Source organism: Veillonella parvula (genome assembly GCF_040094895.1).
Taxonomy (GTDB): domain Bacteria; phylum Bacillota; class Negativicutes; order Veillonellales; family Veillonellaceae; genus Veillonella; species Veillonella parvula_L.
Window position 1 is genome coordinate 346,030 of the sequence record NZ_JBBNGV010000001.1, and the last position, 57,671, is coordinate 403,700.

General features: G+C 37.9%; 52 protein-coding genes, 1 tRNA gene and 1 other annotated feature (2 of these 54 only partly in view). Of the genes, 50 read left to right on the forward strand and 3 right to left on the reverse strand.

Annotated features, from left to right (window positions below):
• Window positions 1–1,649, forward strand: the 3' portion of a protein-coding gene (locus AAAT26_RS01605; RefSeq protein ID WP_316708563.1) for a U32 family peptidase. Its footprint begins 775 nt before the window's first position; 1,649 of the gene's 2,424 nt are visible here — the last part of the coding sequence; its start codon lies off the left edge, out of view; it ends in the stop codon at window positions 1,647–1,649.
• Window positions 1,650–1,662: 13 nt separating this feature from the next.
• Complete coding sequence (locus tag AAAT26_RS01610; protein WP_432049346.1) at window positions 1,663–4,041, forward strand: endonuclease MutS2; 2,379 nt, start codon at window positions 1,663–1,665, stop codon at window positions 4,039–4,041.
• 153 nt (window positions 4,042–4,194) lie between these two features.
• On the opposite strand, the gene AAAT26_RS01615 is transcribed toward AAAT26_RS01610, so the two are convergent.
• A complete protein-coding gene (locus AAAT26_RS01615; protein WP_008714094.1) occupies window positions 4,195–6,285 on the reverse strand; it encodes a transglycosylase domain-containing protein in 2,091 nt (696 codons plus the stop codon).
• Window positions 6,286–6,442: 157 nt separating this feature from the next.
• Between AAAT26_RS01615 and tyrS the strand changes: the two genes are divergently transcribed.
• From tyrS to AAAT26_RS01645, 6 genes are all read left to right on the forward strand, one after another.
• The gene (gene tyrS / locus AAAT26_RS01620) at window positions 6,443–7,651 is read left to right on the forward strand and encodes a tyrosine--tRNA ligase (RefSeq protein WP_349208778.1); all 1,209 of its coding nucleotides are present in this window, start codon (window positions 6,443–6,445) and stop codon (window positions 7,649–7,651) included.
• A gap of 226 nt (window positions 7,652–7,877) precedes the next feature.
• Window positions 7,878–8,519, forward strand: coding sequence for an NUDIX hydrolase (locus tag AAAT26_RS01625; RefSeq protein ID WP_195213177.1), 642 nt, complete (start codon window positions 7,878–7,880; stop codon window positions 8,517–8,519).
• Between the two features lie 77 nt (window positions 8,520–8,596).
• Window positions 8,597–10,978, forward strand: coding sequence for a phosphoenolpyruvate synthase (ppsA, locus tag AAAT26_RS01630; RefSeq protein ID WP_195213178.1), 2,382 nt, complete (start codon window positions 8,597–8,599; stop codon window positions 10,976–10,978).
• A gap of 98 nt (window positions 10,979–11,076) precedes the next feature.
• Window positions 11,077–11,706 carry a helix-turn-helix transcriptional regulator gene (locus AAAT26_RS01635; RefSeq protein WP_004696095.1) on the forward strand — a complete coding sequence of 210 codons (630 nt, stop codon included), beginning with the start codon at window positions 11,077–11,079 and terminating at the stop codon, window positions 11,704–11,706.
• Window positions 11,707–11,716: 10 nt separating this feature from the next.
• The gene (locus AAAT26_RS01640) at window positions 11,717–12,538 is read left to right on the forward strand and encodes a pyruvate, water dikinase regulatory protein (protein ID WP_008601139.1); all 822 of its coding nucleotides are present in this window, start codon (window positions 11,717–11,719) and stop codon (window positions 12,536–12,538) included.
• Window positions 12,535–13,524: a deoxyguanosinetriphosphate triphosphohydrolase gene (locus AAAT26_RS01645; protein ID WP_077708491.1), complete on the forward strand. Its 990-nt coding sequence runs from the start codon at window positions 12,535–12,537 to the stop codon at window positions 13,522–13,524. Before AAAT26_RS01640 ends, AAAT26_RS01645 begins: the two co-directional genes overlap by 4 nt.
• 84 nt (window positions 13,525–13,608) lie before the next feature.
• Here AAAT26_RS01645 and rpmB read toward each other — a convergent pair whose 3' ends face one another.
• A complete protein-coding gene (gene rpmB / locus AAAT26_RS01650; protein ID WP_008601135.1) occupies window positions 13,609–13,797 on the reverse strand; it encodes a 50S ribosomal protein L28 in 189 nt (62 codons plus the stop codon).
• A gap of 223 nt (window positions 13,798–14,020) precedes the next feature.
• On the opposite strand from rpmB, the gene recG reads away from it, so the two are divergent.
• The 32 genes from recG (at window position 14,021) to AAAT26_RS01810 (ending at window position 43,787) form a co-directional block, all read left to right on the forward strand.
• A complete protein-coding gene (gene recG / locus AAAT26_RS01655) occupies window positions 14,021–16,063 on the forward strand; it encodes an ATP-dependent DNA helicase RecG (protein WP_077708490.1) in 2,043 nt (680 codons plus the stop codon).
• A 130-nt stretch (window positions 16,064–16,193) separates the two neighbouring features.
• Window positions 16,194–16,379 (forward strand): 4-oxalocrotonate tautomerase, encoded by a 186-nt coding sequence (locus AAAT26_RS01660; RefSeq protein WP_004696087.1) that lies wholly within the window; start codon window positions 16,194–16,196, stop codon window positions 16,377–16,379.
• A 76-nt stretch (window positions 16,380–16,455) separates the two neighbouring features.
• Complete coding sequence (guaB, locus tag AAAT26_RS01665) at window positions 16,456–17,910, forward strand: IMP dehydrogenase (protein ID WP_004696085.1); 1,455 nt, start codon at window positions 16,456–16,458, stop codon at window positions 17,908–17,910.
• A gap of 15 nt (window positions 17,911–17,925) precedes the next feature.
• The gene (locus tag AAAT26_RS01670; RefSeq protein ID WP_077708489.1) at window positions 17,926–18,648 is read left to right on the forward strand and encodes a WecB/TagA/CpsF family glycosyltransferase; all 723 of its coding nucleotides are present in this window, start codon (window positions 17,926–17,928) and stop codon (window positions 18,646–18,648) included.
• Window positions 18,649–18,662: 14 nt separating this feature from the next.
• A complete protein-coding gene (locus AAAT26_RS01675; RefSeq protein WP_004696080.1) occupies window positions 18,663–19,304 on the forward strand; it encodes a phosphatidylserine decarboxylase family protein in 642 nt (213 codons plus the stop codon).
• On the forward strand, window positions 19,297–19,968 hold the full coding sequence (gene pssA, locus AAAT26_RS01680) for a CDP-diacylglycerol--serine O-phosphatidyltransferase (protein WP_077708488.1): 672 nt from the start codon (window positions 19,297–19,299) through the stop codon (window positions 19,966–19,968). Before AAAT26_RS01675 ends, pssA begins: the two co-directional genes overlap by 8 nt.
• 19 nt (window positions 19,969–19,987) lie before the next feature.
• A complete protein-coding gene (locus AAAT26_RS01685) occupies window positions 19,988–21,250 on the forward strand; it encodes a glycosyltransferase family 2 protein (RefSeq protein ID WP_004697272.1) in 1,263 nt (420 codons plus the stop codon).
• 17 nt (window positions 21,251–21,267) lie between these two features.
• Window positions 21,268–22,029 carry a 5'/3'-nucleotidase SurE gene (surE, locus tag AAAT26_RS01690; RefSeq protein WP_004697320.1) on the forward strand — a complete coding sequence of 254 codons (762 nt, stop codon included), beginning with the start codon at window positions 21,268–21,270 and terminating at the stop codon, window positions 22,027–22,029.
• Window positions 22,030–22,083: 54 nt separating this feature from the next.
• A tRNA-Leu gene (locus AAAT26_RS01695) sits at window positions 22,084–22,167 on the forward strand.
• Between the two features lie 94 nt (window positions 22,168–22,261).
• The gene (locus AAAT26_RS01700; RefSeq protein ID WP_008601125.1) at window positions 22,262–23,053 is read left to right on the forward strand and encodes a hypothetical protein; all 792 of its coding nucleotides are present in this window, start codon (window positions 22,262–22,264) and stop codon (window positions 23,051–23,053) included.
• Window positions 23,054–23,121: 68 nt separating this feature from the next.
• Window positions 23,122–23,493 carry a holo-ACP synthase gene (gene acpS, locus AAAT26_RS01705; RefSeq protein ID WP_077708486.1) on the forward strand — a complete coding sequence of 124 codons (372 nt, stop codon included), beginning with the start codon at window positions 23,122–23,124 and terminating at the stop codon, window positions 23,491–23,493.
• A gap of 1 nt (window position 23,494) precedes the next feature.
• Window positions 23,495–25,072 (forward strand): NAD(P)H-hydrate dehydratase, encoded by a 1,578-nt coding sequence (locus AAAT26_RS01710; protein ID WP_349208779.1) that lies wholly within the window; start codon window positions 23,495–23,497, stop codon window positions 25,070–25,072.
• Window positions 25,069–26,013: a ComEC/Rec2 family competence protein gene (locus AAAT26_RS01715; protein WP_004697472.1), complete on the forward strand. Its 945-nt coding sequence runs from the start codon at window positions 25,069–25,071 to the stop codon at window positions 26,011–26,013. Before AAAT26_RS01710 ends, AAAT26_RS01715 begins: the two co-directional genes overlap by 4 nt.
• Window positions 26,014–26,258: 245 nt before the next feature.
• Complete coding sequence (locus tag AAAT26_RS01720; RefSeq protein ID WP_316138581.1) at window positions 26,259–27,356, forward strand: N-acetylmuramoyl-L-alanine amidase family protein; 1,098 nt, start codon at window positions 26,259–26,261, stop codon at window positions 27,354–27,356.
• Window positions 27,357–27,359: 3 nt separating this feature from the next.
• Window positions 27,360–27,920 (forward strand): GerMN domain-containing protein, encoded by a 561-nt coding sequence (locus tag AAAT26_RS01725; protein WP_077708482.1) that lies wholly within the window; start codon window positions 27,360–27,362, stop codon window positions 27,918–27,920.
• A 112-nt stretch (window positions 27,921–28,032) separates the two neighbouring features.
• Window positions 28,033–29,013 (forward strand): thiamine-phosphate kinase, encoded by a 981-nt coding sequence (gene thiL, locus AAAT26_RS01730; protein WP_316138582.1) that lies wholly within the window; start codon window positions 28,033–28,035, stop codon window positions 29,011–29,013.
• Window positions 29,003–29,497 carry a tRNA (adenosine(37)-N6)-threonylcarbamoyltransferase complex ATPase subunit type 1 TsaE gene (gene tsaE, locus AAAT26_RS01735; protein WP_008601112.1) on the forward strand — a complete coding sequence of 165 codons (495 nt, stop codon included), beginning with the start codon at window positions 29,003–29,005 and terminating at the stop codon, window positions 29,495–29,497. The genes thiL and tsaE overlap by 11 nt, the downstream gene beginning before the upstream one ends.
• Window positions 29,481–30,239, forward strand: coding sequence for a tRNA (adenosine(37)-N6)-threonylcarbamoyltransferase complex dimerization subunit type 1 TsaB (gene tsaB, locus AAAT26_RS01740; RefSeq protein WP_349208780.1), 759 nt, complete (start codon window positions 29,481–29,483; stop codon window positions 30,237–30,239). Before tsaE ends, tsaB begins: the two co-directional genes overlap by 17 nt.
• Window positions 30,239–30,688 (forward strand): ribosomal protein S18-alanine N-acetyltransferase, encoded by a 450-nt coding sequence (gene rimI / locus AAAT26_RS01745; RefSeq protein ID WP_004696055.1) that lies wholly within the window; start codon window positions 30,239–30,241, stop codon window positions 30,686–30,688. Before tsaB ends, rimI begins: the two co-directional genes overlap by 1 nt.
• Complete coding sequence (tsaD, locus tag AAAT26_RS01750) at window positions 30,685–31,716, forward strand: tRNA (adenosine(37)-N6)-threonylcarbamoyltransferase complex transferase subunit TsaD (RefSeq protein WP_287501567.1); 1,032 nt, start codon at window positions 30,685–30,687, stop codon at window positions 31,714–31,716. Before rimI ends, tsaD begins: the two co-directional genes overlap by 4 nt.
• A gap of 2 nt (window positions 31,717–31,718) precedes the next feature.
• Window positions 31,719–33,110: a sensor histidine kinase gene (locus AAAT26_RS01755; protein WP_195395083.1), complete on the forward strand. Its 1,392-nt coding sequence runs from the start codon at window positions 31,719–31,721 to the stop codon at window positions 33,108–33,110.
• The gene (locus AAAT26_RS01760) at window positions 33,111–33,689 is read left to right on the forward strand and encodes an ANTAR domain-containing response regulator (RefSeq protein WP_004696048.1); all 579 of its coding nucleotides are present in this window, start codon (window positions 33,111–33,113) and stop codon (window positions 33,687–33,689) included.
• Window positions 33,690–33,820: 131 nt separating this feature from the next.
• Window positions 33,821–34,102 (forward strand): co-chaperone GroES, encoded by a 282-nt coding sequence (gene groES / locus AAAT26_RS01765; protein ID WP_004696047.1) that lies wholly within the window; start codon window positions 33,821–33,823, stop codon window positions 34,100–34,102.
• A 112-nt stretch (window positions 34,103–34,214) separates the two neighbouring features.
• Complete coding sequence (gene groL / locus AAAT26_RS01770; protein WP_349208781.1) at window positions 34,215–35,840, forward strand: chaperonin GroEL; 1,626 nt, start codon at window positions 34,215–34,217, stop codon at window positions 35,838–35,840.
• 331 nt (window positions 35,841–36,171) lie between these two features.
• The gene (locus tag AAAT26_RS01775; protein ID WP_123137904.1) at window positions 36,172–36,588 is read left to right on the forward strand and encodes a DoxX family protein; all 417 of its coding nucleotides are present in this window, start codon (window positions 36,172–36,174) and stop codon (window positions 36,586–36,588) included.
• Between the two features lie 63 nt (window positions 36,589–36,651).
• Window positions 36,652–37,908: a diaminopimelate decarboxylase family protein gene (locus tag AAAT26_RS01780; protein ID WP_008601096.1), complete on the forward strand. Its 1,257-nt coding sequence runs from the start codon at window positions 36,652–36,654 to the stop codon at window positions 37,906–37,908.
• Between the two features lie 294 nt (window positions 37,909–38,202).
• Window positions 38,203–38,946, forward strand: coding sequence for a Fe-S cluster assembly ATPase SufC (gene sufC, locus AAAT26_RS01785; RefSeq protein WP_004696035.1), 744 nt, complete (start codon window positions 38,203–38,205; stop codon window positions 38,944–38,946).
• An 8-nt stretch (window positions 38,947–38,954) separates the two neighbouring features.
• On the forward strand, window positions 38,955–40,364 hold the full coding sequence (gene sufB / locus AAAT26_RS01790) for a Fe-S cluster assembly protein SufB (RefSeq protein WP_004696034.1): 1,410 nt from the start codon (window positions 38,955–38,957) through the stop codon (window positions 40,362–40,364).
• Window positions 40,365–40,373: 9 nt separating this feature from the next.
• The gene (locus AAAT26_RS01795; protein ID WP_008714047.1) at window positions 40,374–41,420 is read left to right on the forward strand and encodes a SufB/SufD family protein; all 1,047 of its coding nucleotides are present in this window, start codon (window positions 40,374–40,376) and stop codon (window positions 41,418–41,420) included.
• Between the two features lie 12 nt (window positions 41,421–41,432).
• Window positions 41,433–42,662 (forward strand): SufS family cysteine desulfurase, encoded by a 1,230-nt coding sequence (locus AAAT26_RS01800; protein ID WP_004696029.1) that lies wholly within the window; start codon window positions 41,433–41,435, stop codon window positions 42,660–42,662.
• Between the two features lie 14 nt (window positions 42,663–42,676).
• Complete coding sequence (gene sufU, locus AAAT26_RS01805; RefSeq protein ID WP_004696027.1) at window positions 42,677–43,102, forward strand: Fe-S cluster assembly sulfur transfer protein SufU; 426 nt, start codon at window positions 42,677–42,679, stop codon at window positions 43,100–43,102.
• A gap of 1 nt (window position 43,103) precedes the next feature.
• Window positions 43,104–43,787 (forward strand): HAD hydrolase-like protein, encoded by a 684-nt coding sequence (locus AAAT26_RS01810; protein ID WP_004696982.1) that lies wholly within the window; start codon window positions 43,104–43,106, stop codon window positions 43,785–43,787.
• A gap of 80 nt (window positions 43,788–43,867) precedes the next feature.
• Here the strand turns inward: AAAT26_RS01810 and AAAT26_RS01815 are convergent, their stop codons facing one another.
• On the reverse strand, window positions 43,868–44,374 hold the full coding sequence (locus tag AAAT26_RS01815) for an S-adenosylmethionine decarboxylase family protein (RefSeq protein ID WP_004696023.1): 507 nt from the start codon (window positions 44,372–44,374) through the stop codon (window positions 43,868–43,870).
• Between the two features lie 213 nt (window positions 44,375–44,587).
• On the opposite strand from AAAT26_RS01815, the gene AAAT26_RS01820 reads away from it, so the two are divergent.
• From AAAT26_RS01820 to cysS, 10 genes are all read left to right on the forward strand, one after another.
• Window positions 44,588–45,067: a CtsR family transcriptional regulator gene (locus AAAT26_RS01820; RefSeq protein WP_004696020.1), complete on the forward strand. Its 480-nt coding sequence runs from the start codon at window positions 44,588–44,590 to the stop codon at window positions 45,065–45,067.
• Between the two features lie 6 nt (window positions 45,068–45,073).
• Entirely contained in the window at window positions 45,074–45,613 is a 540-nt protein-coding gene (locus AAAT26_RS01825) for a UvrB/UvrC motif-containing protein (protein WP_123137905.1), read from the forward strand.
• A gap of 9 nt (window positions 45,614–45,622) precedes the next feature.
• Window positions 45,623–46,684, forward strand: a complete 1,062-nt coding sequence (locus AAAT26_RS01830; RefSeq protein ID WP_123137906.1) for a protein arginine kinase — start codon at window positions 45,623–45,625, stop codon at window positions 46,682–46,684.
• Between the two features lie 234 nt (window positions 46,685–46,918).
• Window positions 46,919–49,366: an ATP-dependent Clp protease ATP-binding subunit gene (locus AAAT26_RS01835; RefSeq protein WP_349208782.1), complete on the forward strand. Its 2,448-nt coding sequence runs from the start codon at window positions 46,919–46,921 to the stop codon at window positions 49,364–49,366.
• A 163-nt stretch (window positions 49,367–49,529) separates the two neighbouring features.
• On the forward strand, window positions 49,530–50,903 hold the full coding sequence (gene radA / locus AAAT26_RS01840; protein ID WP_004697141.1) for a DNA repair protein RadA: 1,374 nt from the start codon (window positions 49,530–49,532) through the stop codon (window positions 50,901–50,903).
• Between the two features lie 15 nt (window positions 50,904–50,918).
• A complete protein-coding gene (locus AAAT26_RS01845) occupies window positions 50,919–52,070 on the forward strand; it encodes a PIN/TRAM domain-containing protein (protein ID WP_004696009.1) in 1,152 nt (383 codons plus the stop codon).
• A complete protein-coding gene (locus tag AAAT26_RS01850; RefSeq protein WP_077708469.1) occupies window positions 52,054–53,229 on the forward strand; it encodes a bifunctional 2-C-methyl-D-erythritol 4-phosphate cytidylyltransferase/2-C-methyl-D-erythritol 2,4-cyclodiphosphate synthase in 1,176 nt (391 codons plus the stop codon). The genes AAAT26_RS01845 and AAAT26_RS01850 overlap by 17 nt, the downstream gene beginning before the upstream one ends.
• Before the next feature lie 2 nt (window positions 53,230–53,231).
• Window positions 53,232–54,701 (forward strand): glutamate--tRNA ligase, encoded by a 1,470-nt coding sequence (gene gltX, locus AAAT26_RS01855; RefSeq protein WP_123137908.1) that lies wholly within the window; start codon window positions 53,232–53,234, stop codon window positions 54,699–54,701.
• Between the two features lie 136 nt (window positions 54,702–54,837).
• Window positions 54,838–55,791, forward strand: coding sequence for a bile acid:sodium symporter family protein (locus AAAT26_RS01860; RefSeq protein ID WP_230949586.1), 954 nt, complete (start codon window positions 54,838–54,840; stop codon window positions 55,789–55,791).
• 240 nt (window positions 55,792–56,031) lie between these two features.
• Window positions 56,032–56,238, forward strand: a binding site (T-box leader).
• Window positions 56,239–56,287: 49 nt separating this feature from the next.
• Window positions 56,288–57,671: the 5' portion of a cysteine--tRNA ligase gene (gene cysS, locus AAAT26_RS01865; protein WP_123137909.1), read on the forward strand. It continues 65 nt past the right edge of the window; the window shows 1,384 of its 1,449 coding nt (coding positions 1–1,384); its start codon is at window positions 56,288–56,290; the stop codon falls past the right edge of the window.

Here is a 57,671-nt window from a genome sequence, read left to right on the forward strand (position 1 = left end):
ATATTTTAGATACGGCTCATATAGATTCTACTGATGCCGATGCATTAGCTTCTGGATTTAATCGTGGATTTTCTACGGATTATTTAACAGACCATGTAGGAAAATCAATGATGACCGTGGTGGCCCCAAATAATCAAGGGAAATTGATTGGCAAAGCAGAGGTCAAAAAGGGTCAAGTTCATTTATTCCTAACAGAACCAATTGAAAAAGGATCACTCTTAAAGGTCATGCAACGTTCTGGTAGTATTACGTACTATCAAATCGATCAGAACTGGTCTCTAGTGGATGAAAAGCATATTGTAGGTAAACCGGATGAAGGCTTTGCTGCGGGGCAAGTATTCCTTGCATCAGGCCCTAAAGCTCAAAAGCAACGGGGACTACAAGACTTTACCGCTAAATTAGAGGTACATGGTTATCTATCTATTAATACTGAACGAGAAATACCTTATACAGAACTAACCTTTGTATTGAATGATGGTCGTACTGTGACTATATCTAACGAGTTTGAACCTGTTTATGCTAACAATAAACCGACTACATTAGAGAAGGTTAGAGATCAAGTAGGTAGATTAGGGAATACATTATTTACACTAGGCTCTATGTCTATTCCTGATGGACCGTACATGTGGCCCGCTAGTGTTTTAAATGCATTGCGTCGCGATGCTGTAGAGGCGCTAGAAAACTTGTTGCTTACAGACCATGAAGCAGCTTGGGCAGAACGTGCTGTAGAACCCCGAAATATGTCATCATTAGTAGCTAAAAGTAAGGTTCAATACACAGAGCCTATGGTGAGTGCTCGCGTTGATGAACTCGATGGTGTAAAAGCAGCAATCGAAGGGGGTGCTAAGAAGATTATCTTTGGTGGTGACCGTTTGCAACGTAAGCCTTATGAAATTAGCATCTACGAGCAGGTAGCCAAACTTTGTAAAGAGCATAATGTGCTTTGTGTATTTGCTACGCCTCGCGTCGTTAAAGATGATGAGGTAGACGCGTACATGAATACGCTTAAGGCCATAGTTGAGTCTAAACCAGATAGCATTTCTATTCATATGCCACAAGCTCTATTATGGCTTCGTGAGTTAGGATATTCAGGTGCTATTGAAGCTGATACAGGTCTTAACATATTCAATGGCTCTGCACTACAAGTATGGCAAGATTTTAATATGAGTAGTATAGCTCCATCCTTAGAGTTGACCTTGGCACAATTAGTAAACTTACAAAAATCTGCTCATTTGCCATTAGAGGTAATGGTACACGGTTATACAGAAATGATGATTTCTGAGTATTGTGCCATCGCTAGTTTTGTGGGCACTGGCAAAAAGGAAAACTGTCCTATGCCATGTGTAACAGAGGACTATGCATTGAAGGACCGTAAAGGGGAAGTGTTCCCATTGCGTACCGATCCTTATTGCCGCATGCACATCATGAATAGTCATGAAATGGATATGCGTGCTTACGTGCCCGAGTTATATCGTAAAGGTCTACATATCTTGCGCATCGATGGGCGTCATATGGATCCACATCGATTGCGTAACATTGTAGCAGATTATGTATCTATTCAAAATGGAACAAAAGAGGCTCCTCCTAAAAGCGTAGGCAAGGATGATACGCCTATTACAAGGGGCCACTATTTTAGAGGTATTTTATAAAAGAGGTAGTACATTGTTTAACGAAGATGTATTAGACTTTCACCATATAAAAGAACAATTACAACAGCATTGTAGTTCTACCATTGCTAAAGAATTGGCTATGAATATTGAGCCAATGATCGATGCAAAACAAATTCAAGAGAATCTTGATGAAACAGCAGAGGCTATGCGTTCACTACAAACAGAGGTAGAACAACCGTTAGGTGGTACACGAGATATTCGTGAATCCTGTAAAAAGAGTCGAAAAGACTTTGTCCTTACACGTGAAGCCTTGTGGGATATTTATTTGACCATTGGTGCTTATAAGCGCATGACAAAGTTCTTTAGAACGAAATATATGGATTATCCATTGCTATCCCTATGGGTACAGGATATGCCGAATACAGATCGCATTGAAAACCGTTTTAAACGCGTCTTTGATGAAAAGGGGGAATTGCTTGATACAGCGTCTCCTAAATTGGCGAGCCTTAGAAATACGATTATTAAAACTCGTGAAAAGATTAAAAATGATATTCAAGCTATCCTGCATGATAAAGATAATCAAAAGTATTTCCAAGAAACCATCATTACGCAGCGTAATAATCGTTACGTAATTCCTGTAAAACAAGAGTATCGCCAATACTTTGATGGCCTTATTCACGACCGTTCTGCAACGGGTCAAACACTTTACATTGAACCGATGCGTTTGGTGAATCTAAATAATGAATTACAAGAGGCTTTGATTGGTGAAGAGCAAGAGGTCTTGCGTATTTACCGCGAGTTATCGGCTCTTGTAAAACAACATAGCAATGATTTGATGGATGCTTGTGAAAAGGTATCCCATATCGAATTTGTATATGGTAAGGCAAGTCTTGCTATTTCTTACAAGGGGGTACCGGCAATCTTAAGTACTGACAGAACCGTTAATCTCATGAGAGCTCGTCACCCATTAATTCCACCAAATATGGTAGTGCCTACAAATATTCAATTAGGTACATCGTACCGTATTTTACTAATTACTGGTTCTAACACAGGTGGTAAAACAGTTTCCCTTAAAACATTGGGCCTGTTGAGCTTGATGAATCAATGTGGCCTATTTATCCCTGCTGATCACGGTTCTATGTTACCAGTATTCCATAATATCTTTGCCGACATTGGAGACGAGCAAAGTATTGAGGCCAGCCTTAGTACGTTCTCTGCTCATATGACACAAGTTATTTCCATCATCAAACATTGTGGTCCTAACGACTTGGTTTTACTGGATGAACTTGGGTCTGGTACTGATCCAGAAGAAGGTAGCGCATTAGCTGTATCTATTCTTGAGTTCTTCCGTAAAAAAGGTGCCCTTATGATGGTAAGTACCCATTATAATGAGCTTAAAAATTATGCTTACCATACGGAAGGTATTGAAAATGGTCACGTAGAGTTTGATGAGCGCACCTTAAAACCTACATATCGGCTCCATATCGGCGTAGCCGGCAGTAGCCATGCGTTAAGCATTGCTGCACGTTTAGGCTTACCAAAGGACATTGTAGAACGCGCAACAGAGTATAAATCTCAATTTGGTAGTCATGAAATGGAAGAAGTTCTTTCCGACTTAAACGAACAACTCCGTAAAGCCTCTGAACGTGAAAGAGCGTTAAAGAAAGAACTTGATGAAACACGTCGTATGCGTGGCCAATTAGAGAAGGAAAAGAAACAGTTTAATGAAAATCGTAAACAAATCTTAGCCAAAGCTCAGGCCGATGCAGAATCCATGAAACGTAGTTTACGCGTTGAAGGGGAAGCGATTATCAAGCAATTGAAAGCGCAATTCTCTGAAACAAATAAGGATAGGCTTCAATCGGCTATTAATGCAGCACGTAAGGGGATTTCTAGTGTTCATGTACCAGAAGCTGCAGTGGATGATGATCGTAAGTCGTTAACCGCAGATGCTATTAAGGTAGGCCAAGCTGTTTATGTTACGTCCTTGCGTTCGTTGGGTACTGTGTTATCTATCAATGGTAACCGTGTAAATGTTGATATTAATGGACTAACAGCTACCGTTAAGGTTAGCGAATTACAATCAACTACACGTGAAGAAGGCAATAAACTAGCACGTGAACAAAAAGCAGCCATGCCTAAGACTAGAAAACGTATGGGTGGCTCCGCCGTACAACGTCAAAAAGAGGTTCGTACTGAAATCAATATTCTTGGCCAAACAGTAGATGAAGCGACCGTTTCTGTAGGTAGATTTATTGACCAAGCTTTGCTTGGTGGTGTTAATCAAGTGCGTATTATTCATGGTAAGGGTACAGGTGCATTACGTGAAGGCGTTCACCAATATTTACGTACCTTGCCTCATGTAGCGCACTTTGAAACAGCCGGTTATGATGAAGGTGGTGCAGGGGCTACAAATGTAGTTCTTAAATAAAAATATAATTTTCAAAATATTGTATATGGAAATAAAAAGGTAGTAAGATCCTAGGGCTTGCTACCTTTTTGTATAGATAATATTTGGATAGTAAATAAGTATAAAAGAAAGGGCGGAACACTGAGTTCCGCCCTTTTAGAAACTACTGTTGAATTAGCGTTCCTTTTTAGACTTTTTATTTTTCGATGAATTTGATTTTTGTTCTGTAACCTCTTCTTTTTGAGGCTTGTCATTACTTTTTATCTTTTCATCTGTTGTTTTGCCTGTATCGTCTTTCTTATCTGCTTTTTCGTCCTTTTTATCTTCTTTTTTAGGTTGTGCCTTTGCAGGATTGACGTAACCTTCAGAGATTGCTGATTGTGCGCTAGCTGGGATAGGGAAGTCAGATGCTGGAGTATTGGCAAGAGCATTGGCCATGAATTGCCCCCACATAACAGCAGGTGTGCTACCACCTGTAATACCGTGTAATGTTTCGGTGCCGTAGTCATCACCAATCCAAACGGCAGCTACTAAATCTGGAGTGTAACCTATGAACCAAGCATCTTTGGAATCATCAGTAGTACCTGTTTTACCTGCTGCAGGACGACCGATGGCTGCATTACCGCCAGTACCGCCATTTATAACAGATTCTAGCATATTAGTTATGATGGCCGCATCTTTTTCATCAATAACGCGTTTTTCTTGGATAGAGTTTTCTTCTACAACTTGGCCGTTGCGATCTACAATTTTAAGGATGGCTGTAGGTTGAACCTTGATACCGCCATTAGCAAGTACACCGTAAGCCTGTACCATATCAAGAGGAGTAACACCATGAGTTAAACCACCAAGTGCTGTCGATAAGTTGTAATCTTGATCAGTTAGAGTAGAGATACCCATTTCTTTAGCAAGATTAATAACTTTAGTCATACCTACTTCATCGGCAACTTTTACAGCTGCTACGTTGCGAGAATGCTGTAATGCGTAGCGATATGTAATATTACCTTCGTAGTCATTTTCATAGTTTTTAGGACTCCAATTACCGAAAGTAACAGGACTGTCCTCAACTATAGAACCAGGAGTTTTACCTGATTGAATAGCTGCTAAGTAAACGAAAGGTTTCATAGTGGAACCAGGTTGACGTTCTGCTTGTGTAGCGCGGTTGAAAGCGTCATCACCGCGACCACCGACCATGGCTACAATGTAACCATTGTGAGGGTTCATAGCTACTATAGCACCTTGTGGTTGAGATAATCCATTTTTATCAGTGTAGTAATTAGGCAAGTTTTGCATTGCTGCAACTGCAGCATTTTGTGCATCCATATCGAGAGTAGTATAGATTTTTAATCCATCTTTATAGATGGCATCATCGCCGTACTTTTCAGAAATTTGAGAAATAACATAGTTAATGAAGTAAGATGCATTAGATTTCTCATGAGCTTGTTCTTGTTTAGCTATCAAACCTAAATCTGCTTGGCGAGCTTCGTCAGCTTGCTCTTGTGTAATATAACCATATTTTACCATTTGGCCCAATACGACGGCTTGACGCTTTTTACTAGCCTCCAAATCATTAAATGGGGAGTAATAGTTAGGGCTTTGTGGTAAACCAGCAATGAGTGCCGCTTGTGCAAGTGTTAACTCACTAGCATCCTTACCAAAATATACATGAGATGCAGATTGTACACCGTAAGCACCTTGACCAAAGTAGATTTGGTTCATATACATTTCAAGGATTTCATCCTTGGTGTAATGTTGTTCAATTTTAAGGGCTAATAAAGCTTCGGAAATTTTACGTTTTAATGTTCTATCTTGAGATAAGAATGCATTACGAGCTAACTGTTGAGTAATTGTGGAACCACCTTCAGATACGCCGCTATGTACAATGTTTACCCATACGGCACGTAAAATACCAATTGGGTCAATACCATGATGCGTATAGAACCGAGAATCTTCTGTAGCTACAAAGGCATTCTGTAAATCTTTTGGTACATCTTTTAGAGGTACTGGTAATCTATTTTCTGTGGAGTGAACCGTAGTAATGAGATTGCCATGCACGTCATAAATCTGAGACGATGCAGAAGGGCGTACATTGGATACATCCGGTAGATTTGATAATGTGGCACTTATGAAACCACAGCCACCACCGGCTACGATGAGTATAAAGAGAAGTGTACAAATCCAAAATAGACGCTTAGGATTTGTTTTCTTCGGTGTAGAACCATTGCCATTTGAGCGGCGATTGGTTCTCGTATTTGAGTTACTACTCATAGAGTCACCTCTTTTTTCTTTTAGTAAATATAACGTAAATTCTATTACGCAGTTATAAATATTATATCATAAATGGTTTAAATCCAATACTATATATAATTGTGAAAGTTTTTAGATAATGGTATACTTAAACAATAGTATTTCTAGGAGGATTATCATGATTAGTGCTCAAGAACAAGTGCGCCAAATTAAACATGGTGTAGCGGATTTAATTAACGAACAAGATCTTGTAAAAAAAATAGAGAAATCCATTAAGGAAAATAAACCACTAGTTGTAAAACTAGGTTTGGATCCAACGGCTCCAGATATTCATTTGGGACATACTGTTCCTCTTCGCAAGCTGCGTTTATTTCAAGAATTTGGTCATCAAGTAGTGATCGTCATCGGTGGCTTCACTGCTCGTATTGGTGATCCTACTGGTAAAAGTGTTACTCGTCCACCATTAACAAAAGAAGAAGTATTGAAAAATGCTGAAACTTATAAGACACAAATCTTCAAGGTATTAGACCCAGAAAAAACAATCGTTCGTGACAATAGCGAATGGTTAGAATCTATGAACTTTGCTGACGTACTTCGTTTGGCTAGCTCCTATACAGTTGCACGTATGATGGAACGCGATGATTTCAGCAAACGCTTTAAAGAAGGTCGTCCTATTGGCGTGCATGAGTTCATGTACCCATTGATGCAAGGTCACGATTCTGTTGCATTACATGCAGACGTTGAATTTGGTGGCACAGACCAAACTTTCAACCTGTTGATGGGGCGTCATTTACAAGAGTTAGAAGGTCAAGAGCCACAAGTTGTGATTACAATGCCATTGCTTGAAGGACTTGACGGCATTCAAAAAATGAGTAAATCTTTGGGCAATTATATCGGTATTGATGAAGAACCTAAAGAAATGTATGGTAAAGCGATGTCCATTCCTGATGAATTGATGATGCGTTATTTCATGCTCGTTACAGATATGTCTATCGAAGAGCAAGAGGACATGGCAAAACGTCTAGAATCCGGAGAGTTACATCCACGTGATGCTAAAATGCAATTGGCTCGTACCATTGTTCGCTTGTACCATGGTGAAGAAGCTGCTCTCGAAGCGGAAGAAGAGTTTAAACGGGTGTTCCAACAACGCGCCATGCCTACAGATGTTCCTGAGTACGTTATGGTTGCACCAATAGAACCAATCTTTGTCCCACAATTCTGTACAGATGCTGGTTTAACTGCGTCCAATGGTGAAGCACGTCGATCCATTAAAGCAGGTGCTTTCAAAGTAAACGGTGAAAAATACACGGAAGAAAACCTTAAGCTAGAAGATGGCATGATCATTCAAGTTGGTAAGCGTAAATTTGTAAAAATTAAATTTAACTAATATAAAACTGTGATGAGATAGAAATCTCATCACAGTTTTTTCTGTCTATTTTGTTTATAAGATTATCTATCTACTGAATCTGTTGTTTGTGAAGCAAGAAATTGACTTACAAGTTAATGTATAATGAATATACAAAGACAATATAAAAATAAAATACAAATTTGATACATAAAAGATTTTTACAAATATTGTATAAAATAGATTATAACTTGTGAGAGGACCATTTATGGACAAGAAATTAAGTAACCTTTTATCACAACGAGAACATACTGTTCTTACAGATATTGATGTTATTACGGCGGCAGTAGCCGTGCCTCTATTAGAAATCGATGGAGAAGATCATATGGTGTTTACCGTGCGTAGTAATACATTGCGACGTCAACCCGGTGAAATCAGTTTCCCTGGCGGGCACTGTGAGCCTAATGATAAAAGCGGTGCCCATGCTGCCATGCGTGAATGCTCTGAGGAACTTGGTATAGACTTAGATCAAATTGAACTGCTAGGAAATCTAGACTGTTTAGTATCCGCAATAGGTGTAAAACTATATGCGGTCGCCGTGCGCCTACATACAAGTGATTTAAAACCAAATTCCGATGAAGTAGGCGAGGTATTTACAGTTCCCTTACAATATCTATTAGATATGGAACCGACCGTAGGTCACCTAGACATTGGAACTAAGCCGTTAAAAGATTTTCCATTTCATCTATTAGAAGGATATAATATCGACTGGAAAATTAGACAAAACTATTCCGTCTATTTCTATCCCTATAAACAATACACCATATGGGGACTAACAGGACGAGTGTTGAAGAATTTTTTAGATATATATAAGGAAGTTCATTTATATAATAATGCCTATAAAAATTGACAGATTACAAATTAAGGTATACTATTTATGTGTAAAAGGTTTAATGTGTTGCACTAATTAATCTAGGAGGTTCTCACATGAATCGTGAAACAGCATACGTACTTTGGTTTGATGAATTACAACGTGAAGATGTTAATTTAGTAGGTGGCAAGTCTTCTTCTTTAGGGGAATTGACATCCTCCACTAATGTACCTGTACCTTATGGCTTTGCAACAACTGCCCATGGTTATCGTGAGTTTATGAAAACTACAGGTTTGGAAGATAAAATCCGGGCTGAGCTTGATGCTTTAGATGATGTAGAAAATTCTGCATTATTGCGCGAAGTGTGTGCTAAGATTCGCCGCATGATTTGTCAGGAAGAAATGCCAAAAGACTTGGCAGATGCTATCCGTCATGCTTATGAAGAACTTGGTAAAAAAGTGAACGAAGAAAATCCGTTTGTAGCTGTTCGTTCTAGTGCAACAGCAGAAGATTTGCCAGATGCAAGCTTCGCAGGCCAACAAGATACGTATTTAAATGTACGCGGTGCTGACGTAATTATCGAAAAAGTAAAAGAATGCTACGCATCTACATTCACAGATCGTGCCACATATTACCGTGTAAAACAAGGCTTTGATCATATGACAGTAGCATTGAGTGCTGCAGTTCAAATGATGGTATTCTCTAAAGCAGCTGGCGTAATGTTTACTGTTGATCTTGTAACAGGCAATGATAACAATATTCTTATTGAAGGCTCTTGGGGTCTTGGTGAATATGTTGTACAAGGTACGGTTACACCAGATAATTTCCGTGTGGATAAAGAAAAGATGGAAATTACGGACCGTATGATTAACGATAAACATGTTCGCCTTGTTCGTAAAGCCGATGGTGACTGTGTTGAAGAAGTGGTGCCAGCTGACGAAGCAAAACAACAAGTTATTACAGATGCTCAAGTTTTGGAACTTGCAGAATATGCAAAAGCAATTGAAAAGCATTATGGTTGCTACATGGATATGGAATGGGGCGTAGATGAACGCAATGACAAGATTTGGATCTTGCAAGCTCGTCCAGAAACAGTTTGGTCCCGCAAAGAAAAATCAGAAACGTCCGAAAAAGCTAGCACATTAGATGCAGGTAATCGTGATATTATTGTAAAAGGTTTGCCAGCATCCCCTGGTAATGCAGCAGGTAAAGCTCACGTTATCATCAATCCTGAGGATATCGATGAGTTCAAAGAAGGCGAAATTCTTGTTACAGCTATGACAGCTCCTGACTGGGTGCCAGCCATGAAAAAGGCAAAAGCAATTGTTACTGACGCTGGTGGTATGACTTGTCATGCGTCTATCGTTAGCCGTGAGCTTGGTATTCCTTGTATCGTAGGTACTAAGAGCCGTAGTCATGAAGCGACTACCTCTATTAAAGATGGTCAAATGATTACCGTTGATGCTACAAATGGTATCGTATATGATGGCGTATTAGAAGATATCGTTAAAAAGCCTGAAGCTCAAGTTTCTACAGGGGCAGCAGCTGAATATGTGCCTGTAACAGGCACTAAGATTTATATGAACTTAGGTGATCCTGATTTGGCCCAAAAATATGGTGTACTACCATGTGATGGCATCGGTCTCATGCGTGAAGAGTTCATTTGGACAACCTTTATTCATGAACATCCATTGCACCTTATCGAAACAGGGCGCAGTGACTTTGCTGTAAATACATTGGCGGAAGGTATGCGTAAAGTATGCCAAGCATTAGCCCCTCGCCAAGTAGTAGTTCGTTTGAGCGACTTTAAATCTAGTGAATACCGTGACCTTAAAGGTGGCGATAAATATGAACCGCATGAATCCAGTGCATTACTTGGCTGGCGTGGCGCATCTCGCTACTATGATCCTAAGTACACACCTGCTTTCAAATTAGAATTAGAAGCAATCAAAAAAGTGCGTAACGAATTTGGTTTCAAAAATCTACAAGTTATGATTCCATTCTGCCGTACTGTGGAAGAAGCTGAATTAGTAACTAACTTAATGGCTCAAGAAGGTCTTGCACGCAGCAAAGACTTTAAAGTATGGCTCATGGCTGAGATCCCATCCAATATTATCTTAGCTGATCAATTTAATAAATATGTAGATGGTTATTCTATCGGTTCTAACGATTTGACTATGCTTGTACTCGGTTGTGATCGCGATAACGAAACAGTTCAACATATCTATGATGAACGTAATTTAGCAGTTCGCAGAGCAATTCGTCACCTCATTGAGGTGGCCCATAAAGATGGTAAAACTGTATCTATCTGTGGCCAAGCGCCAAGCGTATATCCTGAACTTTGCGAATTCCTTGTGAAGAGTGGTATCGACTCTATTTCTGTTAACCCAGATGCAGTAGTTAATACTAAGAAAATGGTGGCTCAAATCGAACAACGAATTATGCTCGATGCTATGACTGGTCGTGGTCGTCAAGAATCTGACGAACTAATTTGGTAATAATATAGTTATGGTGAAAGAGGAGGCCTGTGGGTCTCCTCTTTTTCTGAATGGTAACTTAGGATATAATACAAACAGAGATGAAAGGGGGTTACCGTGTGAAACTGTCGAAACGACAAGAACAAATTGCTCAAATCGTTCGCGAAGAAGGTCCTGTAACAGGTAGTGCCATTGCTGAACATTTAGAGGTCACAAGATCTGCGTTGCGCTCAGATTTATCTGTATTGACCATGTTAGGTGTGTTAGATGCACGTCCAAACGTAGGCTATTACTATGTTGGACTTTCAAAGGAAACACAAACGGCTGAGCGATTAAAGTCATTTCTGGTAAGTGATGTATTATCTCAAGCAGTTGTGGTCAATGGGGATACGAGTTTGTATGATACAATTGTCACATTATTTACAGAGGATGTAGGTACTATATTAGTGTGTGATGGTTCATACCTAGTAGGTGTGGTATCTCGAAAAGATTTACTACGCGCCTCTATGGGACAAACAGATTCGCATACCATGCCTATATCTATGATTATGACCCCTGTAAGCAAGGTTATAGCGGTGGAGCCTACTGATACTTTGGTAGAGGCTGCACAGAAAATGATAGATTATGAAGTAGATTGTTTACCTGTCGTCGCTCGTGAGGATGTGGGTAACAAGAAGCGTTTAAAGGTTGTGGGCCGTGTATCAAAAACGACGGTAGCAAAAGTATTTTTAGAATGTAGCATACACTGAGGTTGATAGAATGGCAGAAAAAATTATTTATGCAATATCGGATTCTCTGGGGGAAACTGCTGAGGCTGTAGCGAGAGCTACGGCGAGTCAATATGATAAGGAGCAAATTGAAATTGTCCGTGTTCCCTATATTGATAGTGAAAGCCAAATTGATGAGGTCATAGACGACGCAAAACGTGGGAATCATGTTATTTGCCATACCATTGTGTCTGCGTCTTTACGTAAGTATTTGCATGAGAAGGTGGCTGAATATAATATTCCGGCTGTGGATATCATGGGGCCTGTTCTCGATGCAGTTGGTACTATCGCAACTACTAAACCTCGCATGACAGCAGGTATGGTTCATAAGCTCGACCAAGAGTATTTTAAAAAGGTTGAAGCTATTGAGTTTGCCGTGAAATATGACGATGGTAAAAATCCATCTGGTTTTGAAAAGGCCGACATAGTTATTATTGGTGTATCTAGAACTAGTAAGACACCATTGTCCATGTTCTTGGCGTACAAAAAGATTAAAGCCGCAAATTTGCCACTAGTTCCAGAGGTACCGTTGCCAGAGGAATTGTTCAAGATTCCGGCAAAAAAAATCGTGGGCCTTATTATAGATCCATACAAATTAAATAATATTCGTAGTGAACGTTTACGCGCTATCGGTCTTGAAGACGAAGCAAATTATGCATCTATTGAGCGTATTCAATCTGAATTGGATTATGCAAAGGCTATTATGCGTCGTTTGCACTGCCAAGTGTTAGATGTTTCTAATAAATCCATTGAAGAAACAGCTTCTCTTGTCATGCAATTGATTGATAAAAATCGCGCGTCGGAGGGTAAATGAATATACGTGAACAAATAGAGGAGAGGGAGGTTTTGTTTCTGTCTCCCTATGCTGCTAAAAGCCGCGATGCAATCCGTGATATAGAAGAAAAGCCTGATCCACTTAGAACCGCGTTTCAACGCGATCGGGATCGCATCATTCATAGTAAATGTTTTAGACGGTTAAAGCATAAGACACAGGTATATATTGCGCCAGGTGACCATTATCGGACACGCATGACTCATACCCTTGAGGTAGGTCAAATCGGTCGTACTGTGGCTCGTGCATTACGTTTAAATGAAGACCTTGTGGAAGCTATTGCCATGGGTCATGATGTGGGACATACACCATTTGGTCATGTAGGTGAATATGCATTGCGAGATATGGTGGGGCACTTTAATCATAATGAGCAAAGTTTACGCATGGTTGAGGTATTAGAAAGACATGGTGATCATCAAGGACTCAATTTAACCACCGCTGTTCGAGATGGCATCGTAGGTCACACAGGAGCTACAATTCCTGTGACCTTGGAAGGTCAAATTATTCGTATTGTAGACCGTATTGCGTATTTGTGCCATGATTTTGATGATGCACAGCGAGCAGGTATGTTGACGGCAGAGGCGTTGCCTTTTGAAGTGCGCGAACATTTTGGTATGACTCCATCCAGTATGATTACTGCAATGGTAGAGGATATGGTACGGGAATCCTTGGATAAGCCAGCTATATCTATGTCTGCTGATGTGGAAATGACGATGAATCTATTCCGTCAATTTATGTTTAAACATGTATATTTGGCACCAGCTTTAATTCCGGATCGCAAAAAGGCATCCCATGTGGTGAAAAATCTATTTACTCACTTCATGGAACACCCTGATGATATGGAAGGCTGTGAAACAGGTAAAGCGTTTTACTCTACACGTGATGTAGTTGATTATGTAGCAGGCTTAACAGATCAATATGCTATTAAGTTATTTAAGCAATATTATATTCCAAATATTACATTATAAATAACAAAAAAAGCAGTTAGTTCAAAATGAACTAACTGCTTTTTTGGGGCTCTAGAACCCCAAAGAGTACATGTACTTTTTATTTTACGCGCGTGTAACTTTATTAGAACGAAGGCAGCGAGTGCATACGTTTACTTTTTTTGTAGCACCGTCTACAACCGCCCGTACTCTTTGAATGTTCGGTTTCCAAGTTTTTCTTGTGCGAATGTGAGAATGACTCACGTTCATACCGCTAGATGTGGATTTACCACATACTTCGCAAAGGTTTGCCATAGTTTCCACCTCCAAGCTTAATCTATAACATAACAAAAGTATATTATCATAAAGAATAGCTTAAAGCAAGTATTTTTGTCGTACATATTGCTCTTTTTATGAAATATACTACAATATAAGGTATACTATATATCATATTCTAAGATATAAATGGACTTTTACACAAGGATATACAAAAATTGGATATATCTCATGTGTTTATCGTATATTTAAAGGAGTTCTTATGGATGAACGATTGACGACTATAAAGGGAATTGGTCCTGGTCGTGAGAAACAATTGCATAAATTGGGAATTACCAATGTTACATCCTTATTGACTTACTTTCCCAGAACCTATGAAGACCGGCGTACGATTTATAGAATTGGTGATTTAAAATCAGGTATGACAGGTGGTATCGTAGGTACTGTTATTGCTGTACAAGAGAAACGCCCTCGCCCTCGATTGTCTATTTTAGAGGTGGTCATTGCAGATGGCACAGGTCCTTTGAAGATTGTTTTGTTTAATCAAGGGTATAAAAAAAACTTTTACAAAAAAGGACAACGTATATATGCATATGGTAAGGCTGAGTTTCAATATGGTTCCATGCAAATGAATACACCGCAAATGGAAAACTTAGGAGACGGTGGTGAACCAGATCGAGGTATCGTTCCTATTTACGCGCTTGCTGATGGGGTATCTCAGTTTGTGGTTCGTTCAACTGTACGTAATTGGTTCGCAGCTAACCATGAATTACCAGAGATTTTACCTGTGGAGGTTCGTGATGATCATCATTATATGAGTCGCTATGATGCTTTTAAGATGATGCATTTCCCAGACTCCTCAGAGCTCTATGAAAAGGCTCGTTATCAATTGGCCTATGAAGAGTTGTTCGTCATGCAAGCTGGTTTAGCTTTGTTGCGAAATAAAGAACAATGCCACAGAGGGCCTAAAATGGGACCAAATGGGGAACTAATGGCTCAGTGTATAGAGAATTTACCGTTTTCCTTAACAGGTGATCAACAACGAGCATTAGAGGATATTCGTATCGATATGGAAGACGAACGACCTATGCAAAGGTTGTTGCAAGGTGATGTAGGCTCTGGTAAAACCGTTGTGGCTACCCTGAGTTTATTAAAAGCCATCGAAAATGGGTATCAGGGGGCAATTATGGCTCCTACGGAGATTTTAGCGGCTCAACATTATGAAGGGATACAAACTGTATGTGCTAATTTAGGTATTACTATAGAACTATTAACTGGATCCTCCACGAAAAAGGAAAAAGAACGCATCTATGAAGGCTTAGCTGATGGAACAATTCATATGATTATTGGAACCCATGCTCTTATTCAAGAGGGGGTTAATTTTCATAATCTAGGCCTTGTTATCGTCGATGAGCAACATCGCTTTGGCGTAGATCAACGGGCGAGATTGCAACAGAAGGGAACATATCCTCATGTACTTATCATGACGGCTACACCAATCCCTCGTACCATGACATTATCCGTATATGGAGATTTAGCAGTATCTTTAATTAAAGAAATGCCACCAGGGCGAAAACCTGTTAAAACATATGCTGTAGATAGTTCTTATAAAGAGAGATTACGCACTTTCTTTTGTAAGGAAATGGCAGAGGGGCGTCAGGTCTACGTGGTGTGCCCTCTTGTAGAAGAATCCGAAAAATTAGACTTGCAAGCCGCTGAGGAATTGTATCTAGAATTAAAAGAGTACTTTTATAAGGCCTATGAAGTGGGCCTCGTTCACGGTCGTATGAAGCCGAGTGAAAAAGATGAAGTGATGAATGCCTTCTATAGGGGTGAAATTTCATTACTTGTTTCTACAACAGTTATCGAAGTGGGGGTTAATGTGCCAAATGCGACCATTATGTGCGTTGAAGGGGCAGAGCGATTTGGTCTATCTCAGCTACATCAGCTGCGGGGCCGTGTAGGTCGTGGCGCTCATCAGTCCTATTGCATTCTTGTTAGTGATTCTAAAAATGATGTAAGTCAAGAGCGCTTAAAGTTGATGGAACAAATCCAGGATGGATTTGAGCTTGCAGAGCAAGATTTATTGCTTCGCGGATCTGGTCAATTATTTGGATTAGCTCAATCGGGGCTGCCAGATTTACGCGTTGCTAATATTATCAAAGATATTGAAATTTTAGTAGAGGCTCGCAAGGATGTACTAGATTTTGCAAATCAATTCGGAATAGAAAAATTAGAATCTATCATGAAAGAAGAATTAGAAAAAAGATTTGGTGAAAAATTTCTAAGAATATTGTATAATTAAGAGGTAGGATTAATAAGTATATAAGCATCGATAATATTAGATTTTATCTGGCTTTTTCCTTGTCTATATGTCCTTCATACCGTATAATAGAACAAACAATTTATTTCATTTTTCATCTATGGAGGTTAATATGCCAATTATTCATGTAGAGCTCGTCGAAGGGCGTACAAAAGAACAAAAGAAACAATTAGGTGAAGCAATTACAAAGGCTGCGGTTGATATCGTAAATGTTCCTGCTGATGCAGTAAAAGTTATCTTCGTAGATATGAAAAAAGACGATTATATGGAAGGCGGCATTTTGCGGTCTGAACGCTAAGGCTACGACTGACCGCCTAGTCCATAGGGACTAGGCGGGTCGTAGTTTTGTTTTATTATACGGAAAGGAAAGAAATATGAGAGACGATAAATTCGGTATGCGTGGACTAACTTTTGATGATGTATTATTAATACCAGCAGCTTCTGATATACTGCCTAATCAAGTAGAGTTAAAAACTCAATTAACTCGTGACATTACATTAAATATTCCTATGATTAGTTCTGGGATGGATACGGTTACTGAATCACGGATGGCGATTGCTATGGCTCGTGAAGGAGGTCTTGGCGTTATCCACAAAAATATGTCTATTGAAGAGCAAGCTCATGAAGTTGACAAGGTAAAACGCTCTGAACACGGTGTTATCGTTGATCCTATTTTCTTAAGCCCTCAAAATTTACTATCCGATGCAGCAGAACTTATGGAAAAATATAAAATTTCTGGTGTACCTATCACAGAACATGGTAAACTAGTAGGGATCATTACAAATCGCGATATGCGTTTTGAAACTGATTTAAGCCGACAAATTGGGGAATGTATGACAAAAGATTCCCTAGTTACTGCACCGGAAGGTACATCTCTTGAAGCGGCGAAAGCTATCTTAAGCGAACATCGTATTGAAAAATTACCTCTTGTAGATGGCGACGGTAACTTAAAAGGCTTAATTACGATTAAAGATATTGAAAAAGCGACTAAATATCCAAATGCAGCAAAGGATGGTAGTGGCCGATTATTAGTTGGTGCTGCAGTAGGTGTTTCTCAAGATTTGTATGATAGACTTGATGCGCTTGTATCTGCTAAAGCTGACGTAATTATTGTTGATACTGCCCATGGGCATTCTGCAGGTGTTCTTCGTACGTTGAAGGACATTAAACAAGCGTATCCTCACATTCCTGTAATTGCAGGTAATGTGGCAACTGCAGCAGGCACTGAGGCTCTTATCGAAGCTGGAGCTGATGCAGTTAAGGTTGGTATAGGACCTGGGTCTATTTGTACAACTCGTGTCATTGCTGGCATTGGGGTACCTCAAATCACAGCAGTCTATGAGTCTGCTCAAGTGGGGCGTCGCTATGGAGTTCCTATCATTGCTGATGGGGGGATTAAATATTCTGGAGATATTGCTAAAGCTATTGCGGCTGGTGCTAATGTAGTTATGATGGGTAATATTTTAGCGGGTACTGATGAAAGCCCTGGAGAAACAGTGATTTATCAAGGCCGTTCTTATAAAGTATATCGAGGCATGGGTAGTCTAGGGGCTATGAAACTCGGTAGTAAAGATCGATATTTCCAAACAGAAGCTAAGAAATTAGTTCCTGAAGGTATAGAAGGTCGTGTACCATATAAAGGTATGTTGGCCGATACAATTTTCCAAATGGTTGGTGGTTTGCGTGCAAGTATGGGGTATTGTGGATGTCATAACATCCAAGAAATGATTGAAAACACTCAATTCATTCAAATTACAGCGGCTGGTTTGAAAGAAAGTCATCCGCATGATGTAAGCATTACCGTTGAAGCACCAAATTATAGTGGTTGATAATGGAGTATTACATTGAATAAACGTATTTCTGTTTTATCTGTGCCTATCGATTGCGTCACAATGGATGAGGCAGTCCAACGTATTTTGCAATTAACTGAACAGCCGGGGCTACATTTAGTAGCAACGGCTAATGCAGAAATGGTTATGTTGGCTAATGAAAATCCTACATTGCACTCCATATTGAATAATGCTAGTCTCGTCGTTCCCGATGGGGCTGGCATTTTGTGGGCTGCAGAGCGTCAAGGAGAACATGTGCCTGAACGCGTAACAGGTGTAGACGTAACTATGGAATTGTTTAAAGTTGCGGCGACTCATCAAATTCCTGTATACTGCTTGGGGGCGGCACCTGGTGTTGCTCAACGAGCGATTGATAATGTATCTGCTCAGGTAGGTGTATTAAATATAGCAGGAATTCATGACGGATTCTTTGATAGTGCAGAGGAACAAGAAATCATTAAATCTATAGCTGAATCTAAGGCAAAATTAGTATTTGTTGCCTTAGGTGTGCCAAAGCAAGAACAATGGATTGCAGAAAAGTTGAGTCACCTCAATGGCGTAGTTGCCATCGGAATTGGTGGTTCCTTTGATGTCTTGGCAGGTAATATTCCTCGGGCCCCAGAATGGATGCAACAAAATCGACTTGAATGGTTGTATCGATTATATTTAGAACCTCAACGGATTGGCCGCATGTTGGCTATTCCAAAGTTTATGTGGACCGTTATTAGAAATAAATAGAGGAGTGTTGAATCGTGCCTACAGGACCAATAATTAAGGAAGGGTTTCCTCTGATAGGAGCTATGCTCATTATCACTGTGGTGTTAGGATATTTAGGACATTATGTAATTGCGATTATTTCATTTATTCTGGCATTATTTTTCGTCAATTTCTTTAGAAATCCTAAACGTGTAATCCCTCAAGATCCAGATTTGATTTTATCCCCAGCGGACGGTAAAATCATGGATATTTCTGATGTATACGAAGATATTTACTTACATAAAGAGTGTAAAAAAGTAACTATTTTCTTATCTGTTTTTGACGTACATGCTAATCGTGCGCCTATTGATGGTAAAATTACGTACCGTCACTATACGATGGGTAGTTTCCTACCAGCATTCAAAGATGATGTAGGTTTTGAAAATGAACGTCATACTATTTGTATTGAAAATGATCGTACTTCCGTATTAGTAACGCAAATTGCGGGCCTTTTAGCAAGACGTATCGTATCTTGGACAGACCTAGATAGTGTACTTGAACGTGGTCAGTTGTACGGGATGATTAAGTTCGGTTCCTGTACTGAGCTCTATATGGATAAGGATGTAGAGTTGTTCGTGGAAAAAGGTCAACATATTACAGGTGGTGATACTGTTATCGGGAGGTTACGACATGAATAAATCTATTATTCCAAATTTATTTACTAGTGCAAACTTAGCATTTGGTGTTCTTGGTATTACATTGTCTGCTACTAATAATACATTCTGCGCAGCCATATGTATATTATTGTCTTTAGTAGCAGATGGGTTAGATGGGCGTGTAGCAAGAGCTTTAGGAGTTGCAGGACCAATGGGCCGGGAACTTGATTCTCTGTCTGATGTAGTGGGATTTGGTGTAGCGCCTGCCTATATGCTTTATATGAAAGAATTATATGGTTTAGGATGGATTGCATATGTGCCACTATTAGCTTTTGCAGTGCTTGGTGCATTTCGTTTAGCGCGATTTAATATTAAAACTGACGAAGTTCATGGCTATTTTGAAGGTTTACCAATTCCAGCCGCTGGATGTTTAGCAGCGACCTACGTATTGTGTGGCGTATCGGTACCTCAATTTGTGTTGGTAGTTTGTATGATTGGTATAGGTCTCCTTATGGTTAGTGAAGTTAAATATCCCGATTTTAAAGGTAAAAGTGAGATTTATATCAATAAGCTTTCTATTGTACTCACAGCCATATTTGTTGTAGCTTGTCTCGTGTATGATTGGCATACATGGGCCGTTATGATTTTTGCTGGCTATGTAATGTTTGGGCTTATTAACGGGGCTTTAAATATAGTGCGTAAATAGATGTGTGGAGGAGAATAGTATGAATTACCTACTGGATCTATTACTGATTCCTATGCAGGTAATAATCGTAATTTATACGGTTTATTATTTTATACTCGCTGTCGTAGGTATGTGGCGATCGCGAGTACATAAAAATTATACCCCTAAAAATTCCTTTGCCATCGTTGTATGCGCTCATAATGAAGAAGCTGTTGTTGGTGAGTTAGTTAAAAACTTACGTGGCCTAGATTATCCAGATGATCTGTACGATATTTTTGTAGTTGCCGATAACTGTACAGATAAGACTGCGGAAGTAGCAAGTGCTGCTGGCGCTAATGTACATGTACGTGAAAATAAACAAGAAATAGGTAAAGGTTATGCCATGGGGTGGATGTTTGATCGGGTAGAACAAATGGATCGGAAATATGATGCATTTCTGATTTTTGATGCCGATAATTTAGTACATCCTCAATTTATGTTAGAAATGAATGATCATCTTGAAAAAGGTGAGTCTGTAATTCAAGGTTACTTGAACTCTAAAAATCCAACTGACTCTTGGGTAGCCGGTACGTTCTCTATCGCCTTTTGGATGGTTAACCATATGTGGCATTTAGCAAAATATCGTCTTGGATTATCTACGGCCTTAGGTGGTACAGGCATGTGTATTCGTACATCTATTATTCGCGAATACGGTTGGGATTGCAATAGCTTAACCGAAGATATGGAATTTTCCATGAAACTATTGACTCATGGTATCCGTACTTGTTGGGGGCATGATGCTATCGTATATGATGAAAAGGTTACGACTATGATGGCTTCTTGCAGACAGCGTTTACGATGGGCTCAGGGGCAATTTGACTGTGCGGGTCGATATATTCCTAAATTATTTGCTATTGGTATCAAAACAGGGAATATTATGATTTTGGATGGTATATTCCAAGTGAGTCAACCTTATTTCTTATTGTTGACAACCGTATACTTGGTGTTATCCTACATCAATGCGTATACTCCAATTTATACAAATATTTTGTATCAAATTATGCCTATGTCTGTATGGACAATTATAGGTGTTGGTCAATATCTATTCCCATTAATTGTATTGTTGAAAATCAAGGTACCACCAAAGATTTGGTTCTACTATTTACTATATCCATTATTTGTTTACTCTTGGATTCCAGTAAATATTTTAGGGTGGTTCCGCCGTCATAATAAGGTATGGTCTCATACAGTCCATACGAGAGCTGTGGGCTTAGATGATGTTAAATTAACACGTATGGGCAATATGAATAAGAATGAAAAATAGAATCTGTAGGAGTGACTATGCATATTTTAATGTGTAATGACGATGGCATTTTAGCAGATGGTTTACGTCATCTTGCATCGTATTTAAGTCAATATTATAGAATTACCGTTGTAGCACCTGCTAATGAGCAAAGTGCTAAATCTCATGCATTGACGACCGAGGTTCCATTGAAATTAGATGCTTGCAATGGCGAGGATGAAAATCCTCGCCTTTATGCTCTAACGGGAACGCCGTCCGATTGCATGAAGTTCGGTCTCAGTTATTTATTGACTGATGATATGCCAGATCTTGTAATTTCTGGAATTAATCATGGATTTAATTTAGGCTCTGATGTATTGTATTCCGGCACTGTTTCGGCAGCTATGGAAAGTGGTTTTTACGGTATTCCCGGTTTAGCATTATCTGTTGAGAGATATTCTGTTGAACGGGGAGACGAGATGCATCCATTTATACATGAATTGATTGAGAAAATTTATGTGGCGGGCCAGTTTAGCGGTTTACTAAATGTGAACTTCCCATTACGTGGCACATGTGATTGGGATCATTTTAAAATGGTGAGCCAAGGCTTACAAACCTACAGTAATATTATCGAAGCTCGTATTAATTCAAGAGGACAGGATTATTATTGGTTAGCTGGCGAGCTAGACTATGGTGCTGAAAGTGTTCCTACGGATGTAGAATTTGCCCGTAAAGGCTATATTACAGGTGTCGCACTCACATGGAAACAACAATGTGATACGGATATGAAAAGGGTTCAAAATATTTTAGATGAAATATAAAAAATATGTTGACATTGCTTAGGGATGTCTGTATAATAACAAATGTTCCGATACGCCGGAGTGGCGGAATGGCAGACGCACTTGACTCAAAATCAAGCGGGTAACACCGTGTGGGTTCAAGTCCCACCTCCGGCACCAACATTAGGCGGTAAGACTTTTGTCTTACCGCCTATTTTTATATTTATGAATTTATATACTATAATATACATTATTAATTTCATGAGGTGACAGTATGGATCAAGGTGTAATTGATTATATTACAAATATCTTTGATATTCCTAAACTTACTCAACAGGTTAGCGCTGTACAGATGCCATTGCCATTATCTCGCTTGGCAGAAATACCATTAGATGGATCTGTAAATCAGTGCCAAGGATTTTGTTATAATTCCAAAAAAGACGTTTTTGCTTTAGCTTGTATTAATTCAGATAATACGAAGCAAATTATTTATGAAATTAATCCAAAAACTTTTACTGTTGTTGCAAAATATGAGTATAGTTATAAAAGTTTATTAGGTCATATGAATACCTTAACTTATAATTCTGTTAATAATCGTTACTATACAACAAATGCTGTTGTAAATGGATATAACCTTACTCCTATTGAAGCGGATAGCATGATTGTTGAAGCACCGATTAAACTAAAAGAGAAAGTTTTTAATTTTGCATATGATAAAGTACGCAATGAATATGTATCAATTGTGCCTTTAACAAACTCTGAACGGACAATTAATTATTACGACTCCAATTTTAATCGTATTCGTTCTTATAAAATTGATGCTAATCATACAAACTTAAATAATAACGGTGCTTACGCAACTAATGGAAATACTTTATTTACGACGTTGACAACCTTTGTATACGTCGATGAAGAGGGAGTTGTTAAAAATATTAGCCCTTATGCTTCTGGAATGGAAGTAGAAGACATGGATTGTCGAAATGGTCAAATGTATATGGCGGTTAATCGCAAAGGTAAAGTTGAAATATATAGTTTGTCTAGCCTACCATTTTCGGTAAATGTCTAGATACTACCTATGTTTTAATCCCCTTTATGAGTGTATAATAATAGTATTAGAGTATTTTAGGAGCTATTATGAAATTAGGGAATGATATTATAGAGATTGACCGTATACGTCAAGCTATAGAGAAATCAAGTTCATTTAAAGCGCGCGTTTATACGATTCATGAGATTGAATATTGTAAAAGTCGGAATAAAGGATGCTACGAATCCTTTGCAGGTATATATGCTGCAAAAGAGGCTTTTATTAAAGCTTTAGGTACAGGGATGAGGTATGGATCATGGCAAGATATAGAGATTTATCATGATGAATGGGGCGCACCCTTAATTCGTTTACAAGATACTTTCAAAGATATTTACGAAACATCAGGTTATACTGATATTCATGTATCGATTAGTCATTGCAAGGATTATGCAATGAGTACAGTTATACTTGAAGGAGCATAAGATGAATATTTTAACTACAGAAGATGCTCGATTTATAGATCGAGAGGTTCCTAAGCAATTAGGAATTTCTTTAGAAATCCTCATGGAAAATGCTGGACGTGGTATCGTAGATGCCTTATGGGGAGAGTACGATTTATTTTCCCTGAATAATGGTCGTTCCATAAATAGTTTTGTTTTATTTATATGTGGTACGGGTAATAATGGGGCAGATGGCCTTGTAGCGGCTCGCCATTTTATGGAGCAAGGCGTACCAGCACAAATTGTACTAGTAGGAGATATAAACAAGTGTAGTGATCTTTTTGCAGTGCAAATTGAGCGCTGCAAAGCTATGGGCTGTAGCATCGATATGTATGATGAATTCAATGATTGGTCCAACGTAGCCATCGCTGTGGAAGGCATCATGGGAACGGGCGTTACTGGAAGGTTAAGAGAGGTGACCATCGATATATTGAATGATATTGATACTATGCGTAGTCAGTATAATTTTGATTTGTGGGCTATTGATGTACCTGCAGGTTTGGATGCTACTACTGGTCATGTAGCAGAAGGCACACTGACCTATGATTATACTGTTACTTTTGGAGCTATCAAACAAGGTTTGTTATTATATCCCGGAAAGGCTGTAGGAGGAACCGCTGTGGTTGCTCCATTGGGTGCTCCTTGGCAGCAGGTACTGGGTGAACGTGTTAGAACTATAACCATTGATTCTGATTTAGCCGAAAAAATTATCAACTATCGTACGCCAATGGCGCATAAAGGTGTCAATGGAAACACTTTAATTATTGGTGGTTCAAATGATATGATAGGAGCCCCTATTTTGGCTGCTGAAGCGGCAGTTCATAGTGGTGCTGGTAAAGTAACATTAGCTGTACCCAAAATAATTAAACAGATTGTACAAAGCCGTGTCATACCTGAGGTGATGGTTACTTCCACAGAGACTAATAAAGAACTTTTTGATTGTCGTCAAGTTGTTGCTATGGGACCTGGTTTAGGTCGCACCCGTGAAATCTGTGATTTAGTGGATCATATCTTAGAAGCTTACGAAGGAGCATTAGTACTAGATGCTGATGCTTTGTATGCCTTGGGACATGTTGGTTGTGTTAATAAAGATGCTTTGCGAGATAGTGATATTGAGTCTGCATATACAGTGGAAAGAGAATTTCCATATTGTGTCATGACACCGCATTTAGGTGAATTTAGTAGACTTATTGATTTATCTATTAAGTGGATTGAGCGTCATTATATCACGTTGGCTAGAGAATTTGCTAAGGCTCATCAAGTTATTCTTGTACTAAAAGGAATTCCTTCAATTGTGGCATTACCTGATGGAACGGTGTATGTAAATACTATCGGTAATGCGGGCATGGGTACTGGCGGTATGGGAGATGTACTGACTGGTGTAATTGCTGGTTTTATAAGTCAGGGTTATTCACTACAAGATAGTGCTGTTCTCGGTGTATATGTACATAGTCGTAGTGCAGATATTCTGAATGAAACAAAGAGTTGGGGTTATACTCCGAGTGATGTCAGTGCTTCTTTAGGCTTCGTGGTTAGTGAATTATTGGGAGATTATGAATGACAAATAGAATACAACGCTTTATAGCTTTTTTGTTAGTATTATGTATTCCTATCTTCGCCATTGCAGGCTGCACAAATAATGATGTAGCAAACGCAGCAAATCAAGTAACTACTAACGCTAATGGGACTTACTCAATCGATACTAAAACGACTACCCCTGAAGGTAAGCTAGATGTATATATGCTAGATATTGGTCAGGGGGATGCTATATTACTTAAGGTAGGCGATGAGTATAGCATGATCGATACTGGTGATATAGAACATCGTGAAAATATTGTAGCTCAACTTAAAACTATGGGTGTAACAAAGCTAAAAAATATTATTATCACGCATCCTCATGCTGATCATATGGGTGGTTTCTATGCTATTGCAAAGGCTATGCCTATTGAACATGTATATGATGATGGTATTGCTGTTGATAATAATATGTACAAAACTTATGAAAAGTGGATTGAGAAAAATAAAATTCAACGAACTACTTTGAGAAGTGGAGATGTAGTTGATTTTGGACATGGTGCTGTCTTTGTAGTATATGCTCCTTGGGTTGAACCTTTAACTGATAAAAAAGGAGAGACAGATCTTAATAATAATTCTATTGTAGGTAAATTAATCTTCGGTAAATTCTCTATGCTCTTCACGGGTGATGCTGAATGGCAAGAAGAGAAAAAACTTATAAAAGAGCAGAATTCCAGATTGTTTGCTCGTATTCTTAAGGTAGGTCATCACGGTTCTCGTACAAGTAGTTCTGAAGATTTTTTGAAATCTATTAAGCCTGAAAGTGCATTAATTTCAAATGGCATGTATAATAAGTATGGTCATCCTCACGATGTGACATTACGTCGCTTGCAGGAAAATAATATTGCTATTTACCGTACAGATACGATGGGACGTATTCATATTAGTACGGATGGGAATGAATGGCAAATTACAACTGAACGTTAGTTTTGATTACTTATACAAAAAATTATTTTTATGAAACTGTTTTTTGTGTATTCTGTATAAGGTCTTTATATAGTAATATGTGTAATCGGCATACTAATCTTCATGTTTGTATGAAATAATCTATTTATAATCTAACATTAGTTTATGGATAGATTGGAACGATGAGATTTTGATAGATAAAAATATCATCGACTCATCTCTATGGTTTGGACACTATGTATGTCAGTTAGATTGGAGTGAATGTATTGCGTAAACTATTTTTAATGTGCCTTGCAGTCTTGATGGCGATACCTTTATTATTGACTCAAGCAAAGGCAGCTAATTTGGAAGATGCTCGATGGGTGACTAGAACAGATGCACTTGTACCATATGTTCGTATTGTTATGGACTTATCGGCACCTATAAAGGCATCTGCATCAATTAGCAAAGATGGGAAAACTACGACTGTTACTTTAAAGAATACAAAGCTAAAGACGGCTAAAGAGAACATTTCTATGGACTCAGCTATTGCTAGCTCTGCTAAACTTTCACAAGATGGCAGAGACGTTAAAGTAACAATCAAGACACCTTCATCTATTGATACTAGTGATGTAAAGGTTTTTTCCTTGAAAAAAGATACGGTTAATAAGAAACCGTATCGTATCGTTGTTGATGTTCAGAAAAAAGGTGCTGTAGCTAAGCCTGCTTACTATGGTAAAAAGCCATCTCAATCTGCGCATCCAGCAAAAAATGTACCTACAGGATCTGGCAAATACTCTACTAGCGGTGGTTTATCTGGCAAAACAATTACTATTGACCCAGGACATGGTGGTAGTGATTCTGGTGCTATTGGACCTCACGGCGTACAAGAGAAAAACATTACACTACCGATTTCCATGTATTTGAAAAAATCTTTAGAAAATCGTGGTGCTAAAGTGCTTATGACTCGTACTACCGATGTAGATGTATATGGCCCTAATGCAAGCGGTGTTGATGAATTGGGGGCTCGTGTTAACGTGGCTAACCGTAGTAATTCTGATGCTCTTGTAAGCGTTCATATCAACGCATTTAATAATCCTAGCGTTGGTGGTATTGCAACATATTACTATAGCAAAACCGGTAACGATGCTCGATTAGCACAAAAGGTACAATCTCAAATTGCTAACACACCTGGTTTCAATGGTGATCGTGGCATTCAAGAAGGTAACTTATACGTGTTGAGACATTCTAATATGCCTGCAATTCTTGTAGAGCTTGGTTTTATTTCTAACCCTAATGAGGAACGTGTGCTACAATCTCCTCAAACTCAAGAAGACTTTGCTAACCGCATTGCAAATGGTATTGCTAATTACTTTGGAGGTTAATCGATGAAATTACGTAAACAAGTTCTATCGATTCTCTGTGTAGGTATGCTGGCATTTGTAGTGGGTTGTACACATGAACAAGCTCCTACAACAGGTAAAAGTGAACCTACGCAAGAGACGAAAGTCAATAAGGATGCAGAAACAAGTAAAGTATCTCAAGAAAAGGTTAAGATGGCCTTCTTTGTTCCTACAGAGGATGGTTCTGGGGTAAAACAAACTACCGTTGAGATGGAGGCGAATAAAGTTACGCCTAAAGCAGCTCTTTTAGCAATGTTAAATGCCGATAGAGCACAAAAATACCCAGTCTTCTCTAAGGATATTGAAATTACATCTGTTACTGTAAAAGATGGTATTGCTTCTGTTGAAGTAAATGATGCATTCGTAAAGGGTAATGGCGGAGACTTAACTGTTAAATTACAAATGGCTGCTATTGTAAATACATTGACATCCTTTGATAATATTAATGGTGTTCTATTTGTCAATAATGGTAAAAAGGTGCCAACTGTAGGTTCCTTTGATACTAAAGAACCTGTTAAGAGAATGACGAATCTAATTAAAAAATAATTCTTTTAAGAACATTTATAGCAGATAGTTGTTATATCAACTATCTGCTATTTTTGTTGTCTTTTATATATGTTACAATACAATAAGTAATAAACGGAAACTAGGTGATCAGATGCAATTAAAAGATGTAGGGGAATTTAATTTCATTCGCCAAATTCAAGATAACACAATATATAATCCTAATACTGTAGTGTATGGTATTGGTGATGATTGTGCTATTTATAAAGCAGAACAAAATGCAGAGCAATTGATAAGCACTGACACAATGGTGGAAGGTGTTCATTTTAGCTTTCACTATATGATGCCCTATGATGTAGGGTATCGCCTTATGACGGCTAATTTAAGTGATGTTGCGGCTATGGGTGGCATTCCTAGACAAATTGTATTATCTGTAGCCGCACCAGACCATGTTGATACAGTCATTCTTGATGAAATTTATAGGGGAATTAAAGATCAATGTATGCGATATCAACTCAATATATTGGGTGGAGATACGGTACGTACAGAAGGGCCCATGGTTTGGACTGTAACAATTATCGGAGAGGTTCCTAAAGGCACTGCGGTTATGCGAAGTGGTGCGAAAGTAGGAGATGTTGTAGGTGTTACAAACTATGTAGGTTATGCAGCTACAGGCTTAGGAGCGTTATCATATAATTTAGTAGGCTATGATATGACCAAAGTGGGGCATCAACGTCCCGAACCACAGATTGAATTGGGGCAAAAATTGCGACGACTTGGTATCCATAGTATGAATGATATTAGCGATGGACTAGGAAGTGAATTGAATGAAATCGCTGTAGCTAGTAATGTTTCCATTGTATTTGAAGAACAAGCAATCCCTCTACACGAGGAGACTTACGAATTAGCTAAGCATTTACAAACTAATCCAGTAGATTATGCTTTGTATGGTGGAGAAGACTTTCAGTTAGTCTTTACGGCGCCAAAATCACTACTTTCGGAATTGGAAAAGCTATCAGGCATTACGTTGATTGGAGAAGTTTTATCTGGCCCACCACGGGTTCAAATGGTAACACCTGATAAAACGATTAAGACTGTAGAAGCGAAAGGATATAATCATTTTCATGAAGGATAAGGTACAGGTTCATTTAAAGACTTATACAGTAGAAGATACACAACAATTTGGTAAATTATTAGGTGCATGGGTTAAACAGAATGGGGACCCTCTTTGTATAGCACTAGTTGGTGACTTGGGGACAGGAAAAACACATTTGTCGCAAGGAATTGCAAAGGGCTTTGGGGTTACTGAAGAAATTACAAGTCCTACCTTTGCCATCATGAATACCTATGATGTGAATCGAACTCATTTATATCATTTTGACGTATATCGCTTGGAAGATATTAGTGAACTGGAAAATATTGGCTTTTATGAGTATACAGAAGATTGCGTATCCATTGTAGAATGGGCTGATAAATTTCCTCATGAATTGCCTGATGAAACACTATGGATTTATTTAACGCGCATTGATGATACAAGCCGATCCATTACATTAGTTAGTGATTACCTTACAGCGGATGATTTAGTAGAAATAGGAGGCCCATATGTGGTTGGGAATTGAGACGAGCTCACTTGTGTCGAGTGTGGCTTTAATGGATGAAAGTTGCCTAATTGGGGAATTGACCATTCAAGCTGGATTGACTCATTCTGAGCAGTTGGTACCTCATATTGATATGTTATTACGAGCCTCTCAAGTTAAAAAAAGTGAATTAAAAGGTATTATGGTTAGCATTGGGCCTGGTTCTTTTACAGGGCTACGGATTGGTATGGGGACAGCCAAAGCTATGGCTTATGCCTTACAAATTCCTTTATATGGTGTAATGACCATGGATAGTTTAGCTCGTAATGTAGCTTATACAGACCGCACGATTTGTACTATTATCGATGCTCAGAAAAAAAATGTTTATGCAGGTATCTACAAATATGATGGTAATGAACTAGTCTGCAAAGAGGAACCTTTTGTCATTGCTGCTAATAATTTATTAGATCGACTCCGAGTATCTGAAGAACATGTAGTGTTCCTTGGGGATGGCGTTAAGCGAATAGAAAAGCTACTAGATGAAAGTGATACAAATTTAACGATTTTAGATATATCGCAACGTATTCCAAAAGCTAGTTCTCTATTACTGGCTGGCCGTAGATTGGTAGACTCTGAAGAGAGTTCTGACCCTATGGATATGGTTCCTTATTATATTAGACGCTCAGAAGCAGAAGTGTTATGGGAAGAACGCCATAAGGATAATCCTGAAATGTTGAACCAAAATCCTGCAGTTATAGTTACTGAGGCAGCGGGAGTCGAATAATGGAGATTCGTTTGGCTACAATAGATGATGCTCAAGCTATCTATGCTATTGAACAACAGTCTTTTTCTGTTCCTTGGAGTTTAGAATCTGTTCTCGTTGAGTTAGAAGGGGCATCAAATAAATTATATATGGTAATTTGTGAGGAGAACAAAATTGTTGGATATGCAGGTGCTTGGCTTGTATACGATGAAGGTCAAATCACGAATATCGCTATTATTCCTTCCGCACGAGGTAAGGGATATGGATCAAAACTTACCAAGCAATTAATAGATGAATGTCTTACGAGAGGTATGAAAGAAATTTTCTTAGAGGTGCGCATATCTAATTTAGCAGCATTGGCTATGTATAGAAATTTAGGATTTTCTGTAAAAGGAATTCGTAAAGATTATTATTCAGAGCCTACGGAAGATGCTTATATTATGTCTCTCGTTTCAGAGGAAATAGAATGAGTATATACACATTAGCCTTGGAAAGTAGCTGTGATGAAACCTCTGCTTCTGTCCTTAAGGACGGGCGCACCGTTTTGTCTAATGTTATTTCAAGCCAAGTACCAATACATAGAAAATTTGGTGGCGTTGTACCTGAAATTGCATCACGTCATCATATAGAACAAGTTATACCTGTTATAGACCAAGCATTACGTGATGCGAATGTGACTCTACAAGATATCAATCATATTGGTGTTACGTATGGGCCAGGTCTTGTAGGGGCTTTATTAGTTGGTGTAGCTGCTGCAAAAGGGTTATCCTTTGCTACAGGGATTCCCTTGGTGCCAGTGCACCATATGGAAGGTCATATTTTTGCTAACTTTTTAGCTAATCCAGAACTGGAGCCTCCGTTTTTAAGTCTCGTTGTATCTGGTGGTCATACCATGTTAGTACATGTAAAAGGATATGAAGAATTTGATGTTCTTGGTCAAACACGAGATGACGCAGCTGGCGAGGCTTTTGATAAGATTGCACGGGTTATGGGATTCCCTTATCCAGGGGGCCCTCATATCGATGCCCTTGCTGCTGAAGGGAATCCAGAGGCTATTGAATTTCCAAAGGCTTTAAGTGAGCCAGGTAATTTTGAATTTAGCTTTAGTGGTTTGAAATCCGCAGTTTTAAACTATTTAAATAGTAAGCAACAAAAGAATGAGCCTATTAATCAAGCTGATGTGGCCGCATCGTTTCAAAAGGCCATCGTAGATGTGTTAGTAGAAAAGACGAAAGATGCCGCACATACTTTAGGTGAAAGTCGTATTACTATTGCTGGCGGTGTATCAGCTAATAAAGGATTACAAAAGGCTTTAGAAGCTATGTGTGTAGAAGAAGGTTTTACTTATTACAAACCACATAAAATTTTGTCTACTGACAATGCGGCCATGATTGGATGCCGAGCTTATTATATGGCGCAGGCCGGAAAATTTGGCGATTTAACATTGAATGCAAAGCCTAGTGTTGAAATTGGATACGTATCTTGGAAAGAGGAGTAATCGTGGATATTGGTCAAGATATTTTAAATAGAACACCATTAGGACCATTACAAACCTCATTACTTGAGCATATTAGTAAACTCATATCCTTTGGCGAGTCTTTAACTCGTCAAAGGATACAGATTTTTACACCCCTACTAGAGACAGGACAAGGTGAGAGATCACAACAATGTGCAGATATGCTATGTATAGAACGCAGTGATCAAGGGATTACTACACGTCAATTAAAAGGCAGTCATACGTGGCATGCTATGATGAAAGATGGTCAACCACTTATCGGGTTAGATGACAAGCAGCGTCAACATGTCTTTCCTATCGTAGACAACGGAGGTCGTATTATTGGGGGGATATCTTTTACATTATCACCATCTATTAAGGCAGAACAATATGAGCAAGAATACGTTTTGTCTGATACGATGCAACGTCTTATGCTGACAGCTACTGATGAACAAATAGTGTCTTACGAACCCATGTCCTATTTTGATGGTTTAATTATTTTCGACGACACTTATAAAATACTGTATGCTAACGATGCAGCTATGAAGTTAGTAGATGTATTAGGCTTTGATCGTCGATTGGTAGGTTCATCAATTTTTAGCAGTACCTTAAAGATGTCCGCTATACAGCAAGTATTATTAGATAGAAGTATACGTACAAATGAAGAAATCTATCAAGATATGGTAATTCGTCAGCACATGATTCCTATTGCTATGGGGCGCAATGAAACGAGGTGCTTTTTAGTTCTTCATGATTGTACTCGTGAAAGTAAACAGCAACAAGAATTATTGGTTAAAAATTCCATTATCAAAGAGGTTCATCATCGTGTAAAAAATAACTTACAAACTGTAGCAGGGTTATTGCGTATGGAGGCGAGACGCTCTAGCTTGCCAGATGTAAAGCAAGCACTTCAAGAGGGGATTAATCGCATCGAGAGCATGGCTCTAGTTCACGATATAGTGTCTCATTACGATGAGGATTATATTGGTATCCGATCAATTTACGATGAATTATGTCGTTTGTTGCGTATGAGTATGGTGCGACAAGATCAAGAGGTTACTTTTACTTACAGTGGCGAAGATATGCTAATTTCTTCTCATATGGCGAGTTATGTATCTCTTATAATTAATGAATTGATTACGAATAGCTTAGAACATGGGTTAGACGGGAATCGTGGAAATGTTCATCTAGCAGTTACTGATGCAGGTAGTACAATTAAACTGGCTTTTACAGATAACGGAAAAGGATTGCCTAGTGATTTCTCTGTTTCTTCTAATAAACGGTTAGGTTTAACAATTATTAATAATTTAGTTACTCATGAATTAAAAGGAAGTTTATCCATAGAAAATACTGGAACAGGTGTATTGGTGACGATATATATGAAAAAGGAGGCATAAATGCGCGTTTTAATCGTGGATGATGAATCCCTAATACGTATGGATTTACGAGATATTATTGAGTCTTGTGGTCATGAAGTCGTTGCAGAAGGTACAAATGGTGTTGAAGCTTTAGCACTTTGTAAAAAACATAAGCCAGATATTATATTGATGGATGTTAAGATGCCAGAATTAGATGGTATTGAGGCGGCACGTCAAATTGGCTTTCACCATGAAGCACCTGTAGTATTATTAACAAGTTATAGCCAGCAAGATTTAATCGATAAGGCTCGAGATTCTGGTGTATATGGCTATTTAATTAAACCAGTACGGGAGGAACAGTTAGTTCCTACCTTAGAGATGGCTTTAGGTCGCTATAAAAGTGATGCTCAGTTGCGCGAAAAGATGGCTGAGCTAGAACAGTCATTAGAAGATCGTAAAATCATTCAAAAGGGAACTGGTATATTAATGGAACTATATTCTATATCTGAAGTGGAAGCGTATAATCGCATCCGCACCTTAAGTATGAATAAACAAATATCTATTATAGAAACATGTAATCTCATCATTAAACAGTCTAATAAGTCAAATAATATCTAAAAAGTCAAAAAATCAAAATTAGTACTTGCAATTATTTTAACTTCGGTTATAATAATACTTGTAATTAGCACTCAATGAGTTAGAGTGCTAATAAATTATGGAGATTAACTAGTAAAAAGGAGTGACATTATATGTTAAAACCATTAGCTGACCGCGTTCTTATCCGTCTAGAAGCAAAAGAAGAAAAAACTAAAAGTGGTATCTTCCTTCCTGATACAGCTAAAGAAAAGCCTCAAGAAGGTGTAGTTGTAGCTGTAGGTGCTGGTAAAGTATATGACAATGGTCAACGTGTAGCTCCAGAAGTTAAAGTTGGCGACACTGTTATGTTTGCAAAATATGCTGGTAGCGAATTAGAAATCGATGGCGCTACTCATTTGATTATTAGCGAACGCGATATTTTAGCAGTATTATAATCGCTGATTTATAGTCTATATGACTATAAAAACTGATGATACATTCTATATTGCCTAAGGGCACATATATTTCGTTACATTGGATAGTGTTACTATTTAGGAGGTAATACATATGGCAAAAGAAATCTTGTTTAATGAAGAAGCTCGTCGCGCTTTAGGCCGTGGCGTCGATCAATTAGCAAATGCTGTAAAAGTTACATTAGGTCCAAAAGGTCGTAATGTTGTGTTGGATAAAAAATTTGGTTCCCCAACAATTACAAATGATGGTGTAACCATTGCTCGCGATATTGAACTTCCAAATCCATTTGAAAACATGGGTGCTCAATTAGTAAAAGAAGTTGCTACTAAAACTAACGACGTAGCAGGTGATGGTACTACTACCGCAACAGTATTGGCGCAAGCTATGATTCAAGAAGGTATGCGCAATGTAGCAGCCGGTGCAAACCCAATGATTTTGAAAAAAGGCATTGAAACAGCAGTAAAAACTTTGGTTGAAGAAATTAAAAAACGCTCTATCAAAGTTTCTGGTAAAGCTGAAATTGCTCAAGTTGCAAGCGTATCCGCTGCTGACGAAGAAATCGGTGGTTTAATTGCTGAAGCTATGGAAAAGGTTGGTAATGACGGTGTTATTACTGTTGAAGAATCCAAAGGTTTGCAAACTGCATTAAATGTAGTAGAAGGTATGCAATTTGATCGTGGTTACATTTCCCCTTATATGGTAACTGATCCTGATCGTATGGAAGCTGTTATGGATAACCCATATATCTTGATCACTGATCGTAAAATCAGTGCCATCGCAGATATGTTGCCAACACTTGAAAAAGTAGTAAAAGTAGGCAAAGAACTTCTTATTATCGCTGAAGATGTAGAAGGGGAAGCATTGGCTACATTAGTAGTAAACCGTTTGCGTGGTACATTCAAAGCTGTAGCCGTTAAAGCTCCTGGCTTTGGTGATCGTCGTAAAGCTATGCTTGAAGATATCGCTATCTTAACAGGCGGTACTGTTATTACTGAAGATATGGGTCGTAAGCTTGATTCTGTAGAGCTTGAAGACCTTGGTACAGCTCGTCAAGTTCGCATCACTAAAGATGAAACTACAATCATCGATGGCGCAGGTGATAAAGATGTAATTGCTAAACGCGTTAACCAAATCCGTGCACAAGTTGAAGAAACATCTTCTGATTTCGACCGTGAAAAATTACAAGAACGTCTAGCTAAATTGTCCGGTGGTGTTGCAGTTATCGAAGTAGGTGCTGCTACAGAAGTTGAAATGAAAGATAAGAAACTTCGTATTGAAGATGCATTGAATGCAACTCGTGCAGCTGTTGAAGAAGGTATTGTAGCTGGTGGTGGTACTACATTCATCGATATCATCCCTGCATTGAATACATTGGAAGCTACTGGTGACGTTCAAACTGGTATTAACCTTGTAAAACGCGCTGTAGAAGAACCACTTCGTCAAATCGCATACAACGCTGGTCTCGAAGGTTCTGTAGTAGTAGAAAAAGTTAAAAATACTGAAGCTGGTGTAGGTTTTAATGCCTTGACTGAAGAATACATCGATATGGTTAAAGCTGGTATTGTTGACCCTGCAAAAGTTACTCGTTCTGCTCTTCAAAATGCCGCATCTATCGCATCTCTTGTATTAACTACTGAAACAATTGTAGCTGATAAGGTAGATGAAAATGCAGCAGTTCCTGCAATGCCTCCAATGGGTGGTATGGGCGGTATGATGTAATCAGCTGCTTAGAATAAATTTTATAAGAAACATAATAATCCTAATGAATTGTGAATTACATTTTCATATTCATTAGGATTATTTTTTACTGATAAATTAATCTGTTGTAAGGGTGTAATATTTTAAATTTCAAATTTCAAAAAAACTATGATTGTATTTAAGCTGACGATATTATGTTGATTACATCGATAAAATTGATTTTGTATATAATGTATGATATAATTCTATAGAATTTAATAGTGAGTCTTATTGACATAGTTATTCTCTAATAGTATAATTAGTGTATCGAATTTATTCGATTTGTTATATTTGAATTGAAAGAAGGATCACTATGTTGAACTTTATTTTTAAAAGTAAACCTAATTATGTAAATTTTGGCTTATTGATTTATCGCCTTGCATTGGGCATTTCCATGTTTTATCATGGTTATTTAAAATGGCTTAGCGGAGCTGAAGGGCTCTACAAAGTAGGGACTATGTTAGCACCTTTAGGTGTATCCGGTGGTTATGAGATGTTAGGCACTATGGCAGCACTTGCAGAAATGATTGGTGGTATTCTCATTGCAGTAGGATTATTTACACGTATTGGTGCTACTCTAGTTGTAGGTACTTTAGCAACTGCGACTATTGTGAGTTTGAATGGTAGTTTCTTTAGCTGGGACTACCCATCTCAATTAGGCTTTGGTGCACTTATGTTATTCTTTGCTGGTGCTGGTCGCTTTAGTTTAGATAAAGCTTTATTTAAATAATTAGGAAATTAGAATAAAAGACTCATCGGCTGATGAGTCTTTTATTTATGTAGAAAGGTTATCATGAACAAAAAAACAGTTCCATTCACGTCAGAACAATTAGAAAATATTATTGCTCAGTATCCAACTCCATTCCATATTTATGATGAAGAAGGAATTATTGAGAATATGAAATCTTTCATCAATGCATTCTCTTGGAATAAGGGATTTAAGCAATATTTTGCAGTTAAAGCAACTCCAAATCCGTATATCATGCGTTTGTTACAAAAGCTTGGGGTTGGCGCAGACTGTTCTTCCTTAGCGGAACTACTTTTATGTGAAAAAGTGGGTATTACGGGCCATGATATTATGTTCACATCTAATGATACACCATATGTGGAGTATAAAAAGGCACTTGAAATGGGTGCAATCATCAATCTTGATGATATTACACATATCGAATATTTAGAAAAAAATCATGGCTCTTTGCCAGATACATTCTGCGTGCGTTATAATCCGGGTTCTTTAAAAGAAGGGGGCAATACAATTATTGGCCTTCCTGAAGAAGCTAAATATGGTATGACACGCGAACAAATATTTGAAGCGTACAAACAATTACAAGCTAAAGGTGTAAAACACTTTGGTATTCATACAATGGTTGTTTCTAACGAACTTGATATTGACGGTTTAGTTGGTACAGCAGAGCTTTGCTTTAATCTTGCTGTAGATATTAAAAAAGAACTTGGTATCACTGTTGAATTTATTGATTTAGGTGGAGGTGTAGGTGTAGCTTATAAACCAGAACAAACACCAGTAGACTTCCGCGTATTAAGCAAGGGTGTAGAAGAAGCGTATAATCGAATTTTAGTAGCTAATGGACTTAATGATGTAGCATTGGCTTATGAATGTGGGCGTATGGTAACAGGTCCATTTGGTTATCTTGTTTCTACTGCTATTCATAAAAAAGATATTTATCGTCATTACATCGGTTTAGATGCTTGTATGGCAAATCTTATGCGTCCGGCGTTGTATGGCTCTTATCATCACATTACCGTAATGGGGAAAGAAAATGCTCCCAAGGATCATGTATATGATGTAACAGGCTCCTTATGTGAAAATAATGATAAATTTGCTATTCAACGAGAGCTGCCAAAAATTGATATTGGAGATCGTGTCATCATTCACGATGCTGGTGCACATGGACATTCTATGGGTTTCAATTATAATGGTAAATTACGTTCTGCAGAGTTATTGCTACATAAAGATGGCTCTGTTACACAAATTCGTCGTGCTGAAACATATGATGATTTATTTGGAACTCTTGATTTTTCAAACCTATAATTTAATATTGAGAATCGAATAGGATGAGAATTAATATTAATAAAAACCTATCAATATATGTAATACTTGATATTCTTTTAATTCCTGTATATTTTAGTAGGAATATCTTGCTATCATTTAGATAAGAATGTATAATGAGTGTAGATTGTTATGCACATACTTGCTAAGTTGGCGAGAATTACGGCGGTATTCACGTTAGTGCGTACCGCCTTTTTATATGTGTCAGTATATACGTTTTATATATAATGAGTGTATGTTTCTTATGGTTACATACAAATAAAAGGAGTGAACATTTTGGCTGAATTACTTCAGATAAAAGATTTAAAGGTATCTGTTGAAGAGAAACAAATCTTAAAAGGTATTGATTTAACAATTAATAAAGGTGAAATTCATGTTGTGATGGGGACAAATGGTGCTGGTAAATCTACACTTGCTAATGCAATCATGGGTAACTCTACATATACAGTAGATAGTGGTTCTATCATTTTTGATGGTAAGGATATTACGGAAGATGCAGTAAATGATCGTGCAAAAGCGGGTATTTTTATGTCCTTCCAAAATCCAATTTCTATTCCTGGTATTACTGTAGAAAACTTCATTCGTACAGCTAAATCCACAATTACTGGTGAAAATGTACGTGCATTATCTTTCAAAAAAGAATTGAAAGAAAAAATGGATGAATTATCCTTTGATTTATCTTATGCGCAACGTTATGTAAATGAAGGCTTCTCTGGTGGTGAACGCAAGAAGAATGAAATTCTTCAAATGTCCATTTTGAATCCTAAATTGGCTATTCTTGATGAAACTGATTCTGGCCTTGACGTAGATGCGGTTCGTATCGTATCTGAAGGTGTACAACGTTTCCATAACGAAGAAAATGCTGTATTAATCATTACTCATCATAACCAAATTTTACAAAAACTAAAACCAGACTATGTTCATGTGTTGATCAATGGCAAGATTGTTAAAACTGGTGATGCTTCTCTTGTACGTGAAATCGAAGAAAAAGGTTATGACGCATACAAAGCATTAGCATAGGAGGCATAATGGAAGAAAGAAAGAAAACCCAAGTCGCGGATATGGACCGTGGCGTCTATGATATAAAGAACGAATTTGAATATTCTTATATCTCTGATGCTGGTTTAACAGAAGATATTATCCGTGAGATTTGGTCTAATAAAAATGAACCAGAATGGATGCTCGATTTCCGTTTAAAGTCTTTGGAAATCTATAATCGCATGGGCATTCCAAATTGGATTCCTGATATCTCGGGCTTAGATATGGCAAATATTCATACATATGTTAAGCCTAAAGTAGATATGAAAGAAAACTGGGATGAAGTTCCAGAAGAAATTAAAAGTACTTTTGACCGCTTAGGTATTCCAGAAGCGGAAAAAACATCTCTAGCTGGTGTTGGTGCTCAATATGATTCTGAAGTTGTTTACCACAGTATTCAAGAAGATCTTGTTAAGCAAGGTGTTATCTATACTGATATCGAAACAGCATTACATGAACATGAAGAAATCGTAAAAAAATACTGGATGACATTAATTCCACCTACAGACCATAAATGGGCTGCTCTTCACGGTGCCGTTTGGTCTGGTGGTTCCTTCGTATACGTTCCTGCAGGTGTACAAGTAGAGATTCCATTGCAATCTTACTTCCGTTTGAATGCACCAGGTGCTGGTCAGTTCGAACATACGATGATTATCGTAGAAGAAGGGGCTAAATTGCACTTTATCGAAGGTTGTTCTGCTCCTAAGTATGATGTGTCTAACCTGCATGCAGGCGCTGTTGAACTGTTCGTTAAAGATAATGCTACATTGCGTTATTCTACAATTGAAAACTGGTCTAAAAACATGTACAACCTTAACACAAAACGTTGTGTAGTAGGTAAAAATGGTACAATTGAGTGGGTATCTGGTTCCTTTGGCTCCAAAGTTTCTTGTTTGTACCCAATGAGTATTCTCAACGGTGAAGGTGCACATGCTGAATTTACAGGTGTAACATTCGCAGGTGAAGGACAATTCCTCGATACAGGTTGTAAAGTGGTACATAATGCACCATATACAACAAGTAATGTAAACTCTAAATCCATTTCTAAATCCGGTGGCGCTGCAATTTATCGTGGCCTTTTGAAGATTGGCCCTAAAGCTGAACATTCCAAAGCAACAGTTTCTTGTGAATCCTTGATGCTTGATGCTGAGTCTCAATCTGATACAATTCCGGCTATTATCGTAGAAAATGACAATGTGGATTTAGGTCATGAAGCTAAAATCGGTCGTATTTCCGACGAAGCAATTTTCTATCTTATGACTCGTGGTATTAGCGAAGAAGAAGCTCGTGCGATGCTAGTTCGTGGTTTCGTAGAGCCAATCTCTAAAGAATTGCCACTTGAATATGCAGTAGAAATGAACAATCTAATCAATCTTGAATTAGAAGGTTCTATCGGTTAAGGAGGAATTATGAGCGAATTACTATTTAATGAACTCCCTAGACCGACATTCAGATGGTTGCGCGTTAATCATACTGTAAGCTCTCTAGCTGGAGAAGATACAGCGGTACAATCCATCGCTGTGGAAGCTAATAAAAATATACTTTCACCATTACCTGTTGGTACAGCATTACTAGATGGTAATTATGAAGGTGCTAATAAAGAAGCTGTTCATGTATTAGTTGAAAAAGCGGAAGGCTATGCTATCAATGTGCCTCCTAAGGCGAAAGAAGTTGTAGGCATCCGCATTGATGCTAATGCTCGTGTAGCAAACCGTTTCCAATTTATCGTTGGTGAAGGTGCTGAGCTAGAAGTACAATTCTATGTAACTGGTTCTGGCGATGCATTGACAAATGTTAGCTATTTAAACGAATACGATGTGAAAGAAGCTGGTAAGGTTGTAGTAAAAAAGGTAAATCTTTTGCCTGAACATGTACAGCATATCGAGCATCGATACACTAAATTAGAAGAAAAAGCAGATGTAGAATACATCAATATTGAAATTGGTGGCAGTGAAAACATCTTGAATTACTATCATGATTTAGTAGGTCAAGAATCCCGTATGGTTCATGACATTGCTTATCTTGGTAATAAAGAGCAAAAATTTGATATTTCTATGGTTATGAGTCATGGTGGTAAAAAATCATTTAGTGATATTCATACCTTAGGTGCTCTTAGTGGCAATTCTAAAAAATCCTTCAGAGGGACCCTTGATTTCCTTAATGGAGCAACAGCTTCTGAAGGTGCAGAAGAAGATACTTGCTTATTGTTAGATCCAACTGTAAAATCTGTTTCGTTACCACTTTTATTGTGTAAAGAAGATAATGTAGTTGGTAATCATGCAGCAAGTGCAGGCCAAATTGATCATAATAAATTGTTCTATATCATGAGCCGTGGCTTTAGTGAGGTAGAGGCAAAACATATCATTGTTGAATCTATGATTCGACCTATTATTGATCGCATTGGTGATGAAACGATTGAAGAAGCAGCGTTAGCAGCTGTACGTAATAAAATTTAAAGAGGCGTTTTTATGAGACCAATTGCAGAAGCATACAAAGACTTTCCTATATTACATAAAGAGCATAATGGGCATCGTGTTATCTATTTAGATAGCGGTGCTACTGCTCAAATTCCACAGTCCGTAATTGACCGTGTTGTGGAACATATGACACAACGTAATGGTAACCCACATCGTGGTTCTCATATTTTAGCCATTGAAGCATCTGAAGACTATGAAAATGCACGGGATCGCGTAGTTGAATTTATCAATGCTCGCGAACGAGAAGAGGTTATATTTACACGTAATAGTACGGAGTCAATGAACTTGATTGCCCACAGCTATGGCCTTCATAATGTGAAAAAAGGTGACAAGATTGTCATTACTGTTGCTGAACATCATGCGAATCTTGTAACATGGCAATATGTGGCAGAACAGACGGGGGCAACCTTAGAATACATGTATCTTGATGAACATGGGCACTTAAAAGATGGTGAAATCAATAAAATTGATGAAAAGACTAAAATTGTTGCTTTCGCTCATGTTAGTAACGTGCTTGGTATGGAATTCCCAGTAAAAGAATTAACTGAGAAGGCTCACTCTGTAGGTGCTATTGTTGTTCTAGACGGTGCTCAATCTACACCTCATAAAAAAATTGACGTACAAGCATTGGATTGCGATTTCTTCGTATTCTCTGGCCATAAAATGTGTGCATCTCAAGGGATTGGTGTACTATACGGTAAACGTGATTTATTAGAAACTATGCCTCCATTCCTATTGGGTGGCGATATGATTGAGTATGTAAAAGAGCAAACTGCTACATTCAATGAGCTTCCATATAAGTTTGAGGCAGGTACTCCAAATGCTGATGGTGCCGTTTCCTTGCATGCAGCTATTGACTATTTGGAATCCTTTGGAATGGATGCTATAGAAGCCTATGAAGAGGAGTTAGTAGCTTATATTCTTCCTAAGATTGTTGAATTGCCACATGTCCATGTTATTGGTTCTCAGAATCCTAAGGAAAAACATGGCGTTATTGCGTTCACTGTAGATGATGTACATCCTCATGATGTAGCTACAATTTTGGATTCTAAGGGAATCTGCGTTCGTTCCGGTCACCATTGTGCACAACCATTAGGTGCGTTCTACAATGTATCTGCATCTACTCGTTTAAGTATGTACTTATACACTCGCAAGGAAGATTTAGACGCATTCCTTGAAGTATTAAAGACTGTTCGTTCAGTAATGGGTTTTAAAGATTAGGAGAATTACCACTAATGGAAATGGATCAATTATATACGGAACTTATTTTGGAACATAACCAAGATAAACGTAATAAGCATGAATTATCTGAATTTACAAATTCTGAACATGGACATAACCCTAGTTGTGGTGATGATCTAACATTACAACTCAATGTAGTAGATGGTATCATTAAAGATGCTGCATATACAGGTTCTGGCTGTGCTATTAGCCAAGCATCTGCATCTATGATGATTGATATCATTAAGGGCAAATCTGTTGAGGAAGCACTTCGTTTAGTAGAAATTTTCTTGGGTATGATTAAAAAAGAGATTACCGATGAAAATGAGTTAGAAGAATTAGAAGATGCTATGGCTCTACAAAATATTTCTAATATGCCAGCACGTGTAAAATGTGCAGTTCTTGCATGGCATACATTGAAAGAGGCTTTAAAGAAATAATATGAAGAAAACGATATTATTTGATTTAGATGGAACCTTAACTGACTCTCAAGAAGGTATTCTTAAAAGCATTAAATTTGCATTGGAACATTTCGGTTATACTGTACCTGATGAAGAAACATTACAATTGTTCTTAGGACCACCATTGGTAGATGCTTTCCAAGAACATTGTGGTTTGACCTTTGAGCAAGCGGAAGAAACATACTTTAAATTCCGTGAACGTTATGGTACCATCGGTAAATTTGAAAATAAAGTATATCCGAATATTGTAGACTTATTGGCTAAATGCAAAACTGAACAATATACTATAGCTGTAGCTACTGCAAAACCAGAACATTATGCTAAAGATATTCTTGATCACTTTGAATTGACACCATACTTTGATGTTATTGTTGGTGCTAATTACGAAGCGGGATTGTTACACAAAAAAGAAATTCTTGAAAAAGCTCTCACGCTATGTGGTAACCCATTAACTGATGAAAATGGTCGTCGATTGACATTCATGGTTGGAGATCGTAAGTACGATGTAGAAGCAGCTAATGAACTTGGCTGTATCTCCATTGGCGTTACCTATGGTTATGGTACGGAATCTGAGTTAAAAGAAGCGGATGCCGAATATATCTGTGACGATGTTGATGAAATTGCTGATGTTCTCAATCTTGAAGAAATGATGGTTCGTAGATAAGCTATATAAATAGAATTACATATCAACCCAAATAAAAAGCTAGAGGAAATCCTCTAGCTTTTTTGCATCTTCATTTTATGTTATTTTTTTAGGCCACTTTTTTTAGCTAATGTTTTGATAACCTTAGCACTTTGTTTTTTCAACTTGCCCCCTGTTTGTTTGAGTTGGATACGTGTACGAGAAACACGACCAAGTGTAGTAATCTTAGTTTTGCGACGTGGCTTCATATCACGTTCGTTACCAAAGTCGCCACGTTGCACACTCGTTGCCTTTACTTTTTCAGCTCTAAAAGATTTACGTAGGGCTTTCATAATTAATGTAAGTGGTAATGTTTGCTCGAAGGAATACAAATCAACTGCTACATAACCAAGTGCAGGATATGTGTGCAATGTAAAGTGAAAACCTGGTGCGACAGAAAGGAGGGCGATTTCCTCGTCCATAACTTGACAACTGATTTCATCTACATCAAGTTCAGCTAAGTCAAATGCGGTTGCTACACTTTCCTGTACAGCTGTAGCGGATGAAATTGCGTCTTCATCGCAGGAATATAAATCAATTAACAGTTCTTGTCCTAATGCTTCTGCCATAACAACACCTTCCTTCAGAAAATAATATCTCATTTATTATACATAGATTTAAGGATTAAGTCCAATTATATGAGAATACATTAAAAGTCAAACGTTATTTTTATAAAATTTGACTTTTATATTGACTAAGGTCAAAAAGTCAAATATAATAGAGTTATGTTAAAGAACAAATAGTCAAAACTATAGTAAATAAACTTTAAAGGGGTGTTTTTTATGAGTATGATAGCTGATAAAATAGAAAAATTTATATTAGACCGTATGCGTGAAGAACAAGAAAAGCTAATTTTAAAGCGTAATGAATTGGCTGATGAATTAGATTGTGCGCCATCCCAAATTAGTTACGTATTAAGTACGCGTTTTTCTAATGAGCGCGGTTTCGATGTTGAGTCAAGACGTGGCTTGGGTGGATATATTCGAATCAAAAAAATTAACCCAGAAAGTTCAGATTCTTTACCTGCTGTTACAACTTATCGGATTTATGAAGGTCCAAATACGGTAGAACGATTAATTGATATGCGAGATGTAGATCAATCATTATTTCAATTATTACAATCTGAAAAGATTACCCGTCGTGAAGCTCAATTGATGCATAATTCTTTTGCTACATTAATTGAAAATGTAGACGTAGAAGAACGTAATGATGCTGTTCGTCAATTATATGCATCAATGGTGGACACTTTGCGGAAGGAGTGATGATTTGTGTTATGTGATCATTGCCATAAAAATGAAGCTACTATCCATATGACTAATATCATAAATAATCAAAAGACTGAGCAACATCTTTGCAGTAGTTGTGCCACCAAGTTACAACAAGCTGGGAAATTATCTCCTTATAGTTCTTTTATGAATGATATGTGGGATAATAACTTTTTTACTAATGATTTTTTTAAGAATATGGTGTATCCAGATAACTTATTAAAAGCTCATCAATCTAAGAGCTGCCCTCAGTGTGGTATTACTTATGATGAATTCAATCGGGTAGGTAAGTTTGGCTGTGGTCAATGTTATGAGACTTTTAATAGTGAAATAAATCCATTATTAGAACGAATACAAGGTAGTTCTGAGTATGAAGGGACTATACCTAGTCGTGGTACTAATGTATTTAAAGCAAAGTATGAAGTAAAGCAATTGCGCCGCCAATTAGATACAGCTATTCAAGCTGAAAACTTTGAAGAAGCTGCAATTTTGAGAGATAAAATTAAAAATCTAGAAGTTATCATTGATGGTGATAACGAATAGGAGGTTCTTATGTTAGATACTATATTGGACTCTCCGCTAAGTCAGTGGCTGTGTCAGGATACAGAGGCGACAGACCACATTGTAATTTCAAGTCGTATACGATTGGCGAGAAATTTTGATGATATATTGTTTACGAATCGTGAAGATACAGTTTCCTTAGAAAAAGTGAATACAATCTCTCGAGGCCTATTGCCAATATTAAAAAAGGCTGATGAGCACCAATATACAAATATTAGCCTTGAGCAATTAAGTCAACGTGAGCGTGCTGTCTTAGTTGAAAAGCATTTAATGAGTCCTGCTTTAGAGGAACAATTACCGTATCGTAATTTGATTGTATCTGATGATGCTTCTATCGCAATTATGGTAAATGAAGAAGATCATTTACGTATTCAATCTATGGCTCCAGGACTTAAATTGCAACAAGCTTATAATCATGCGGTTCAAATTGATAAAGCTATCGAAGCAAAATACCCTTATGCCTTTGATGAGCGATTTGGTTATTTAACTGCTTGCCCCACTAATGTGGGTACAGGTTTACGGGCCTCTGTTATGTTACATTTACCCGCATTGACGTTATCTGGTCGTATTACGAGACTCATTCGTAACATAATACAACTAGGTTACTCTGTACGAGGGTTGTATGGGGAAGGTTCCGAAGCTTTAGGTTGTATTTACCAGATTTCTAATCAACGAACGATGGGTATTAGTGAAGAAGCAACTATTGAGCAATTGATTAAAATCGTAGAAGGAATTATTGCAGAAGAACGAAAGTCTCGGCAATCTTTATTACACAACGATAAAGAAGGTTTGGAAGATATACTTTGGCGATCCTATGGAATTTTACAATATGCACGACGTGTAAGCGGTAAAGAGGCACTTAGTAAGCTTAGCGACATTCAATTAGGTGTAGATTTAGAAATATTACCATTCTGGGGTAAAGATACTTTTAATGAGCTTGTTGCTATAACTAGACCAAACTTCCTCTCTAAATACTTAGGTAGTGAAAATTTGACAGATACCGATCGCGACAGCTATCGTGCAAAGGTGATACGTCAAAAACTTTCAAATTAATATAAATACATAAATAATTAATGCATGATTATTTATTTTGTATAGATTGATTTATATAATTTTCTTAGTTTACCGTTAAGAGATTTGTAAAAAATAGTAAATATTAATACTAGATAGCATAATAGATTAATAGAGTTTAATAATATTTTTGATATTCCAATGGTTATTTCACCATTGTTTATATATATTTGAAAAGAAATAATTACAATTTACATAGATAGATGAGGTGATATTATGATGCAACGGTTTACAGACGATGCACAGCGTGTTCTTTCGTTAGCTCAAGAGGCTGCTTTGGAGTTAGGACATGACTATGTTGGTACTGAACACGTACTCATTGGCCTTACAAAGGTTAAAAATGGTGTAGCAGCTAAAGCTTTAGAAGAGCTTGGCCTTGTTACAGAAGATATTTTTGAAGCTGTAGAAGAACATGTAGGACGTGGTAATAAAAAGGCAACGTCAATATATATGACACCTCGCGTTAAACATGTACTTGAGCTTGCCATTCAAGTAGCAAATCAAATGAATCACAATTACGTTGGTACTGAGCATATTCTATTGGGCCTACTTAGCGATGGTAGCGGTGTTGCAGTTGCTATTTTACGAGCTATGAATATACGTAGTAATGATGTAGTAGAAGCAATTCGTAGTATTCTTGGCTCGAATAAAGGTAGCAATAATGGTGGTCAAGAGGGAATAAATAGCAATAATGATTTAGGTGAGCTGTCAGATTTTGCAACTGATCTTAATGAGTCTGCTAAACAAGGTAAGATTGATCCTGTTATTGGCCGCGATACGGAGATTCAACGAGTCATTCAAATTCTCAGCCGTAGAACTAAAAATAATCCTGTTCTTATTGGTGAACCAGGTGTAGGTAAAACAGCTATTGCCGAAGGCTTGGCACAGCGTATTGTGACTGATAATGTACCGGAGATTTTACGTAATAAACGCATTATTTCTCTTAGTATTGGTTCTATGTTAGCGGGTGCCAAGTACCGTGGTGAATTTGAAGAACGGTTAAAAAAAGCCATTGATGAAGTACAACAACATGATGATATGATTATCTTTATAGATGAAATTCATACATTGGTTGGGGCAGGTGCTACTGAAGGCGCTATGGATGCAGCTAATATCTTAAAGCCTGCTTTGGCACGAGGTGAATTCCAAGTTATCGGTGCCACAACACTTGATGAATATAAGAAATATATAGAAAAAGATGCTGCTTTAGAGCGTCGTTTTCAACCCGTTCAAGTAGGAGAGCCTAACGAAGAGGATGCTCTTGAAATTTTAAAGGGATTAAGAGATCGGTATGAAGCTTTCCATAAGGCTAAGATTACAGATGAGGCATTAACAGCAGCTGTGTCTTTATCTAGCCGATATATTACAGATCGATTCTTACCTGATAAGGCTATCGATGTAGTCGATGAAGCTGCATCTAAGGTTCGTATGAAAGTATTTTCTTCAGCACCTGATGTTAAAGCATTAGAGGATCGCCTCAATACAGTTAAGAAAGAAAAAGAAGCTGCGGTTACGTCTCAAGATTTCGAAAAGGCTGCAAAGCTTCGCGATGAAGAACAATTACTATTAAAAGAAATTGGTGATAAAAAATCTATTGCTAAAGAAAAAAGCGATCAAAAGTTAATAGTAACAGAGGAAGACATAGCTGCTGTAGTAGCGCAATGGACAGGCATTCCAGTGGCTAAAATTGCAGAAGAAGAGTCTGCAACCTTACTACATTTGGAAGAAGAACTTCATAAACGCGTAGTAGGTCAAGATGAGGCTGTTACTGCTGTAGCTAAAGCTGTACGCCGTGCAAGGGCTGGATTAAAAGACCCAAAACGGCCTATTGGTTCATTCTTGTTCCTTGGGCCAACTGGTGTAGGGAAAACTGAGCTAGCAAGAGCGCTTGCATCCTCCTTGTTCGGCGATGAATCTGCTATGATTCGACTTGATATGTCTGAATATATGGAAAAACATACTGTGTCTCGCTTAGTCGGTGCCCCTCCAGGTTACGTAGGCTATGAAGAAGATGGACAATTAACAGATGCGGTACGTCGCAAACCATATAGCGTTATCCTCCTCGATGAAGTGGAAAAGGCACATGCAGATTTCTTTAATATTTTGTTACAAGTTCTTGATGATGGTCGTCTTACTGATAGTCAAGGAAGAACTGTAGATTTCAGAAATACAGTTATTATTATGACAAGTAACTTAGGTGCTAAAGCTTTACATAAAAACTCTCCAGAACTTGGTTTCTTAGCGGCTAAAAAATCTGATTTCAATGTAGATGAAAATAAAGAAATTGAGTTTAAAGAGGCTAAGAAGTCAGTAATGGATGCGGTGAAACGTCATTTTAGACCTGAGTTTTTAAACCGTATTGATGAAATGATTGTATTCCATCCATTAACAGAAGAGGACTTAAAAGAAATTGTAACTATCTTGATGAGTGATGTTACAAAACGCCTTGAAGCGCGTGATTTACAATTAGAAATCTCTCCTGAGGCTATGCATTTACTTGTTAAGGAGGGCTCTGATTTCACAATGGGGGCTCGACCATTAAAACGTGCTATTCAACGTTTAATTGAGGACCCAGTGTCCGATCTTATTTTGAAAGGAGATGCAAAAGAAGGTAAAATTATTAAAGCAGATGCAAAGGATAACGATCTTGTTGTATCAATATGATAAAAATACAAATTATACAGTTGATGACTACCTTTCATATAAAAAATATAAGTTAAATGGTATACTATAAAATGATGATAGTTAACCATGTAGTAAAATTATGCATAAAAGGTCATGAATGGTTATCATTCATGACCTTTCTTTTTAAATGTATTGAGGTGTTATGGCAAAAGCAAAATCTGTATTCTTTTGTCAAAATTGTGGGGCTGAATCCTCTAAGTGGATGGGCCGTTGTCCACAATGTGGAGAATGGAATACATTAGTTGAAGAAATAATTAAAGAAACTAAACATAGTCGAACACCTTCTCGAGGTGTTGGAAATCAAACGGCGAAGCCTACCGCCTTGCCAGATATCGAAATTTCTTCTATTGCACGCGTATCTACAACCTTTGGTGAAATTGACCGTGTATTAGGTGGGGGCATAGTGCCTGGTGCTCTAATGCTTTTAGGTGGTGATCCTGGTATTGGTAAATCTACTCTGTTACTACAAGTATCCCAGAAGGTAGCCGATACAGTAGGAGCAGTTCTTTATGCATCTGGTGAAGAGTCTCAGTTACAACTTAAACTTCGAGCAGAACGACTGCATATTAATAGTGAACGGTTACAAGTTATTGCAGATACTGATCTAGATCATATATTGGAGCAAGCTGAAGCAATGACTCCTTCCTTACTAGTCATTGACTCTATACAAACTATGTATACTGGAGATATAGATGCTGCGCCAGGCAGTGTTAGTCAAGTTCGTGAATGCACATCTCGCCTACTTCGCTTCTGTAAAGAACGAAATATACCTACTGTAATCATTGGCCATGTAACAAAGGAAGGCAATATTGCAGGGCCTCGTATGTTAGAGCATATGGTAGATGTAGTGCTTTACTTTGAAGGGGAGCGTTCTTATCAATTCCGTATATTACGGTCCATTAAAAACCGTTTTGGATCTACATCAGAAACAGGCATTTTTGCTATGGTAGAGGAAGGGTTACAGGAATTGTCCAATCCGTCTGCTTCTCTTTTAGCCGAGCGTTCCGATGAAGAAAGCGGCAGTGCTGTTATGATTTACCTCGAAGGGGTTCGCCCCATCTTGGTAGAGGTACAAAGCTTGGTCGTTACTACGGCTTTTGGTATGCCTAGACGTACGGCGATTGGTTATGATCTTAACCGGTTAATCGTATTATTAGCAGTCTTAGAAAAACGCTGTGGCTTTACATTAGGTAATAAAGACGTGTATGTAAATGTTATCGGTGGTCTCAAGGTAAATGAACCTGCTTGTGATTTATCTATGGCGGTTGCCATTGTGTCAAATCTGAAAAATCGAATCGTTCCAACAGATATGGTAATTTTAGGTGAAGTAGGCTTAACTGGTAATGTTCGCAGTATTCCTCGCATTGAACAGCGTATAAATGAAGCCAAGAAATTAGGTTTTAAAAAGTTTATTATTCCTGAAGGCAACTATAAACAAATTAAGGATAATGATAGTTCTATCAAAATTAAAGGTGTCAAATCTATACAAGAGGCGATGCAACTCGTATTTTCATAATTAGGAGGTGATTTCATGATTTATCGGATTTTACGCTATGTAATAGCCATTTTAGTAGGTACAGCAGCCTACGTGGGAATGGATAGCTTAGCACCTATTATTGACCCATATTTGGTTTCTCAATTTGAATCTTTTGGGGACATGTCGTTAACAATTGCACGTATTGCAGTATTAATCGTAGGTACTCTATTAGGCCTTGTTATTGGTTATCTGATTTCATCATTTATTCTGAAACAAGGTTTAGTAATTGCTAAAAGATTAGAGCGTATTCTTACTCATATTCCAAATCAAGAATTGATTGCAGGCACCATCGGTTTATTATTCGGCCTTATTATTGCAAATCTAATTGGTGTTGCATTCAATCAAGTACCTATTATAGGACCTTATATTCCTATAATTTTGAGTGCTATTTTTGGATATAGTGGACTTAAAATCATGGCTCGTAAAGGACCCGAAATGTACAATAATTACGTACAACAATGGGGAGGAGATAGCACTAAAAAAACAAGTCGTTTTAAAATGTTTTCAACTCATAAATTAGATAAATCCTCTAGTACGCCAAAATTACTAGATACTTCAGTTATCATTGACGGTCGTATCAAAGAACTATGTGCTACGGGCTTCATTGAAGGCCCTCTTATGGTGCCACTATTTGTATTAAATGAGTTACAGGTAATTTCTGACTCTGCGGATGCTACGAAACGCAACCGTGGTCGACGTGGCCTTGATATTTTGAAGGATATGCAAGATGCCAATAAGGTAGCTATAGAAGTTGTTGAAGATGATTATGATGATCTTGTAGAGGTTGATTCAAAACTTATGCGACTTGCTTTAGATAAGCAGTGGAAATTGATGACTAATGACTTTAACTTGAATAAGGTGGCTCGTGTACAAGGTATTGAAGTGCTTAACCTTAATGAATTGGCAAATGTATTAAAACCTGCTCTAATCGCTGGAGAATGGATTCGCGTTCAAATCATGAAAGAAGGTAAGGAAGTACACCAAGGTGTGGCTTATCTCGACGATGGCACGATGATTGTCGTAGAGGATGGTAAGCCTTATGTTGGTCAAAATGTAGAGGTTATGGTTACATCCATATTACAAACGAGTGCAGGACGGATGATTTTTGCTCGTGTAGATGGAGGACAAAATGGGCAAGGCAATTAGTTGTATCGTTCTCGCTGCAGGTGCTGGTCGCCGTATGGGATACAAAGAAAATAAGATATTTATTCCTTTAGGGGGACATTCTATTATTCAACGTACCATACAAAATGTAGAAAAGATTGAAGGTTTAAAAGAAATTATTCTTGTTGTAGCTGAAGGCGAACAAGAATATATGTCTAACCATATTCAAGGGTTGGATTTGCATATTCCTGTAAAGATAGTATTTGGTGGAAGAGAACGTCAAGATTCTGTGGCATATGGTCTCAAAGCTGTATCAGAAGATAGTAATATTGTGCTAGTTCATGATGGAGCGCGTCCATTAGCATCAACTAAACTGTTTGATTCTGTTGTTAGGGCCGCAATAGAATATAGAGCTGCTACTGTAGGTGTCCCTGCTACGGATACGATTAAACGGGTTAATACAGAGCATACCGTAATAGAAACCTTGAAACGCAGTGAGTTATACCAAATTCAAACACCACAAGGCTTTCAAAAAGATCTATTTAAAGAGGCCCATCAAAAGGCTCATGACGAAAAATATTTAGGCACTGATGATGTGTCCCTCGTCGAGTATTTAGGTAAGCCTGTACATATAGTAAGTGGAGACTATTGTAATATTAAGGTGACCACACCTAATGATATTGCAGTAGCAAAACGATATTTAGGAATTGAGGATAAGCGTATGCGCGTTGGATTTGGTTATGATATTCATCAATTAAAAGCAGGGCGTCCTTGTATCTTAGGTGGTGTTCATATCGAGTCTGACCTTGGTCCTGATGGTCACTCCGATGCAGATGTTCTCATTCATGCATTGATGGATGCCATGCTAGGTGCCGCTGGTTTACGGGATATTGGATACTATTTTCCACCTGAAGACGACCAGTATAAAGGGATTTCTAGCATGCTTTTACTAGAAAAAGTAAATTTCTTATTGAAAGAACGTGGGTTACAAGCCTATAATATTGATATTATGGTTATTTCTGAGACACCTAAATTAAAACCTCACATCGATATGATGAAGTCTAATTTACAGTCTATTTTAGAGATACCATTAGATCGTATTAGTATTAAAGCGACAACAAATGAAATGCTAGGGGCTATTGGTCGCCGCGAAGGCATTGCTGCACAAGCTGTCGTTTCTGTATATGAAGGAGAGATTTAATCATGAGTTCCATGAAAGTTCGTTTTGCTCCAAGCCCTACGGGTCCATTCCATATTGGTGGTGCTCGTTCTGCTTTATTTAACTGGTTATTAGCACGTAAGGAAAAAGGCACATTTGTATTGCGCATTGAAGATACAGATTTAGCTCGTTCTACACGTGAAAGTGAAGAGAATATTAAAGCTTCCTTACAATGGCTTGGCATGAACTGGGATGAAGGCATTGATGTAGGTGGTAATAATGGTCCTTACCGTCAAACAGAACGTCTTGATTTATATAAAGAAGTAACACAACGCTTATTGGATGAAGGTAAAGCTTATGAGTGTTACTGCACACCTGAAGAGTTAGATGCGGTGCGTCAAGATCAAATGGATCGTGGGGAAACACCAAAATACAACGGTCATTGTGAACACTTAGATGAAGAGACAAAGGCTAAATACATTGCTGAAGGTCGTAAACCTACAATTCGTTTGCGTGTACCGTTGAATAAAACATACGCTTTTGATGATATGGTACGTGGGCATGTATCCTTTGAGTCCAATGGTGTAGGTGACTTCGTTATCGTTAAATCCGATGGTATTCCTGTATATAACTTTGCTGTAGTAATGGACGATCATATGATGGGGATTACTCACGTTATTCGTGCAGAGGAACATCTATCCAATACACCTCGCCAAATGGCTATCTATGAAGCTCTTGGTTGGGAGGTCCCTAAGTTTGGTCATATTTCTTTGATTCTTGGTAAAGATTACAAAAAAATGTCCAAACGTCATGGTGCTACCTCTGTTGAACAATACAAACAATTAGGGTACTTGCCAGAAGCACTTGTAAACTTCTTGGCACTTCTTGGTTGGGCTCCTGAAGGTGAAGAAGAATTCTTCACACAAGATGAATTAATTCAGGCTTTCTCTATGGATCGGGTAGCGAAAAATCCTGCTGTGTTTGATATTGATAAATTGAACCATATAAATTTCCACTATATGAAGAATTTGAGTGATGAAGAGTTATTCCATCTTTGTTTACCGCATTTGAAAGAGGTTGGTTTAGCTCCAGATAGCTTGAATCAAGCTGATATTGATTGGTTGGCATTATTATGCTCTACATTCCGTGATCATATTAGCTATGGTGCTCAAATTAAAGATCATGTAGGCTTGTTTATGGGCGAAACAGTATTCCTTGAAGAGGGGCATGAAGAGGAGTTGCGTGCTGTATTGAATGAAGAAACAGCTCCAACAGTTCTCGGCGCTTTCCGGAATGCATTGGCTGAACTTGATGAAATTACACCTGAAGTTGTAAAAGCAACAATCAAGGCCGTAATGAAAGAAACCTCTTTAAAAGGTAAATTCGTATTTATGCCAATCCGTGTAGCTTTAACAGGTCAAATGCATGGTCCGGATTTGAATAATATTGTTACATTACTTGGTAAAGAAAAGTGCTTACATCGTTTAGATAATGTAGGTGCATTAACAAAATAAATTTGATCAATTAATCAAAGGAGTTCACGTAACAAGTGTTATGTGAACTCCTTTTGTATGTGTTGTTAATATTCTATAGAAATGCTATAATAATCGGCGTATTAAATTTTGATTTATTATGAAAGCGAGTGTTTTTATGAGTGTTATTCGTTCTATTAATCACTTATTCAATAGTTATCTATCCTGGATAGTACTATTGATGGCTGTTTTAGCATATATGCTACCTGCAGTATTTTCTTGGATGACTCCATATATTGCTTACATGCTACAGTTTGTTATGTTTGCGATGGGGTTAACATTAACGGCTCAAGTCTTTATTGATGTATTTAAGCAACCAATGAAGGTTATTCTCGTATCCGTAATCCAATTCTTATGGATGCCATTGGCAGGTTTCTTAGTAGCCTTAGCATTTAATTTTCCTCCAGAAGTTGGGATTGGTTTTATCTTGTTGGGTGCATGTCCTGGTGGTACTGCTTCTAATGTAATGACCTTCCTTGCAAATGGTAATGTTCCCTTATCCGTATCAGCAACAACTGTATCCACATTATTGGCACCTATTTTAACGCCTTTATTTGTCGTATTATATGCAGGTGCAACATCTTCTATTGAAATTCAATTTATGCCAATGTTTATATCCATTGTAAAAATCGTGTTAGTACCAATTATTTTGGGGATTGTATTGAATTACTTTATTGGCGCAAAAATTGAACCTGTAAAATCTGTATGTCCAACCATTGCAGCTATCGCGGTATTGCTTATCTTGGCAGCTGTAACTGCAGTTAACCAAAAGCAAATTGCCGAAACTGGTTTCATTATTTTTGTAGCGTGTTTAGTACAAAATTTGAGTGGTTATGTTGTGACATACTTTATATGTAAAGCTCTTAGTATTGATGTGTCTTCTCGTCGTGCTATGCAAATCGAAGTGGCTATGCAAAATTCTGCATTATCCGTATCTTTAGCACTAAAACACTTTACACCACAAGCTGCGGTAGCAGGTGCAGTATTCTCCATTATTCATAACTTTACAGGATCTATTTTTGCCGGTATTTGCCGTAAACATGATGATCAAGATAAATTAGAAAATGCTTAATATTAATTGATTTGATGTAATGACATTATTATTACTTGTGTGCTATAAAAGCTATTGTTATGAATGATAATAGTAATTTAATATTCTGATTATATATCCTCATCTTTCTAATTAAGCTATTTAAAATACCTATGTATGATATGTGAATAGCTGCCTATGAAAGATGGGGATCTTTCTTGTAAATATTGACATTCTATAGCTTTATTGGTAAAATATTTTTATATATGAATATAGATTATTTTAATAGCTGAGACTGAAAGAAGTACTCTACAACTAACTTTTTAGCGAGAACCGATGGTGGGAGGGTTCATGGATAGGTAGATGAAATGCATTCACGAGCTGACACTCCGATTATAGGTAGGTTTGTCCGGCGACGCACCGTTATGCGATGAGTGGGTATCGCTATTGGTACCTAACAGAGTGGAACCGCGGACCATCGTCTCTGTATGAGATGAGAGGTCTTTTTTATTTTACAAAATTGGAGGCATCGGTAACGATGAGAGAAATTACTGTTTATAATACTATGACGCGCCAAAAAGAGGTTTTTAATCCTGTAACACCAGGTGAGGCAAAAATGTACGTATGTGGTGTCACACCATACAATCATCCTCATATTGGCAATGCTCGTCCTTTTGTGACTTGGGACGTAATTCGTCGCTATATGAAACATGTAGGCTATAAAGTAACCTATGTACAAAACTTTACTGATGTGGATGATAAAATCATCAATACTTCTAATGGTGAAGGCGTCTCTTGGGATACCATTGCAAATCGTTATATCGATAGTTATTTTGAAGTAATGGATGCATTAGGTGTACAACGGGCTGATATGTATCCACGTGTATCTACGCATATTGATGATATCATTGCTATGATTAAAACATTGATTGACAAGGGCTACGCCTATGAACTCGATGGCGATGTATATTATAGTGTGGAGAAATTTGAACATTACGGTGAGTTATCTGGTCGTACATTAGACGATATGGAGGCAGGCGCACGTATTGAAGTAGATGGTCGTAAGAAGAATCCTATGGACTTTGCTTTGTGGAAAGCAGCAAAACCTGGTGAACCTTATTGGGAAAGCCCATGGGGGAATGGTCGTCCAGGCTGGCACATTGAATGTTCTGCTATGAGCCAAAAATATTTAGGCACAGAATTTGACTTCCACGGTGGTGGTAGCGATTTGATTTTCCCTCATCATGAAAATGAAATTGCTCAATCAGAAGGTTGCTCTGGTCAACATCCAGCAGTGCGCTACTGGTTGCACAATGGTTTTATCACTATTAACTCTGAAAAAATGTCTAAGTCCTTGAATAATTTCTTCTTGGTAAAAGATATTTTAGAACAATATAGTCCTGATGCATTGCGTTATTTCTTATTGAGCACGCATTACCGTAGCCCATTAGATTTCTCTGATGAGCGTCTAGAAGAAGCTAATAAATCTTTGGAACGGTTAAGCACAGCTATTGAAAACCTTCTTTACCTTGAAAAATGTGAGCCAGGCTCATGTGATGAAGCTCAACGCTTATTAGAAAAAGCGAAAGCATACGAAGAAGAATTTGAGGATGCTATGAGTGATGATTTCAACACTGCTCTAGCAACTTCTAGTATGTTCGGTCTTGCAAAAGAAATTAATATCTACTATCAAGCTGTAACAAGTAGAGAAGGCGTTGTTTGCCAAGAGGCAATTGCTGAAGTGAAACGAATCTTCAAATTTATGACAGATGTTATTGGTGTTCTTGAAAAAGCTTGGGAAGGCAATACGGGTGCTAATGCTGCTGAATACGAAGAATTAATGCAAGTTATTCTTTCTGTACGTCAAGCTTGTCGGGACCAAAAGCAATGGGCATTAGCTGATTGTATTCGCGATCGATTAG

Bases quoted from the DNA above. Each gene is read 5' to 3' on its own strand.
- AAAT26_RS01800 (WP_004696029.1), top strand. From the start codon at position 41,433: ATGAGACCAATTGCAGAAGCATACAAAGACTTTCCTATATTACATAAA.
- guaB (WP_004696085.1), top strand. From the start codon at position 16,456: ATGAGAGACGATAAATTCGGTATGCGTGGACTAACTTTTGATGATGTA.
- AAAT26_RS01625 (WP_195213177.1), top strand. From the start codon at position 7,878: ATGGACAAGAAATTAAGTAACCTTTTATCACAACGAGAACATACTGTT.
- AAAT26_RS01780 (WP_008601096.1), top strand. From the start codon at position 36,652: ATGAACAAAAAAACAGTTCCATTCACGTCAGAACAATTAGAAAATATT.
- recG (WP_077708490.1), top strand. From the start codon at position 14,021: ATGGATGAACGATTGACGACTATAAAGGGAATTGGTCCTGGTCGTGAG.
- AAAT26_RS01640 (WP_008601139.1), top strand. From the start codon at position 11,717: ATGGCAGAAAAAATTATTTATGCAATATCGGATTCTCTGGGGGAAACT.
- AAAT26_RS01845 (WP_004696009.1), top strand. From the start codon at position 50,919: ATGATTTATCGGATTTTACGCTATGTAATAGCCATTTTAGTAGGTACA.
- thiL (WP_316138582.1), top strand. From the start codon at position 28,033: ATGCAATTAAAAGATGTAGGGGAATTTAATTTCATTCGCCAAATTCAA.
- AAAT26_RS01860 (WP_230949586.1), top strand. From the start codon at position 54,838: ATGAGTGTTATTCGTTCTATTAATCACTTATTCAATAGTTATCTATCC.
- AAAT26_RS01715 (WP_004697472.1), top strand. From the start codon at position 25,069: ATGACAAATAGAATACAACGCTTTATAGCTTTTTTGTTAGTATTATGT.
- groES (WP_004696047.1), top strand. From the start codon at position 33,821: ATGTTAAAACCATTAGCTGACCGCGTTCTTATCCGTCTAGAAGCAAAA.
- AAAT26_RS01775 (WP_123137904.1), top strand. From the start codon at position 36,172: ATGTTGAACTTTATTTTTAAAAGTAAACCTAATTATGTAAATTTTGGC.
- surE (WP_004697320.1), top strand. From the start codon at position 21,268: ATGCATATTTTAATGTGTAATGACGATGGCATTTTAGCAGATGGTTTA.
- AAAT26_RS01685 (WP_004697272.1), top strand. From the start codon at position 19,988: ATGAATTACCTACTGGATCTATTACTGATTCCTATGCAGGTAATAATC.
- AAAT26_RS01615 (WP_008714094.1), bottom strand. From the start codon at position 6,285: ATGAGTAGTAACTCAAATACGAGAACCAATCGCCGCTCAAATGGCAAT.
- AAAT26_RS01835 (WP_349208782.1), top strand. From the start codon at position 46,919: ATGATGCAACGGTTTACAGACGATGCACAGCGTGTTCTTTCGTTAGCT.
- tyrS (WP_349208778.1), top strand. From the start codon at position 6,443: ATGATTAGTGCTCAAGAACAAGTGCGCCAAATTAAACATGGTGTAGCG.
- AAAT26_RS01820 (WP_004696020.1), top strand. From the start codon at position 44,588: ATGAGTATGATAGCTGATAAAATAGAAAAATTTATATTAGACCGTATG.
- ppsA (WP_195213178.1), top strand. From the start codon at position 8,597: ATGAATCGTGAAACAGCATACGTACTTTGGTTTGATGAATTACAACGT.
- groL (WP_349208781.1), top strand. From the start codon at position 34,215: ATGGCAAAAGAAATCTTGTTTAATGAAGAAGCTCGTCGCGCTTTAGGC.
- sufU (WP_004696027.1), top strand. From the start codon at position 42,677: ATGGAAATGGATCAATTATATACGGAACTTATTTTGGAACATAACCAA.
- AAAT26_RS01660 (WP_004696087.1), top strand. From the start codon at position 16,194: ATGCCAATTATTCATGTAGAGCTCGTCGAAGGGCGTACAAAAGAACAA.
- AAAT26_RS01710 (WP_349208779.1), top strand. From the start codon at position 23,495: ATGAATATTTTAACTACAGAAGATGCTCGATTTATAGATCGAGAGGTT.
- AAAT26_RS01830 (WP_123137906.1), top strand. From the start codon at position 45,623: ATGTTAGATACTATATTGGACTCTCCGCTAAGTCAGTGGCTGTGTCAG.
- AAAT26_RS01815 (WP_004696023.1), bottom strand. From the start codon at position 44,374: ATGGCAGAAGCATTAGGACAAGAACTGTTAATTGATTTATATTCCTGC.
- AAAT26_RS01700 (WP_008601125.1), top strand. From the start codon at position 22,262: ATGGATCAAGGTGTAATTGATTATATTACAAATATCTTTGATATTCCT.
- tsaD (WP_287501567.1), top strand. From the start codon at position 30,685: ATGAGTATATACACATTAGCCTTGGAAAGTAGCTGTGATGAAACCTCT.
- tsaE (WP_008601112.1), top strand. From the start codon at position 29,003: ATGAAGGATAAGGTACAGGTTCATTTAAAGACTTATACAGTAGAAGAT.
- rpmB (WP_008601135.1), bottom strand. From the start codon at position 13,797: ATGGCAAACCTTTGCGAAGTATGTGGTAAATCCACATCTAGCGGTATG.
- pssA (WP_077708488.1), top strand. From the start codon at position 19,297: ATGAATAAATCTATTATTCCAAATTTATTTACTAGTGCAAACTTAGCA.
- AAAT26_RS01795 (WP_008714047.1), top strand. From the start codon at position 40,374: ATGAGCGAATTACTATTTAATGAACTCCCTAGACCGACATTCAGATGG.
- rimI (WP_004696055.1), top strand. From the start codon at position 30,239: ATGGAGATTCGTTTGGCTACAATAGATGATGCTCAAGCTATCTATGCT.
- AAAT26_RS01850 (WP_077708469.1), top strand. From the start codon at position 52,054: ATGGGCAAGGCAATTAGTTGTATCGTTCTCGCTGCAGGTGCTGGTCGC.
- AAAT26_RS01645 (WP_077708491.1), top strand. From the start codon at position 12,535: ATGAATATACGTGAACAAATAGAGGAGAGGGAGGTTTTGTTTCTGTCT.
- AAAT26_RS01760 (WP_004696048.1), top strand. From the start codon at position 33,111: ATGCGCGTTTTAATCGTGGATGATGAATCCCTAATACGTATGGATTTA.
- acpS (WP_077708486.1), top strand. From the start codon at position 23,122: ATGAAATTAGGGAATGATATTATAGAGATTGACCGTATACGTCAAGCT.
- AAAT26_RS01810 (WP_004696982.1), top strand. From the start codon at position 43,104: ATGAAGAAAACGATATTATTTGATTTAGATGGAACCTTAACTGACTCT.
- tsaB (WP_349208780.1), top strand. From the start codon at position 29,481: ATGTGGTTGGGAATTGAGACGAGCTCACTTGTGTCGAGTGTGGCTTTA.
- gltX (WP_123137908.1), top strand. From the start codon at position 53,232: ATGAGTTCCATGAAAGTTCGTTTTGCTCCAAGCCCTACGGGTCCATTC.
- AAAT26_RS01725 (WP_077708482.1), top strand. From the start codon at position 27,360: ATGAAATTACGTAAACAAGTTCTATCGATTCTCTGTGTAGGTATGCTG.
- radA (WP_004697141.1), top strand. From the start codon at position 49,530: ATGGCAAAAGCAAAATCTGTATTCTTTTGTCAAAATTGTGGGGCTGAA.
- sufB (WP_004696034.1), top strand. From the start codon at position 38,955: ATGGAAGAAAGAAAGAAAACCCAAGTCGCGGATATGGACCGTGGCGTC.